Source organism: Bradyrhizobium sp. LTSPM299 (assembly GCF_000938235.1).
Lineage (GTDB): Bacteria > Pseudomonadota > Alphaproteobacteria > Rhizobiales > Xanthobacteraceae > Bradyrhizobium.
The window spans coordinates 393,317-450,017 of the sequence record NZ_JYMU01000049.1 but is presented as its reverse complement, the minus strand read 5'-3'; the positions used below and the strand labels follow the sequence as shown (position 1 = coordinate 450,017).

The 56,701-nt window shown below is 63.4% G+C and carries 52 protein-coding genes and 1 pseudogene (2 of these 53 cut by a window edge); 30 read left to right on the top strand and 23 right to left on the bottom strand.

Annotated elements, in window-relative coordinates:
• On the top strand, positions 1-493 hold the 3' portion of the coding sequence (locus tag UP10_RS25340) for a protein phosphatase CheZ (protein WP_044538899.1). It extends 293 nt beyond the left edge of the window; only the last 493 of its 786 coding nucleotides appear in the window; its start codon lies off the left edge, out of view; it ends in the stop codon at positions 491-493.
• 258 nt (positions 494-751) lie between these two features.
• Here the strand turns inward: UP10_RS25340 and UP10_RS25335 are convergent, their stop codons facing one another.
• Positions 752-1,267 carry a hypothetical protein gene (locus tag UP10_RS25335; protein WP_044589909.1) on the bottom strand — a complete coding sequence of 172 codons (516 nt, stop codon included), beginning with the start codon at positions 1,265-1,267 and terminating at the stop codon, positions 752-754.
• Between the two features lie 314 nt (positions 1,268-1,581).
• Here UP10_RS25335 and UP10_RS25330 point away from each other — a divergent pair, with 314 nt between their 5' ends.
• The 6 genes from UP10_RS25330 (at position 1,582) to UP10_RS25300 (ending at position 7,870) form a co-directional block, all read left to right on the top strand.
• The gene (locus UP10_RS25330) at positions 1,582-1,878 is read left to right on the top strand and encodes a co-chaperone GroES (protein WP_044589908.1); all 297 of its coding nucleotides are present in this window, start codon (positions 1,582-1,584) and stop codon (positions 1,876-1,878) included.
• A 305-nt stretch (positions 1,879-2,183) separates the two neighbouring features.
• Positions 2,184-3,830, top strand: a complete 1,647-nt coding sequence (gene groL, locus UP10_RS25325) for a chaperonin GroEL (protein ID WP_044589907.1) — start codon at positions 2,184-2,186, stop codon at positions 3,828-3,830.
• Between the two features lie 117 nt (positions 3,831-3,947).
• Positions 3,948-5,144 (top strand): hypothetical protein, encoded by a 1,197-nt coding sequence (locus UP10_RS25320; protein ID WP_044589906.1) that lies wholly within the window; start codon positions 3,948-3,950, stop codon positions 5,142-5,144.
• A 102-nt stretch (positions 5,145-5,246) separates the two neighbouring features.
• The gene (locus tag UP10_RS46500) at positions 5,247-6,116 is read left to right on the top strand and encodes an ester cyclase (RefSeq protein WP_349643976.1); all 870 of its coding nucleotides are present in this window, start codon (positions 5,247-5,249) and stop codon (positions 6,114-6,116) included.
• 477 nt (positions 6,117-6,593) lie between these two features.
• On the top strand, positions 6,594-6,977 hold the full coding sequence (locus tag UP10_RS25305) for a VOC family protein (RefSeq protein WP_044589903.1): 384 nt from the start codon (positions 6,594-6,596) through the stop codon (positions 6,975-6,977).
• 215 nt (positions 6,978-7,192) lie between these two features.
• A complete protein-coding gene (locus UP10_RS25300; protein WP_156180238.1) occupies positions 7,193-7,870 on the top strand; it encodes a hypothetical protein in 678 nt (225 codons plus the stop codon).
• A 16-nt stretch (positions 7,871-7,886) separates the two neighbouring features.
• Here the strand turns inward: UP10_RS25300 and UP10_RS25295 are convergent, their stop codons facing one another.
• Positions 7,887-8,303: an META domain-containing protein gene (locus tag UP10_RS25295; protein WP_044589901.1), complete on the bottom strand. Its 417-nt coding sequence runs from the start codon at positions 8,301-8,303 to the stop codon at positions 7,887-7,889.
• Positions 8,304-8,451: 148 nt separating this feature from the next.
• The gene (locus tag UP10_RS25290) at positions 8,452-10,122 is read right to left on the bottom strand and encodes an L-lactate permease (RefSeq protein WP_044589900.1); all 1,671 of its coding nucleotides are present in this window, start codon (positions 10,120-10,122) and stop codon (positions 8,452-8,454) included.
• A 330-nt stretch (positions 10,123-10,452) separates the two neighbouring features.
• Here UP10_RS25290 and UP10_RS25285 point away from each other — a divergent pair, with 330 nt between their 5' ends.
• The gene (locus tag UP10_RS25285) at positions 10,453-12,198 is read left to right on the top strand and encodes an ABC transporter ATP-binding protein/permease (protein ID WP_044589899.1); all 1,746 of its coding nucleotides are present in this window, start codon (positions 10,453-10,455) and stop codon (positions 12,196-12,198) included.
• Positions 12,199-12,464: 266 nt separating this feature from the next.
• On the opposite strand, the gene UP10_RS25280 is transcribed toward UP10_RS25285, so the two are convergent.
• Complete coding sequence (locus UP10_RS25280; RefSeq protein WP_044538887.1) at positions 12,465-13,454, bottom strand: TorF family putative porin; 990 nt, start codon at positions 13,452-13,454, stop codon at positions 12,465-12,467.
• A 480-nt stretch (positions 13,455-13,934) separates the two neighbouring features.
• Here UP10_RS25280 and UP10_RS44540 point away from each other — a divergent pair, with 480 nt between their 5' ends.
• The gene (locus UP10_RS44540; protein WP_050043801.1) at positions 13,935-14,309 is read left to right on the top strand and encodes a hypothetical protein; all 375 of its coding nucleotides are present in this window, start codon (positions 13,935-13,937) and stop codon (positions 14,307-14,309) included.
• Between the two features lie 161 nt (positions 14,310-14,470).
• Here the strand turns inward: UP10_RS44540 and glcF are convergent, their stop codons facing one another.
• Both glcF and UP10_RS25265 read right to left on the bottom strand, forming a co-directional pair.
• Positions 14,471-15,787: a glycolate oxidase subunit GlcF gene (gene glcF, locus UP10_RS25270; RefSeq protein WP_044589898.1), complete on the bottom strand. Its 1,317-nt coding sequence runs from the start codon at positions 15,785-15,787 to the stop codon at positions 14,471-14,473.
• Positions 15,784-17,022, bottom strand: a complete 1,239-nt coding sequence (locus tag UP10_RS25265; RefSeq protein ID WP_044589897.1) for an FAD-binding protein — start codon at positions 17,020-17,022, stop codon at positions 15,784-15,786. Before UP10_RS25265 ends, glcF begins: the two co-directional genes overlap by 4 nt.
• 488 nt (positions 17,023-17,510) lie before the next feature.
• Between UP10_RS25265 and UP10_RS25255 the strand changes: the two genes are divergently transcribed.
• From UP10_RS25255 to UP10_RS25245, 3 genes are all read left to right on the top strand, one after another.
• A complete protein-coding gene (locus UP10_RS25255) occupies positions 17,511-17,849 on the top strand; it encodes a putative quinol monooxygenase (protein ID WP_044590115.1) in 339 nt (112 codons plus the stop codon).
• 145 nt (positions 17,850-17,994) lie between these two features.
• Positions 17,995-18,987, top strand: coding sequence for an alpha/beta hydrolase (locus UP10_RS25250; protein WP_044589895.1), 993 nt, complete (start codon positions 17,995-17,997; stop codon positions 18,985-18,987).
• 19 nt (positions 18,988-19,006) lie between these two features.
• On the top strand, positions 19,007-19,723 hold the full coding sequence (locus UP10_RS25245; RefSeq protein WP_044589894.1) for an antibiotic biosynthesis monooxygenase family protein: 717 nt from the start codon (positions 19,007-19,009) through the stop codon (positions 19,721-19,723).
• Between the two features lie 26 nt (positions 19,724-19,749).
• Here the strand turns inward: UP10_RS25245 and UP10_RS25240 are convergent, their stop codons facing one another.
• Entirely contained in the window at positions 19,750-20,889 is a 1,140-nt protein-coding gene (locus tag UP10_RS25240) for an acyltransferase family protein (protein ID WP_044589893.1), read from the bottom strand.
• A 230-nt stretch (positions 20,890-21,119) separates the two neighbouring features.
• Complete coding sequence (locus UP10_RS25235) at positions 21,120-22,613, bottom strand: FAD-linked oxidase C-terminal domain-containing protein (RefSeq protein ID WP_044589892.1); 1,494 nt, start codon at positions 22,611-22,613, stop codon at positions 21,120-21,122.
• A gap of 233 nt (positions 22,614-22,846) precedes the next feature.
• Between UP10_RS25235 and cycA the strand changes: the two genes are divergently transcribed.
• Positions 22,847-23,239, top strand: a complete 393-nt coding sequence (gene cycA, locus UP10_RS25230) for a cytochrome c-550 CycA (protein WP_044538879.1) — start codon at positions 22,847-22,849, stop codon at positions 23,237-23,239.
• Positions 23,240-23,396: 157 nt separating this feature from the next.
• On the opposite strand, the gene UP10_RS25225 is transcribed toward cycA, so the two are convergent.
• Entirely contained in the window at positions 23,397-24,287 is an 891-nt protein-coding gene (locus UP10_RS25225; protein WP_044589891.1) for a LysR substrate-binding domain-containing protein, read from the bottom strand.
• Positions 24,288-24,374: 87 nt separating this feature from the next.
• Between UP10_RS25225 and UP10_RS25220 the strand changes: the two genes are divergently transcribed.
• Positions 24,375-24,890 carry a DinB family protein gene (locus tag UP10_RS25220; RefSeq protein WP_044589890.1) on the top strand — a complete coding sequence of 172 codons (516 nt, stop codon included), beginning with the start codon at positions 24,375-24,377 and terminating at the stop codon, positions 24,888-24,890.
• Between the two features lie 34 nt (positions 24,891-24,924).
• Here the strand turns inward: UP10_RS25220 and poxB are convergent, their stop codons facing one another.
• Both poxB and UP10_RS25210 read right to left on the bottom strand, forming a co-directional pair.
• Complete coding sequence (gene poxB, locus UP10_RS25215) at positions 24,925-26,661, bottom strand: ubiquinone-dependent pyruvate dehydrogenase (RefSeq protein WP_044589889.1); 1,737 nt, start codon at positions 26,659-26,661, stop codon at positions 24,925-24,927.
• A 133-nt stretch (positions 26,662-26,794) separates the two neighbouring features.
• Positions 26,795-27,757 (bottom strand): alpha/beta fold hydrolase, encoded by a 963-nt coding sequence (locus tag UP10_RS25210; protein ID WP_044589888.1) that lies wholly within the window; start codon positions 27,755-27,757, stop codon positions 26,795-26,797.
• A gap of 330 nt (positions 27,758-28,087) precedes the next feature.
• Between UP10_RS25210 and UP10_RS45395 the strand changes: the two genes are divergently transcribed.
• Complete coding sequence (locus UP10_RS45395) at positions 28,088-28,264, top strand: hypothetical protein (protein ID WP_210166768.1); 177 nt, start codon at positions 28,088-28,090, stop codon at positions 28,262-28,264.
• A gap of 83 nt (positions 28,265-28,347) precedes the next feature.
• Here UP10_RS45395 and UP10_RS25200 read toward each other — a convergent pair whose 3' ends face one another.
• From UP10_RS25200 to UP10_RS25190, 3 genes are all read right to left on the bottom strand, one after another.
• Entirely contained in the window at positions 28,348-28,998 is a 651-nt protein-coding gene (locus tag UP10_RS25200; protein WP_044589886.1) for a tetratricopeptide repeat protein, read from the bottom strand.
• Positions 28,999-29,123: 125 nt separating this feature from the next.
• Positions 29,124-29,249, bottom strand: a complete 126-nt coding sequence (gene ykgO / locus UP10_RS25195) for a type B 50S ribosomal protein L36 (RefSeq protein WP_002718645.1) — start codon at positions 29,247-29,249, stop codon at positions 29,124-29,126.
• 317 nt (positions 29,250-29,566) lie between these two features.
• Positions 29,567-29,953, bottom strand: a complete 387-nt coding sequence (locus UP10_RS25190; protein WP_044589885.1) for a hypothetical protein — start codon at positions 29,951-29,953, stop codon at positions 29,567-29,569.
• Between the two features lie 231 nt (positions 29,954-30,184).
• On the opposite strand from UP10_RS25190, the gene UP10_RS25185 reads away from it, so the two are divergent.
• The 3 genes from UP10_RS25185 to UP10_RS25175 all read left to right on the top strand — a co-directional run bounded on the left by UP10_RS25185 (position 30,185) and on the right by UP10_RS25175 (position 32,353).
• Entirely contained in the window at positions 30,185-31,069 is an 885-nt protein-coding gene (locus tag UP10_RS25185) for an amidohydrolase family protein (RefSeq protein WP_044589884.1), read from the top strand.
• Between the two features lie 63 nt (positions 31,070-31,132).
• Entirely contained in the window at positions 31,133-31,879 is a 747-nt protein-coding gene (locus UP10_RS25180) for a haloacid dehalogenase type II (RefSeq protein ID WP_044589883.1), read from the top strand.
• 6 nt (positions 31,880-31,885) lie between these two features.
• Positions 31,886-32,353 carry a YbaK/EbsC family protein gene (locus UP10_RS25175; RefSeq protein WP_044589882.1) on the top strand — a complete coding sequence of 156 codons (468 nt, stop codon included), beginning with the start codon at positions 31,886-31,888 and terminating at the stop codon, positions 32,351-32,353.
• 3 nt (positions 32,354-32,356) lie between these two features.
• On the opposite strand, the gene UP10_RS25170 is transcribed toward UP10_RS25175, so the two are convergent.
• Together UP10_RS25170 and UP10_RS25165 are read right to left on the bottom strand one after the other, a co-directional pair.
• Positions 32,357-32,722, bottom strand: coding sequence for a cysteine rich repeat-containing protein (locus UP10_RS25170; RefSeq protein ID WP_245321847.1), 366 nt, complete (start codon positions 32,720-32,722; stop codon positions 32,357-32,359).
• A 130-nt stretch (positions 32,723-32,852) separates the two neighbouring features.
• Positions 32,853-33,761 carry a LysR family transcriptional regulator gene (locus UP10_RS25165; RefSeq protein ID WP_044589880.1) on the bottom strand — a complete coding sequence of 303 codons (909 nt, stop codon included), beginning with the start codon at positions 33,759-33,761 and terminating at the stop codon, positions 32,853-32,855.
• A gap of 117 nt (positions 33,762-33,878) precedes the next feature.
• Between UP10_RS25165 and UP10_RS25160 the strand changes: the two genes are divergently transcribed.
• From UP10_RS25160 to UP10_RS25150, 3 genes are all read left to right on the top strand, one after another.
• Positions 33,879-34,577, top strand: coding sequence for a pirin family protein (locus UP10_RS25160; RefSeq protein ID WP_044589879.1), 699 nt, complete (start codon positions 33,879-33,881; stop codon positions 34,575-34,577).
• An 83-nt stretch (positions 34,578-34,660) separates the two neighbouring features.
• Positions 34,661-35,260 (top strand): NAD(P)H:quinone oxidoreductase, encoded by a 600-nt coding sequence (gene wrbA / locus UP10_RS25155; protein WP_044589878.1) that lies wholly within the window; start codon positions 34,661-34,663, stop codon positions 35,258-35,260.
• A gap of 121 nt (positions 35,261-35,381) precedes the next feature.
• Complete coding sequence (locus UP10_RS25150; protein ID WP_044589877.1) at positions 35,382-36,329, top strand: DUF5996 family protein; 948 nt, start codon at positions 35,382-35,384, stop codon at positions 36,327-36,329.
• Here the strand turns inward: UP10_RS25150 and UP10_RS25145 are convergent.
• Entirely contained in the window at positions 36,326-37,516 is a 1,191-nt protein-coding gene (locus UP10_RS25145) for a GNAT family N-acetyltransferase (protein ID WP_044589876.1), read from the bottom strand. The genes UP10_RS25150 and UP10_RS25145 overlap by 4 nt on opposite strands.
• A gap of 15 nt (positions 37,517-37,531) precedes the next feature.
• Complete coding sequence (locus UP10_RS25140; RefSeq protein ID WP_044589875.1) at positions 37,532-38,467, bottom strand: cupin-like domain-containing protein; 936 nt, start codon at positions 38,465-38,467, stop codon at positions 37,532-37,534.
• 183 nt (positions 38,468-38,650) lie between these two features.
• Between UP10_RS25140 and UP10_RS25135 the strand changes: the two genes are divergently transcribed.
• Complete coding sequence (locus tag UP10_RS25135; RefSeq protein WP_050043800.1) at positions 38,651-39,742, top strand: glycosyltransferase family protein; 1,092 nt, start codon at positions 38,651-38,653, stop codon at positions 39,740-39,742.
• Positions 39,743-39,750: 8 nt separating this feature from the next.
• On the opposite strand, the gene UP10_RS25130 is transcribed toward UP10_RS25135, so the two are convergent.
• Together UP10_RS25130 and UP10_RS25125 are read right to left on the bottom strand one after the other, a co-directional pair.
• Entirely contained in the window at positions 39,751-41,064 is a 1,314-nt protein-coding gene (locus UP10_RS25130) for an O-antigen ligase family protein (RefSeq protein WP_050043799.1), read from the bottom strand.
• Positions 41,061-42,056: a glycosyltransferase family 2 protein gene (locus tag UP10_RS25125; protein ID WP_245321845.1), complete on the bottom strand. Its 996-nt coding sequence runs from the start codon at positions 42,054-42,056 to the stop codon at positions 41,061-41,063. The genes UP10_RS25130 and UP10_RS25125 overlap by 4 nt, the downstream gene beginning before the upstream one ends.
• A 407-nt stretch (positions 42,057-42,463) precedes the next feature.
• On the opposite strand from UP10_RS25125, the gene UP10_RS25120 reads away from it, so the two are divergent.
• Entirely contained in the window at positions 42,464-43,552 is a 1,089-nt protein-coding gene (locus UP10_RS25120; RefSeq protein ID WP_044589873.1) for a radical SAM/SPASM domain-containing protein, read from the top strand.
• A gap of 77 nt (positions 43,553-43,629) precedes the next feature.
• Here the strand turns inward: UP10_RS25120 and UP10_RS42180 are convergent, their stop codons facing one another.
• Positions 43,630-44,604 (bottom strand): glycoside hydrolase family 26 protein, encoded by a 975-nt coding sequence (locus UP10_RS42180; RefSeq protein ID WP_050043798.1) that lies wholly within the window; start codon positions 44,602-44,604, stop codon positions 43,630-43,632.
• Positions 44,594-46,486 (bottom strand): acyltransferase family protein, encoded by a 1,893-nt coding sequence (locus tag UP10_RS25110; protein ID WP_044589872.1) that lies wholly within the window; start codon positions 46,484-46,486, stop codon positions 44,594-44,596. The genes UP10_RS42180 and UP10_RS25110 overlap by 11 nt, the downstream gene beginning before the upstream one ends.
• A 431-nt stretch (positions 46,487-46,917) precedes the next feature.
• Here UP10_RS25110 and UP10_RS25105 point away from each other — a divergent pair, with 431 nt between their 5' ends.
• The 7 genes from UP10_RS25105 to UP10_RS25075 all read left to right on the top strand — a co-directional run bounded on the left by UP10_RS25105 (position 46,918) and on the right by UP10_RS25075 (position 56,107).
• A complete protein-coding gene (locus UP10_RS25105) occupies positions 46,918-47,844 on the top strand; it encodes a DUF6492 family protein (RefSeq protein ID WP_050043797.1) in 927 nt (308 codons plus the stop codon).
• Positions 47,838-49,280, top strand: coding sequence for a lipopolysaccharide biosynthesis protein (locus UP10_RS25100; protein WP_050043796.1), 1,443 nt, complete (start codon positions 47,838-47,840; stop codon positions 49,278-49,280). The genes UP10_RS25105 and UP10_RS25100 overlap by 7 nt, the downstream gene beginning before the upstream one ends.
• Positions 49,281-49,284: 4 nt before the next feature.
• Positions 49,285-50,103 (top strand): class I SAM-dependent methyltransferase, encoded by an 819-nt coding sequence (locus tag UP10_RS25095; protein WP_082077243.1) that lies wholly within the window; start codon positions 49,285-49,287, stop codon positions 50,101-50,103.
• Positions 50,100-50,852 carry a polysaccharide deacetylase family protein gene (locus tag UP10_RS25090; protein WP_044589871.1) on the top strand — a complete coding sequence of 251 codons (753 nt, stop codon included), beginning with the start codon at positions 50,100-50,102 and terminating at the stop codon, positions 50,850-50,852. Before UP10_RS25095 ends, UP10_RS25090 begins: the two co-directional genes overlap by 4 nt.
• A gap of 157 nt (positions 50,853-51,009) precedes the next feature.
• Complete coding sequence (locus tag UP10_RS25085) at positions 51,010-53,313, top strand: exopolysaccharide transport family protein (protein ID WP_044589870.1); 2,304 nt, start codon at positions 51,010-51,012, stop codon at positions 53,311-53,313.
• Between the two features lie 65 nt (positions 53,314-53,378).
• On the top strand, positions 53,379-54,485 hold the full coding sequence (locus UP10_RS25080; RefSeq protein ID WP_044589869.1) for a glycoside hydrolase family 5 protein: 1,107 nt from the start codon (positions 53,379-53,381) through the stop codon (positions 54,483-54,485).
• Positions 54,486-54,574: 89 nt separating this feature from the next.
• A complete protein-coding gene (locus tag UP10_RS25075) occupies positions 54,575-56,107 on the top strand; it encodes a hypothetical protein (RefSeq protein WP_044589868.1) in 1,533 nt (510 codons plus the stop codon).
• On the opposite strand, the pseudogene UP10_RS25070 reads toward UP10_RS25075, so the two are convergent.
• A pseudogene (locus UP10_RS25070) lies at positions 56,094-56,701 on the bottom strand (3-keto-disaccharide hydrolase); it runs 63 nt beyond the window's last position. The gene UP10_RS25075 and the pseudogene UP10_RS25070 sit on opposite strands and share 14 nt — an antisense overlap.

The window sequence follows — 56,701 nt, the reverse complement described above, 5'->3', positions numbered from 1 at the left end:
CCACGATGCGATCAACCGCACCAAGCGCGAGATCGCCGTGCTGCATGGCACGAGCTTCAATGGCGACGAGATGGCCAAGGTCAATGGCGAGCTCGGTGCCGTGGTCGGCGGCACCGAACATGCCACCCAGCAGATCCTCGAGGCGGTCGAAGCGATCGACCAGGCCGCCAGCGCGCTGTCGAAGAATGTTTCGGCGGACCAGCAGAAGCTTCTCAGCGAAGAAATCCAGGAGCGCGTGATCGCGATCTTCGAGGCCTGCAACTTCCAGGACCTCACCGGCCAGCGCATCAGCAAGGTGATGCAGACGATGAAATTCATCGAGCAGCACATCAACGAGATGATGAACATCTGGGGCGGCGTCGACGCCATCAAGTCGCATGCGCCGCCGATCATCGACACCCGCGAGGGCGACGACCGCCTGCTCAACGGCCCGAAGCTCGACGGCGACGCCGGCCACGCCTCGCAGGACGACATCGACGCGCTGTTTGATTGAGAGCGGTCAGAGACAAACGGAAACGCCGGTCTTAGGACCGGCGTTTTTTGTTGGGCGATGGCCACGAGGCGCTCTTCGCTTCTCCCCTGTGGGAGAAGGTGGCGCGAAGCGCCGGATGAGGGATCTGTCTCCGCGGGCTCGGAACGAGAGAGGGTCGCCCGCGGAGAGAAACCCCTCACCCGGATCGCATCTTCGATGCGATCCGACCTCTCCCACAAGGGGAGGGGTGCACCACCTATGCGGTACCTATTCTCGAAATCACGCCCTTGGCGCGCAGCGGACGTAGACCATGTTGCCGTAGCGGGTGGCGGCGTCCTTGTCGACGAAGCGGGTGATCATGACGCGGCCGTCGAAGGAGACGATCTCGCGGTCCTGCTCGCCGGGGGTCGGGCCGGGCGGGCCGATATAGTTCTTGCCGCTCGGGGACCCCTTCAGCCGCAGTTCCTGCGGGGTGGCCTGGTCGGCCAGATGCATGATGACGCCGCCGGACTGGCCGGCGCCGATCACGTAGGGCTGCTTGCACTGGCCGCGCGCGGCATCTTCGGTGCGCTTGCGGTCGGGCGGGTTCTGGAACGAGGCGAGGCCCCAGCGGCCGACGATCTCGTCGGCGCGGATGGTCGCGGGCATTTCCGGAGCCACCCCCGGCTCGGCGGCGGGCTCGGTATTCGATGACAGCGACGGCAGGCTCATGCTGCCGCACGCCCCCAGGAATATGGTCAGCGCCGAGACAGCCGCGAGCCGTGCGACCATTCGCGCGTTGAGTGACCTGATCATTCATATCCCCCGACAATGGCCCGGCCGCACCCACCTGCAGCCAAGCGTAAAACGTAAGGCGGAGCAATGACGTCCAACAGAATTACGTCATGGCTACGATTCGGTTTCCCCTACCACCATGCTATATTGGCCTCACCAAGGCCTTAACCCCGGTTTGCTTGACAGAAACCGCGCCAAGTCATATTTCCCGGCGCACAATTAGCACTCTCACATCACGATTGCTAAATGCGTCGGGCGTCCTGCCCGGCGCCGACCGCATTTAACCCCGGTCCAGATGAACCGGACCTGAAACCAAGCCTGCAAGAGGGAACCTGATGGCTAAATCCAAATTCCGCCCGCTGCATGACCGTGTCGTGGTCAAGCGTATCGACGCCGAGGCAAAGACCAAGGGCGGCATTATCATTCCGGACAGTGCCAAGGAAAAGCCCTCCCAGGGCGAGATCGTCGCCGTTGGCCCGGGTGGCCGCGACGAGGCCGGCAAGCTGATCCCGATCGACCTCAAGATCGGCGACCGCGTGTTGTTCGGCAAGTGGTCGGGCACCGAGATCAAGCTCGACAGCGAGGAGCTCCTGATCATGAAGGAGTCCGACATCATGGGCGTGCTGGCCTGATAACTAATCAATAGCCGCCGCACACCGGCCGTCGGAGCAGTCACTTCTTCCCTTCTCCCATCGAAGTCGGATTTATCCGACTTCGACAAATTAAGATGCCCAACTCGGGTAAACCCGAGTTGGGGTGGGAGAAGGTGGCGCGCAAAGCGCGCCGGATGAGGAGTCTCCATCCGCGGAGACAGACCCCTCACCCGTCCGCGATGCTTCGCATCGCGTCCACCCTCTCCCACAAGGGGAGAGGGGAAGAAGACCCGGCGACGACAAGCGGCAAGATCATATCCAATTCAATCAGGAGAAAATTCAAAATGGCTGCCAAGGACGTAAAATTCGCCGGAGACGCCCGCGACCGCATGCTGCGCGGCGTCGACGTGCTCGCCAATGCCGTCAAGGTGACGCTCGGCCCGAAGGGCCGCAACGTCGTCATCGACAAGAGCTTCGGCGCCCCGCGCATCACCAAGGACGGCGTCACCGTCGCCAAGGAGATCGTGCTCGAGGACAAGTTCGAGAACATGGGCGCGCAGATGCTGCGCGAGGTCGCCTCCAAGACCAACGACACCGCCGGTGACGGCACCACCACCGCGACCGTGCTGGCGCAGGCGATCGTGCGCGAGGGCGCCAAGTCGGTTGCCGCCGGCATGAACCCGATGGATCTGAAGCGCGGCATCAACATTGCGGTCGCGGCCGTGGTCAAGGACATCGAGAAGCGCGCCAAGCCGGTCGCTTCCTCGGCCGAAGTCGCCCAGGTCGGCACCATTTCGGCCAATGGCGACGCCGCGATCGGCAAGATGATCGCGCAGGCGATGCAGAAGGTCGGCAATGAAGGCGTGATCACGGTCGAGGAGAACAAGTCGCTCGTGACTGAGGTCGACATCGTCGAAGGCATGAAGTTCGACCGCGGCTACCTCAGCCCCTACTTCGTCACCAACGCCGAGAAGATGACCGCCGAGCTCGAGGATGCTTACATCCTGCTGCACGAGAAGAAGGTGTCCGGCCTGCAGGCGATGCTGCCGGTGCTGGAAGCCGTGGTGCAGTCCGGCAAGCCGCTGCTGATCCTCGCCGAGGACGTCGAGGGCGAGGCGCTGGCAACGCTGGTGGTCAACCGCCTGCGCGGCGGGTTGAAGGTCGCCGCCGTCAAGGCGCCGGGCTTCGGCGATCGCCGCAAGGCGATGCTCGAGGACATCGCGATCCTGACCGGTGGTCAGCTGATCTCCGATGACCTCGGCATGAAGCTCGAAAGCGTCACCATCAACATGCTGGGACGCGCCGGCAAGATCGTGATCGACAAGGAGAACACCACGATCGTCAAGGGCGCCGGCAAGAAGAAGGACATCGACGCCCGCGTTGGCCAGATCAAGGCGCAGATCGAGGAAACCACCTCGGACTACGACCGTGAGAAGCTGCAGGAGCGTCTGGCCAAGCTCGCCGGCGGCGTCGCGGTGATCCGCGTCGGCGGCGCGACCGAGATCGAGGTCAAGGAGAAGAAGGACCGTGTCGAGGACGCGCTGAACGCGACCCGCGCCGCGGTGCAGGAAGGCATCGTGCCCGGCGGCGGCGTGGCGCTGCTGCGTGCCAAGAAGGCGGTCGGCCGCATCGCCAACGCCAATGCCGACGTCCAGGCCGGCATCAACATCGTGCTCAAGGCGCTGGAAGCTCCGATCCGCCAGATCGCGGAGAATGCCGGCGTCGAGGGCTCGATCGTGGTCGGCAAGATCCTCGAGAACAAGTCGGAGACCTTCGGCTTCGACGCCCAGACCGAGGAGTATGTCGACATGGTCGAGAAGGGCATCATCGACCCCGCCAAGGTGGTGCGCACGGCGCTGCAGGACGCCTCCTCCGTGGCCGGCCTCTTGGTGACCACCGAAGCCATGGTCGCCGAACTGCCCAAGGACGCGGCGCCGGCGATGCCCGGTGGCGGCGGCATGGGTGGAATGGGCGGCATGGGCGGGTTCTAGGCCCTTCCGTCCATCAGTATCGAGATCGAAGGCCGCCTCCGGGCGGCCTTCTTTTTGGCCAATGACACAGAGGTTTGGTACTTACGGATACCGATTCGGCCCTCCGAGGACCCCTCAATGCGCGCGCTTCCGCTGCTCCTGCTCGGTCTTGTTGCTGCCTCAGCCCCTGCCTTTGCCCAGATCAAGCTCCAGCAGAAGGCCGGAGCCGGTGGTCCCGAGACGCGCTATTTCACCGCGATGGACGGGCTGATGGACGGCAATGCCGACGTCATCCTGAAGGAGACCCGGCAGGGCAAGACCGTCACCGCAGCCGTGCTCGACGTCTGCTATCCCGTCGACAAGAGCTCCGACCGCAAGGACCGCTTCGTCGCCAACCTCACCGTCAACGGCCAGACCCTCTCCGGCTCGACCCAGAGCATCGCCGACAAGCAGCCGGTCGCCGTCAAGCTGACCCGCAAGCCGACCGGCGAGACGTTCGAATTCCGCGGCCAGATCACGGTCGGCCAGACCGTGACCGAGGTCGCCTCGTCTGACAATTCCGACCTCAGCGAGAAGGAATTCCAGGACAACCAGACCTCGGACGACGGCATCACTCCGCAGCCGAAGGATTTCACCGACGTCTCGCCGGAGTCGGTCGGCGTGCGGGTGAAGCTTGAGCAGGCCGCCGACTTCCTCAAGAGCCTGAAGGGCGAGACGGTCGAGATCGGCACCAGCAGCCTCGCCGTCACCTGCGACGCGATGCGCGCCGGCGAGCAGACCATCAACCTCACCGTCGATCCCGAGCATTCGGCGGCGCTGCTTGCCAAGGCGAAATCGACCCAAGGCGTGACCGCGGCGGGCTGGACCAGCGGCGTGGTCGAGATGGACCGCACCATCCGCTTTGCCGCCGCCGACTGGCGCGACGGCGACAAGATCAACAAGGACAAGATCGCATCCGCTGTCGCGGGCGTGCTGGCGAAAACCCTGTCCGCCAAGCCGGCTTCCGCAATCTGGAACGCGAACACCGGCAAGCTCAAGCTGATCCTGAAGCGGCCGAGCGGCGTCTACCCGGCCCTCGGTCTCACCCAGAATCTCGAAGTCACTGCGCTGGTCTCGCCCGACAAGCCCGGCGCCACCGACCGGCTGATGCTGTGGGTCTCGAGCCCGGCGACCTCGACCACGGACGACAGCGCCGGCGCGAAGCTGAACCTGTCCGACGACTCCGCGAGCGACGAGGAAGGCAACGAGCCGAAGAACGACAACGGCTCAATCGACGCGCTGACCAGGGAGTTCAAGGGCCAGCGCTGGGACGCCGACAAGTCGGTGTGGAAGTAGACTCGTCATCCATCGTCCTGACGTTCGACTCCATCACGCACTTCTTTTCCTCAATGGCTCGACGTTGCCAACCGCCGTCTCAGACGCGGGGTCGGGACCGGCGTGCGCCATGCCGTCGGCTCTGACGAAGATCTCAGAACGTGGGTCGATGGCAAGGCGCTCGAACAACGCTTGCAGCTCGGGCCGAAGTCCGTCGCCGCACAACGCAGCGATCGAGTGGAATTTGCGCATGGTGCACTCCTGTTGTGTTTGAAGCACGGTAGGAGTTCTGCAGCAGCCAACCACCCGATTACCGAGCAACACCAAGATTCGCGCGAAACGATTCCGCAATGTCCTGTCGTGGCCGACAACGCTCGTACGTCTAGTCGGGAATCGGGTGGTGCGACGCGCGTCTCGGAGCGCTTGCTGCGCGCATCGAAACAGCCAGTGATTGGAGACGATCCGATGTCAGAAGATAACAAGAGCGTCGTAGGGCGATGGTTCAAGGAGTTCTGGGGAAACCCGTGGAATCCGCGCATCATCAACGAACTCGCCACGGCAGACATTGTCGTGCATTACCCGATGCATGAACCGAAGCGAGGACGTACGGCGGTGCTGAGCTTCATGACGGAGTTTCGCGAAGCCTTTCCCGATCTGAATTTCTGGGGCGTTGGCGATCTCATCGCAGAGGGCGACTACGTCGTCGGCCGATGGGAAGGTGGAGGCACCCACACCGGTCCGGCGTTCAGCGATTTTCGTCTGGGTTCGATTCCGGCAGCCTCGGGCCGCAAGATGAAATTCGCCGGCACCACCGTGCTCCGTCTGCAGCAAGGACGGATCGCCGAGGAGTTGGGACAGGAAGACGCGCTGAGCGCGATGCTTCAGCTCGGCCTGATACGTCTGCCTGAAGCGATCGAAGCTCAGGGACGGCCCGGGGGTCCGCTGCCGTCTGGATGGAACAACATGCCGGGATCTCCGGAAGCCGGTCGCTGAAGTTTTTCCTGACACCGGTTTCAGCCGAGCCGCGAAACGCTCGCGATTGGAACTTGGGACACTGGTCCTGACGGTAGTTGTCCGGAATCCACAGGCGGTCGGAATTCTCTTAAGGTGGCTTCATCCAGCGCGGGGCTGCAGTTTTCATACCGTAGCAATTTGCCGCGAAGGGCCGTTGATGATTATCAGCGGCCCTTTTCGTTTGGCGGGACGGATCTCATCGTTGCGATGCGCGCGGTCGCGTGATAGCCAACGCCTGCCGAAAATAGGTATGGCCGGATTGGTAAGCCCGGCCGGTTCCCGAACCACGGGAATTCTAGCCCCGCTTGCGGATGGACCCACGGCCGGACGGAGTGACGAGGTCGTCACGCTGCCGGTTGGGTCGTGCACATTCGGTTATGCGCAGTGGATTTTTTGGCTCTTCCGTCAGCGTCGGCATCGTTTCCGTCCGTTCCACAAACCGAACGGATGAGAACCATGAAACTGAAACATCTCAATCTCGCCACGTCGGACGTCGGCGCTCTCGCGGCGTTTTTCCAGCGCTTCTTCGCCTTCAAATGCCTGCTCGAACGCGGCGCGGGCGCATTCATGATCCTCGGCAATGACGACGATTTCGTGCTGACCTTGATGAATCGGATGAAAAGCGATCCGGACGTCTATCCGGAAACCTTCCATGTCGGCTTTTATATCGATGACCGGACCGCCGTGCAGGCCAAGCGCGACGAGCTGCTGGCCGCAGGGCTGTCGCCGCAGGAGATCCAGGAGGCCGGACGCTCCGGACGTGGCGCGCATTTCTACTGCACCGCGCCCGGCGATATCCTCATCGAGATCGGCACGCCGCCGAAGCTTAACGACGCGTAGGCCTGACTCCGCCCGTCATGCCCGGCCTTGCGCCGGGCATGACGTTTTGATCGCGTCTTGCAAGACAGACCGCGCTGACAACCTCCGGCGCCGCACGTCCGTCAATACACGGCCTGCGACAGACAGACACGCGCTTGCCGCAGTTCGGTCACCGAAAATTAAGCCTCGATTCAGTTTCGGGGATCATCATCGCGCAGCCGAACACGGGTCAGGCCATGCAAGACCGAGAGCCGAGTAGTCCTGGAAGCATCTGGGCGGAAGACGCCGCTGCCGGCCGGTTGCCGGAGCAGCCGGCGGACCTGTGGGAGCTCTCGAGCGCTGATCGCGATGCGGCCCTGCTGTTGCGCGAGCCCTATATCGATCGCATCCGCACCGTTGGCCTGGCGGCAACGGCGCTGGCCTTAACGTTCGCACTTGGATGGGCCGGTGGGCTGAATTGGCATCTGGTCGACGGCGCGTCCAACACCGGCCCGGTCGCCCAGAAGGAAGCGCCTGCCCCGCGCATTGCAGAGACGAAGCCGAGCCTCAGGAGCGAGGGCCCGCGACGGATCGTGTCCAACGCGGATTCCGTCGTCACCGGCAGCATTCCCAGAACCATTGCAAGTCAGCGCCTGCCTGCATTGGGAGCGGCGCCCACGACCCTGAACGCGCAAGCTGCCGCGCTGTCGCCGAAGCAGTTCCTGGCGGTGGCGCCGGAGACACGGCCGAGCACCATCCCCGGATGGTCGGTCGTCGAAGTCCGCGACGGCACGGCCGTGCTCGAGGGCCCGGAGGGTGTCAAGATGGCCGCCCGCGGCGACGTTGTCGCCGGCTTGGGCCGGGTCGACTCCATCGTGCGCTGGGGCAATCGCTGGATCGTCGCCACCGCAAGCGGATTGATCGCGACGCCGTAGCCGCCGTTCCCGGCGATCAGTTCGTGTTGATCTGGAAGCGCAGCGACTTGCTGCCGGTGAATGTCACCAGATCGCCCTGCCGCCGCCACGTCGTCGCTTCGCCGAGAGCTGCGAGCAGATCGCTGTCGGCCTGTGCCCTGTCAGGCGGGCAGTTGCGGTTCTCCATCGCGCCGGGGACGAAGATGATGGTGTTGTCGGCCACCGAAAACTGGCCCCTGCCGCCATTGCACCAGAGCTCGAGCACCACTTCGCCATTGTCGCCGATCTCGAGCGAGGGAATCCGCTTGGAGCCCGGCATCCGCGCGGCGTCCAGCGTCATCAGGAAGCCGAACGGAAATTCCTCCTGGGCCTGAGCCGGGATCGCTCCCAACACCGCGCTCAGCATCAGCACCGGTGCCGCAACGGCGTTCAAAATACGTCCAATCGAAATCATGCCATTCCTCGAAACCGCGATCTCACCTTGGCCCGCTTTGTATTGGACGAGGCTGCGCTTGGCCAGATTGGCGGCGGCAGAAAATGCGCCTGAAACGCAAGTCCCCGCGAGCGCTTGCCCGCGGGGATCGCCTCGCCGATTGCTAAGGCTATTTCAGCACCATCTCGGTGAACGGATATACATAGGCCTGCAGCGTCACGAACAGACCGACCAGGCACGCCAGCACGATCGAGTGCACGAACACGTAGCGCAGGATCGTGCCTTCGTGCCCGTACCAGTTGGTCGCGGTCGAGGCGACCACGATCGATTGCGCGTCGATCATCTTGCCCATCACGCCGCCCGAGGAGTTCGCCGCCGCCATCAGGATCGGCGACAGGCCGAGCTGTTGCGAGGTGATCTTCTGCAGATTGCCGAACAGGATGTTCGAGGCGGTATCCGATCCGGTCAACGCCACGCCCAACCAGCCGAGCAGCGTGCCGAAGAAGGGATAGAGCACACCGGTGGCGGCGAAGGCGAGGCCGAGGGTGGCGTCGACGCCGGAGAGCCGGGTCAGCGTGCCGATCGCCAGCATCGCCGAGATCGTGATCAGCGAGATCGCGCACAGCTTGATGGTGCTGCCGTACGTCGAGACCATCCTCACCGGCGAAAAGCCGGCCAGGAAGCCGGAAATGATCGCGGCGATCAGCATGCCTGTTCCGGTGAACGACAAATAGAAGAAGTCAAACGATGCGCCCTGCGGCGTCGGCTTCGCTGCCACCGGCGGCATCGTATTGATCATGTTGTGCAGTTCGGGAACCGGATACTTATAGAAGAAGATCGAGTTCGCCCAGTTCTTGAACCACCCGCTGCCCCAGATCAGCATCACGATGCAGACGATGATCCACGGCAGCAGCGCAATCCAAAGCTGCTTTTGCGTGAGCGAGGTCTTGTCCATCGGCTTCGGTGCGGTCATCGTCGCCGCGGACTCGTCGCGGCCGCGCAGCGCCGGCGACAGCCAGAGCTTCTTCGGCTGCCAGACCTTCAGGAACAGGATCAGGCACCCCATCGAGATCAGCGACGCCCCGATGTCGACGATCCAGGGATTGATGTAGTTCGAGATCACGAATTGCGGAATCGCGAACGACAGGCCGGTGACCAGGATGGCCGGCCAGACCTCCTTCATGCCGCGCCAGCCGGCAAACGCCCACACCACCCAGAACGGCACGATCAGCGAGAACAGCGGCAATTGCCGGCCGACCATCGCGCCGAGGATGTAGGGATCGAGCCCGGTCACCGACGCGAGCCCCTGGATCGGCGTGCCGAGCGCGCCGAAGGCGACCGGCGCGGTGTTGGCGATCAGCGACAGGCCGGAAGCCGCAAGCGGAGAGAAGCCGAGCCCGATCAACACCGAACCTGTGATCGCGACCGGCGTGCCGAAGCCCGAGGCGCCTTCGAAGAAGGCACCGAACGAGAACGCGATCAGCAGCAGCTGCAGGCGACGGTCTTCGGTGACGCCGCCGACGGCGCGCTTCAACAGCTCGAACTGGCCGGTTGCGACTGTGAGCTGATAGAGAAAGATGACGTTGAGAACGATCCATCCGATCGGGAAGAAGCCGGAGACGATACCGAGCACCGACGCGCGGATCGACATGTTGGCCGGCATGGTGAAGATGAAGATCGCGATCAGATTGGTCAGAATCACCGCGATGATGGCGGCGATATGCGCCTTCACCTTGCCGCTCGCGATCAGCACCAGCAGCGTGACAACGGGAATCGCGGCAGCGATGGTCGACAGCCCGGCGCTTCCGAGCGGATTGTAGACTTGATTCCACGTATTCATGGTCCGGCACCTCCCCACGCATTATGCAGCGCGCTGGCCGGCGTGAACGGCCGTGCGCGCCTGGCGTGATCGCGGGAGTGCGTCTGGTATGCTTGAGCCCCTGATGTGCTTGAGCCCGGCTCGCGAGATGGACGATCGTTAAGGAATCGCTCACATCCTCGCGACAAACCGAAGGTCCCCCGCCCCTCGCCGTTATCAGCATGCTAGGATTGACTCGAACGCCGGGACAAGCCAACGCTTGCATGCCAGTGCTACAACTTTAGTCTAGGCGGATCCCGATTGTCCCGATTCGTCAGGCCTTTGCGGGCCATTCCCCGGAGACGATAATCTGTGAACAACATTCGCTCGACGCTCGCCACCGTGTGGCGCATCGCGACCCCCTATTTCAAATCCGAGGACAAATGGGCGGGCCTCGGGCTGCTTGCAGCTGTCATCGCGATCGAGCTGTTGTCGGTCGTCATGGACGTGCTGATCAACCAGTGGCGCAACCGCTTCTACACCTCGATGCAGAACAAGGACTGGGACACCTTCAAGCGCGAGGTGCTGGTGTTCAGCGCAATCGCGGCGGCCTCGGTGGCGCTTGGGGTCTACCAGCTTTATCTGAACCAGTGGTTGCAGATCCGCTGGCGTAACTGGATGACCAGCAAATATCTCCGCGAGTGGTTGCATGGCGCCAATCACTACCGCATGCAGCTCGCCGGCGACGCCGCCGACAACCCCGACCAGCGCATCACCGACGACGTCAAGCTGTTCGTCGGCCAGACGCTCGGGATCGGCCTCGGACTGTTGAACTCAATCGTCTCGCTCGCCTCCTTTGTGGTCATCCTCTGGGGGCTGTCGGAAATCCTGCCGCTGCTGCTGTTCGGCATCGATTTTTCGATTCCGGGCTACCTGGTCTGGGCGGCCGTGATCTACGCCGTGTTCGGCACCCTGCTGACGCAGTGGATCGGTTCGCCACTGGTCAATCTCGACTTCAACCAGCAACGCCTGGAGGCGGATTTCCGCTTCAACCTGATGCGAGTCCGCGAAAACTCGGAACAGATCGCGCTACTCAAGGGCGAGGGCGCCGAACGCGAGCGATTGTCGGAGCGTTTCGGCCGCGTCGTCGGCAATTGGTACGACATCATGAGCCGGACCAAGCGGTTGACCGCCTTCACCCAAGCCTATGCCCAGACGTCCGTGGTGTTTCCGATCGTGCTGGCGGGACCGGCTTATTTCGCCAGCAAGACGGTCCAGCTCGGCTCGTTGATCCAGATCTTCGAGGCCTTCAACAAGGTGCAGGACGCGCTCTCGTTCTTCGTGTCGGCCTACCGCAGCCTGGCCGAGTGGCGCGCGGTGATCGCCCGTCTCGACGGTTTCGAGAGCTCGATCGCGAAAGCCGAGCATCTGGCCGATGATCCCGCCTCGATTCACACTAGGCCCGCCGCCGGCGGCGAGATCGCCCTGCCGCAGCTCCTGGTCAAGCTGCCGAACGGCGCGCCGCTGGTCTCGGCCGACCATTTCAGCCTGCGTCCCGGCGAACGCACGTTAGTCACCGGTCCCTCCGGTGCCGGCAAGTCGACGCTGTTCCGCGCGGTGGCCGGCATCTGGCCGTTCGGCACCGGCGCGATCGAGATTCCCGCCAACGCGTCGCTGATGATGCTGCCACAACGCCCCTATCTGCCGATCGGGTCGCTGCAGGCCGCGATTGTCTATCCCGGCGAAGCCGCGCAATACGATGCCGGCCTGGTCCGCGACGTGCTCACCGCCGTTGGCCTGCCGCAGCTCGCCACGCGGCTCGACGAGGAGGCGCACTGGAACCGGATGCTCTCGCTCGGCGAGCAGCAACGGCTCGGCATTGCGCGCGCCCTGCTGCACGCGCCGCAATTCCTGTTCCTGGACGAGGCGACCGCCTCGCTCGACGAGCCCTCGGAGGCCGCGCTGTACGCGCTCATCGCCGACAAGCTGCCCGCGACCACGGTCGTCTCGATCGGCCACCGTTCGACGCTGAAGGCCTTCCATCAGCGCAACGTCGCACTGGTCCGTGACGGCGACCGCTTCACGCTGCGCGACGCGACCAAGGCCGCCACGTCGTAGACGGCTGCACCACCGCTCCGCCTCGAGGTCGAACGGCAACCCCGAAGGCAGTTGACTCCCTCTCCCGCTTGCGGGCAGAGCTGGGGTGGGGGCTCTCTCCGCGAGTCGCATTGCGGAGAGAGCCCCCACCCGCAAGCCGGAGAGGTGCAGGCAGTCTGGAGCGAGACTGATTCAACCTGACCCAATCTCATCGCTAGGCGCGCATCGCCCAAACGCAAAAGGGGCGGCAGATTGCTCTGCCGCCCCTTGGTCTCCAGAAGGAGGGATTACTTCAGGTTGGACATCGCCGTTAGGTCGACCGAGAGCTTGGCGATACCGGCCGCGCCGCACCAGTTGGAGCCCGTGCCGCCCGGATTGATCGGGGTGACGTTGGTGGTTCCGCCCGCTGTGTAGTCGCTGGTGAAGGCGCTGCAGTTACCCTTCGACATATCGGTGTCGGAGTAGCGCAGATCGAGCGTGAACACCTTGTAGGTGAAGCCGATGCCGATATTCCAGGTGTTATAATCGGCATATTTGATGCCGGTCGGGAACGCCGGAACGCCGTAGAAGCTGTCGGAGGTGCCAAGCCACTGCCGGCCGAACTCGCCCGAGACATACATGCCGACGCCGCTGGTGCCGAACACGGTGCTGGGCGCGGTGTACTTGCCGATGATCGAGGAGTAGTTGCCCCAGGCGCCGGTGTTGAGGAAGTTCGGCGAGTAGTACTCGTTCAGGCTGAACGCCCAGTTGTCGTTAACGGTGTAGGTGACCTTGCCGTAGACTTCGAAGAAGCTGACGTCCTTCTTCATCACGTTGCCGTTCGGCAGGAAGTTGGCGGCGCACTGCGCGCTGAGCGGGTTGCCGGCGGTGTCGACGGGGGCACCGTAGTAGCAGGTTCCGCCCGGATACAGGTAGCCCCAGACACCGATGTCGAAGGCGAAGGCGCCGAAGGTCGGGCGGATACCGCCGTAGACGTCGACTTCAGCCGCGGCGCGGTTGGCGAAGGAGATGCTTTCGGTCGAGGTGCCGATATAGAGCTGCAGGTCCTTGTTCACGTTGTAGCGCGGCTCGAAATAGGCGGTGACCGACGGATTGTGGTTGGACTGGGTCACGCCGCGGAAGACGTAGTCGTTCATGACGGCGGCGCCGAAGGCGATATCCCAGGGATCGAACGGGGCCGGCGGCGGGGCCTTGACGGCCTTCACGGCCATATCCGCGGCCATCGCCGAGCTCGAGATCATTGCTAGCGCCGTTGCTAACAAGGCCAGTTTCTTCATGACGATCCCCATTTACTGTCCAGACAGCCCAGCTCCGGTGGCCCCCCTGGGCACGCGACAACCGACTGCATCCACGTCGTGTGTGTCCACACTGAAACGCAGGCACGAAACGGTGAAGCCAAAAAGTGATGCATCTGCCGACTTTTTAGGCGTTGTGGCAGTTTCGTCGTACGTTGGTTTGCGGGTGTTGCATTGACACAACAACTTTGATCCGTCCCGTCCCGGTTGAGTGGGAAGGCCGAACGGGGAGTCGGCATGGAACTCCAGCTCCGTCCGGCGGACGTAGCGCTCAACCTGCGACTAACCGAATCGGCTGGCCCGCAAGCCACGGCCAGATGGTCGGCGGCACGGAAAAAGCCGCAGCGGGATCCGCTGCGGCTTTGCAATCAGTCCGGCTCGCCCCTGGGGGCGCTGTAATCCGGTTAGTGGTGGTCCCCTCCCTCGGGGGAGCCGTAGCTCGGAGCCGGCTCGTGGCTCGGGGTGGCCCAGCTCGTCGCCGGCTGCGGCGCGGGCTCAGCTGCCGGAGCGGCGGCTGGCGCGGCCGGCTTCGCCTTCTTCGGCACGCTTTTCTTGGCGACTGGTTTGGGTGCAGCTACCACGGGAGCAGCGGCTTTGGGTGCAGCAGCCTTCTTGGGAGCGGTTTTCTTCGGCGCAGCTTTCTTCGCGGCTTTCTTTGCAGCCTTCTTCGGCGCCTTCTTGGCCTTCTTCGCCGACTTCTTGGCGGCCTTCTTCACCGATTTCTTGGCAGACTTCTTCGCGGACTTCTTCTTCGCCGCTACCGCCTTCTTGGCCTTCTTGCTTTTTTTCGCCTTCTTCGCTTTCGCCATCATAGTCCTCCTGTTGCCGCTGATGTGAGTCCGCCGCGCACAGTGAAGTGGCCGCTTGCCGGAACGGGAACGCGCCTCGCGAGAAACGCCGTTCCCCTCGCTCGTCGGGCATCATCCTGTCGGAGCGCCGGTCCCCACGTTATGCCAACGCAAAGCTCCAGGTCCGGATCATGCTCGAGTGGCAGACGATCAATTCAATCCTGGCCGCGGACCTCCTGTCGCCCAATCGAGAAGCTCAATCGTGTGCACCACAGGAACTGACGTACCGCCGGCAATCTGAACCATGCATCCAATATTGCCCGCAGCGATCATGTCCGGTTCGACCATCGCGATGTTGGCGACCTTGCGATCGCGCAATCTGATCGCAATGTCGGGCTGGAGAATGTTGTAGGTCCCCGCCGAACCGCAACACAAATGGCTCTCAGGTACATCTTTCACCACGAATCCATTCTTGGAAAGCAATTCTTTCGGAAGTTGAGAGATTTTCTGTCCGTGCTGCAGCGAACATGCAGAGTGATAGGCGATGGTGACGTCGCCTTTTTGCGTTGATGGCGCGAGCTCGAGGCGAGCGAGATACTCAGTGATATCCTTTGTGAGCGCAGAGATTCGCTGCGCCGGCTCCGCGAACGTTTTGTCCTCGCGCAGCAGGTAGCCGTAGTCTTTGACAACTGTCCCACAGCCCGAGGCCGTCACCAGAATGGCGTCCAGCCCTTCTCCATCCGCTTCCCTTTGCCACACCGTGACGTTGGCTCGCGCGCGCTCGAGCGCGTCGCCGTCCTGCCCCATATGGTGAGTCAACGCGCCGCAGCATTGCTCGTCCTTGACTAGCACCACCTCGATGCCGTGCCGGGTCAGGACGTTGATGGCGGCCTGGTTGATGCGTGGCGCCAGCACCTGCTGGGCGCAGCCCTGCAGCAGCGCAACCCGGCCGCGGCGCCGGCCGAGTGGCGCAAACACGGTTCCCGCAGCCGGTCCCGGCCGCGGCAGGCTACGCGGCGCCAGCGCCAGCATCGCCTTGATCCGGCGCAGCAGGCCGGGGGTCGAGGCGCCGACCGGAGGGGTCGGCAACAGCGCGGCTAGCGGGCGGGCAAGCCGCGCCAATATCATGCTGATCCGGAACAGGCCCGGCCGCGGCAGCACGAAAGCCAGCACCGACCGCAGCAGCCGCTCGGTCAATGGCCGTGAATAATCCCGCTCGATCCGGACCCGGGCCTGGTCGACGAGATGCATGTAGTTCACGCCGGACGGACAGGTGGTCATGCAGGCGAGGCACGACAGGCAGCGGTCGATATGCTTGACCACATCAGCCGTCGGCGGCTTGTCCTTCTCCAGCATCTCCTTGATCAAATAGATCCGGCCGCGCGGGCTATCGAGCTCGTCGCCGAGCAGGACATAGGTCGGGCAGGTCGCGGTGCAGAAGCCGCAATGCACGCAGGCGCGCAGGATCTTGTCGGCTTCCTTGATGTCAGGATCGGCGAGCTGGGCGAGCGAGAATTCGGTCTTCATGCGGCCCCACCCCTGCTCATCCGGCCACGATTGAGGATGGTCCGGGGATCGAAGCTGTTGCGGACCCGGTCGCCGAGCGCGGCAAGCCCGGCTGTCTGCGGCTGGAACACATCGACGTTGCGGCGCACGTCCTCGGTGGCGCGGATCAGGGTGGCGTGTCCGCCGACGGCCTCGACCCGACTGCGCACCAAGGCTGCCTGCGCGTCAGCTTTGGGTGGCAGCGCGGCCCAGATCAGCCCGCCGCCCCAGTCGTAGACGATGTCGCCGCCGGTATCGCGCGCCAGCCCCTCTCCGAGCGCGCCGCCTGCCGCCGGCGGGCAGACGATACGCCAGACCGGCCATGCCCCGAGCGCGCCATTGGCCGCGAACGGCTCCACATCGCGCAGTGCGCTCCAGATCGCAGCCGAGGCGTGATCCTCGAGAACGTCGACCGTCCCAAACGTGGACAGCGCCTTGCTCAGCGAACCGGCCCGATGCACCGCCGACGCCGCGATGCCCTCGAGCCGCACCAGTGTCACCGACTGCCCGGGCGCAGAGAGCCCGGCGAGCGCGCCCGCGCCGGTGCGGAATGCCTGATACGGCAGATGCGCCGCGCCCGAAACGTCAAAGGGCGAGCCGAGCGCGGCCGTCATCGCCTTGTTCGCGGTGAGGTCGTCGAGGGAGCGCAACACCAGCGTCCGCTCGCTTTCCGGCTTCGGCATCACCTTCAGCGTCACCTCGGTCATGACCGCGAGCGTGCCCCAGGACCCCGTGAGCAGCTTGCAGAGGTCATAGCCGGTGACGTTCTTCACCACCTTGCCGCCGGTCTTGAAACTGTCGCCGAAGCCGGACACCGCATGCGCGCCGAGCAGATGATCGCGGGCGCCGCCGGCCTTGATACGGCGGGGACCGGCCAGCCCCACACCGATCATGCCGCCGACCGTGCCAATCCCGGGGGTGCCGAGCAGAACCGACGTGTCCATCGGCTCGAAGGCGAATTGCTGGTTCTTGGCGTCGATCAGCGACTGCACGTCGGCAAGCGGCGCCCCCGCCTGCACCGTGATGATCAGCTCGTTCGGCTCATAGGCGATGACGGCGTTCAAGCCAGAGAGGTCGAGCACCGCGTTGGTCGCCATCGGATGGCCGATCGTACGCTTCGATCCATGACCGACGATCTCGAGCGGCTGCTCGCTGGCTATAGCCGCGCGCACCACCTCTTCGACGTCTTTGGCGTCTCTTACCTTGAGCGTATCCACGCGTTAGGCGGTAACCAAATTCGGCGCCGAAATCAAATGGCGCACCGCACCGAGTCCTGAACGCCGGAAGGCGAGGTCGGCGAGTGCGGCCCCTGCCCGTCCGGCCATGCCAAATCGCGGCGTCACGGCGGCGACCGGCGCCGGCTGGCCAGTTCGCCGCGCTGATCGAAACCATGCCATTTGTCGCACGACGCCCCACCACAACGTTTCGATCACGATCGAACTGTTCACGACATCGACACTTCGATCGCTGACGAAGTGAATCCGCAGAACGATCGACTATCTCCCGCGTTGTGGTTCGGCCCGGCAAGACAGTCGGCGCCGATCATCTGGAGACGATCATGCAGCGTTCGGAAGTTACGACAACGACGACGATGCCCACCCGACGATCGGCCATCGGCACATTCGCAGCGATCCTGGCGATCGCCGGCGTCTCGCCCTTGACCGCATCGCAAGCTGGATCCGAGCAAAACAACGGAGGAATGGCAATGAAGCACTATGCAATGAGCACAAGAACGATCAGCGACGCCGTCAATACCGGCGGCCTTCTGGTTGTGGCGCAGTGGGAAGCAAAGGACGGACAGGCCGACAGGATCGCGGAAATCCTCGATGGCTTCCTGCCCGAGGCGCAGAAAGATCCCGGCGCGAAGCTGTTTCTGATCAGCCGCGGCAAGGACAATCCGGCGCAATTCCTGTTCTACGAGTTGTTCCAGGACGAGGCGGCCCTGAAGGCGCATCAGGAAAGCGCGTACTTCAAGACCTACATCGCCGAGCAAGCACTGCCTCTGCTCGCGAAACGCGAGCGCGCCCAATACGTTCTGATCTGAACGGGATCGGCACGTCGAGGCTCGGGACACTTCGACCGCGGTCGAAATGTTCTTCGGAACCCGATGCCTCCGAAATCGGTTGTCGGAATGGCCCGTCCCGACAACCGAAATGCTCAGGGACCCGCAAACCAGCATTGGTCTTCACATGACAGATTATACGGCGGCGCCGAAGCTCGATCCCCGCGAACAGCACTTTCGCATTCCGGGACCACGCGAGGGCCTGTCCTTGTTCCTTCGCTTCCTGGGTGGGAAAGGCGGCCATGACACGCCGCGCCGAGCCGTTCTTTACGTGCACGGCGCGACCTTTCCGTCCGCCCTTTCGATCGCGCACCGCTTCGACGGCAAATCATGGCGCGACGCCCTGGTCGAGGCCGGCTTCGACGTCTGGGGTCTGGACTTCTATGGCTTCGGTCATTCGGACCGTTATCCCGAAATGTCACAACCGGCGAAGGACAATCCGCCGCTGTGCGTTGCGGAGGATGCTGCGGCGCAAGTCGAGACTGCGGCGCGCTTTATCCTAGGTCACCAGGCCATCGAGAAGCTTTCGCTGATCTCCCACTCCTGGGGCTCGATGCCCATGGCGAAATTCGCGGGGGCGCACCCCGCGCTGGTCGACCGTCTCGTCATGTTCGGCCCGATCGGCCGCCGCGAACCGCGGCGTTACGAGACGGCACCGACGTTCCCCGCCTGGCGCGTAGTGACCGTCGAAGATCAATGGAAGCGCTTCATCGAGGACGTGCCGCAGAACGAACCGCCGGTGCTGTCCCGTGCTCATTTCGAGGAATGGAGCCGGCCCTATCTCGACAGCGATCCGGAGAGTCGCTCCCGCAACCCTGCCGGAGTCAAGGTGCCGCTCGGCCCGTTCAGCGAGATCCTGCAGGCGTGGCACGGCAAGCTTGCCTACGATCCGGCACAGATCCGCTCGCCGGTGGCGATCATCCGGGGCGAATGGGACGGGCTGATGCTCGACGACGACGCCAAATGGCTGTTCGACGCATTCTGCAACGCTCCCGAAAAGCGCGACATCAAGATATCGCACGCCACCCACCTGATGCACCTCGAGACGATGCGCCACGCGCTCTGGCGCGAGAGCATCAACTTTCTTCAAGGCGACAACATCGTGCCCTTGTCCACCTGAACCCAGGAAAGGATCAACCATGTTCTCCGTGATCTTCGAAGTTCATCCCAACGATGGCCGCAAAGACGACTATCTCGCGCAGGCCAAGCACCTGAAGCCGATCCTCGAGACGGTCGACGGCTTCGTCGACAATGAGCGGTTCGAAAGCATGTTGCGGCCCGGCTGGGTTCTGTCGCACTCGACATGGCGCGACGAGAAGTCCGTGGTCCGCTGGCGCACCGAGAGCGAGCACCATTCAGTGCAGGAAAAGGGACGCTTTGATATCTTCTCGGACTATCATTTGCGGATCGGGGACGTCACGGCCGACACTGCCCCACCGAAGCAGGCCCCAATTCGGGAGCAGCGCTTCGACGAGACCGAAACCGGCAAGGCGAAGGTCGTGACGTTCACCGAGATCACGCCAGCCAAGGGTGCTGCGTTTGCAAGTCGGGCCGAAATGTTGGCCGCGCATCTCGGCCTTGACGCCAACAACGGCGCCGTCACCGACTATGACGTCTGGAGCAGCATCTACAATCCCGGCAAGCTGGCACTGCTGGTCGGATGGAAGGACGCGAAGGCCGCTGATAGCTGGCAGCCGAAGCAGATCGACGGCATCGAAGCCCTGCGCCACCGCAAGGTGCGCGTGGTGCGCGATTACGGCCGCTTCGACCGCCGCGAGGCGCCGCAATACTATCCCGACGTCAAGGGCCGGGAGACCAGGCATCCCGAACTGGTCTCCAAGGCGGCGGCGAGTTAGTGTGTTCTGCCGCGGCGAGCGTCTTATCAGACCGATGTCCCGCCACCGCCAAGCGCAGCGCCCAGCGCGACCGGCTCGCGCGATCTGCGCGAGAACCCGAGGAGCGAAATCCTCGAGAGAACCGCGGCCTCAAGCGTTTCGACAGGGCCTCTGAGCCGAAGCGCGCGTTTCTCAACGAGGTGCCAGGACACAAAGGCGACAGCAAAGGAGATCGGCAGGCTGATCAGGATGTTCAGACTCCAGTGCTGATCAAACGTCGCGACACATTGCTGCACGACAAAGCCATAGAGAAACACGCCGTAAGAGTAATCGCCGGATGACACGATCCAGCTGCGCCTCGGGTTCAACAGGCCCAGATAGCAGACAACGTAGGCTGCCGGGACCGGAGCAAGCATGTCACCGTAGGGTGTGATCAAGAACACCGCGCAAAGCACCAGCGCCGATAGAAACCCCGACCGGTTGAACGGCGTCTTGTCGCGCCAAAGGTAGAAACCGACACCGGAAAGAAAGCAGAAAACCAGAAGATGCGGCCGAAGCAGCATGTCCGCCGAATCGCCCCAATGCTGGATCGCATAGATGATGAGCCCGACCTGTGCGGCCGCCAGAAACCCAAGATACAACACCCTGCTGAAGCAGATGGTCATCGCGGCAAGAAGCGCGAGGATGATGTAACACCAGAGCTCGTATGGCACCGTCCAGAGCTGGCCATTCACCATGTCGGGCAACGAGCTGTGAAGGAATACACCCGGGAGCTGAAAGTGGATGTCGCCGACCATGTTGAGAAAGTAGGAGTGGAATTTAGGGTTTGCGAAATATTGCGCCAAAGGCATTTCGGTGAAAATCGGACCGATGACGATGGCCGAAAGCGCGACCTCAACCGCGAGTGCAGGTCCAATTCGGAGTATGCGCAGGCCAAGAAACGAAATCAGGCTCTTGCACCTCAGCAAACTGCCCGTCACCAGGAAGCCGCTCAAGGCGAAGAAGAGCGCCAGGATCATCGCGACGCCGATGCGGGCGGGGCGCAATATCTCGAGCGTTTCGTCGAGCCCAACCGTCACGTCCAGGCTGTGCTGGCAGACGACCGCGGCCGCCAGCGCAATCCTCATGTAATCAAAACCTGCGGGACGATTGCGCGAAAGAGCCAGTTGGTCAGCCAGGCTGAACATGGTTTCGTTCCCTGAAACGCCTTGCAGTTCCAGGAATATGCAGAAAAACTATCTAAGGCCGTGTAAATGCTGGCGTTGCAATTTCGGCTACATGGGCCTGCCGGGAACCAACGCGATGAAGGCCTGCGATCGCGGCAAGCGGCGGTTAAGGATATTCGCTGATCGAGACTATCCGTCGAATTGTGACGGTCAGCCGTACCGGAGCAGAACTTGAGGACAACGGTTGCTCGCTAGAAACGCGGAATCTCCGGAAACGCCAGTCTCCCGGCATGCACATGGACGCGGCCGAGTTCGGCGCAGCGGTGCAGGGTTGGAAACACCTTGCCAGGATTGAGCAGGCCTTGGGCGTCGAAGGCGCATTTCAGCCGCTGCTGCTGGTTCAGGTCGATCTCCGTGAACATCTCCGGCATCAGATCGCGCTTCTCGATGCCGACGCCATGCTCGCCGGTAAGCACGCCGCCAAGCTCGACGCAGCAGCGCAGGATATCGGCACCGAACGCCTCGGCGCGCTCGATCTCGCCGGGCTTGTTGGCATCATAAAGAATCAGCGGGTGCAGATTGCCGTCGCCGGCGTGGAACACATTGGCGACACCGAGGCTGTATTTCTCCGAGAGTTCACGGATGCGGGCCAAAGCCTTCGGCAGCGCGCCGCGCGGAATGGTGCCGTCCATGCAGAGATAATCCGGCGAGATGCGCCCGACCGCGGGAAACGCTGCCTTGCGGCCGGCCCAGAACAGATTGCGCTCGGCCTCGGAGGTCGATATCTGGCAAGAGGTCGAACCGCAGCCCAGCGCGATCGCCTCGACCCGCTTGATCAATTCGTCGACCTCGACCGACGGACCGTCGAGCTCGATGATCAGGAGCGCCTCGACGTCGAGCGGATAGCCGGCATGGACGAAGGCCTCCGCGGCGTGGATCGCCGGCTTGTCCATCATCTCCATGCCGCCCGGGATGATGCCGGCGCCGATGATGGCAGCCACGCATTCGCCGGCCGCCTCGACTTGCGCGAAGCCGACCATCAGCGCGCGCGCCGTCTCCGGCTTCTGCAGGACGCGTACCGTGACCTCGGTGATGACGCCGAGCAGGCCCTCCGAGCCGGTGATGATCCCCATCAGATCGTAGCCGGAATTCTCCGCCGACTTGCCGCCGATGCGCAGGATCTCGCCGCTCATCAGCACGATCTCGCAGCCCAGCACGTTGTTGGTGGTCATGCCGTATTTCAGGCAGTGCACGCCGCCGGAATTCTCCGCGACATTGCCGCCGATCGAGCAGGCGATCTGCGACGACGGGTCGGGCGCGTAGTAGAAGCCGGCATGGGCCACCGCCTGGCTGATCGCAAGATTGGTGACGCCGGGCTCGGTGACGACGACGCGGTTGTCGAAATCGATTTCGCGGATGCGCTTGAACTTGCCAAGCCCGAGCAGAACGCCGTCGGCGAGCGGCAGCGCGCCGCCCGACAGCGAGGTGCCGGAGCCGCGCGGCACCACCTTGATGCCCTCCGCCTGGCAATATTTGAGGACCTTTGCGACCTGCTCTGACGTGTCGGGCAGCACCACGACCATCGGCGGCTGCCGATAGGCGGTCAGCCCGTCTGACTCATAGACCAGCATCTCGGCAGCACTGTCGATCACGCCCTCGCCCGGTACGATCGCGCGCAAGGCCGCGACGATTTCGTCGCGACGAGCGAGGACAGCCTGATCGGCCGCCGGCATCATGATGGACATATTTGCTTCCCTCGGGGTCTCGGCCCTTTGCCGATTTGTTACGACAAATCAATCAGGTCTGCACCTGTTTCGATAGACTGGCCGAGGGTCGGATTGCCCTCCCTCGCGACGGCGAGTTCTCTCTCGGACAAGCGGGCGACCATGAAACCTGTCAACGTTTCGTGGCTTGTCCGGTGTAAGCGGACCATGCCACAAACGATTCACACCTCCCGGGACGAAACGAAGAGCACCCCATGAAGATACTGACCTTGAGCGCGCTGGCGGTCGTCACATCGCTGGCTTTCGCATCCTCCGCGCTGGCGCAGGATGCCGCCGCCGGCAAGACCTCGTTCAACAAGTGCCTGGCCTGCCATGCGATCGGCGAAGGCGCCAAGAACAAGGTCGGGCCCGAGCTCAACGGCCTCGACGGCCGCCACTCAGGCAGCGCTCCCGACTACAATTATTCGGACGCCAACAAGAATTCCGGCATCACCTGGAACAAGGACCAGTTCCTCGACTACATCAAGGACCCCAAGGCCAAGATCCCCGGCACCAAGATGGCCTTCGCCGGCATCAAGAACGAGACCGAGGCCAACAACATCTGGGCCTACATTTCGTCGTTCGACAAGGACGGCAAGCAGAAGTAACGGCTTCGCGCGGGCTCCGTCCGCCCTGGCGCTGATATCAGGGCGCGGACCTTGTCGCGGGCTCAGCGCGGCAGCAGATTGGTCTTGGCGATGTCAACCACCTCGTCGCCGCGGCCGCTCGTCACGGCGCGCAGCCACGCTGAGCTTGCTTGGCTCGTTACGCCGTCCGAAACGGCCGCGCCGCCTCCACGGCCCAGTCGCGCAGATGATTCAGCAGGTGCAGGGTTCGGGCGTTGGGCGCGTTGACAAAATAGTAGCCGGTCTGGAGTTGCAGGGGGCGTTCCGCGAGCTTCTCGAGCCTGCCTTCGTCCACCGGCGTTGTGATATAGGCCATATCCATCAACGCAACGCCGGCGCCGGCCATTGCGGCATCGAGCGCCTGCGCACGGGTTTCCACCGTCAACCATTTGATCCGTCGTTCGGCCAGCGTACGATCGTGCTGCTGCCAGTTCGACCAATCCGTGAATCGGGATCGGGCCCGAATCAGTGGTGCGCCGTGCCAGATCTTTGCGCTCTTCGCGGCGCGGGCCACGACATCAGGCCTGGCAACGGGCATCAGGGTTTCCCGGAACAGTAGCGTCGAGGAAAGCCCTTTCCACGCCCCGCGGCCGTGGCGGATGGCGCAATCCATGTCTTCCTTTTTGAGGTCGACAGCTCTCGTCGTCGTAAAGATAGCGACCTCGATCCGGGGATGCCGCGCCTGAAACTGCGAAATGCGCGGGATCAACCAGTGGGAGGCAAAGGTTGCGACCGTGCTGATACGGATCTGCCCGCGATATCGTTGAAATGGTTCAACCGCCGCCTCCAACCGGTCGAGCGCGTCGCCCATGCTGGCGAGCAACCGTTCGCCGTCCTCGGTCAGCGAAATGCGCCGGCCGACTTTTCGTACCAATGCCACGCCGAGGCGCTTTTCCAATTCGGCAATCCGGTGCGACAGCGCCGACCGGGTGACGCCCAGTTGTTCGGCCGTCTTGGTCAGGGTGCCGAGCGTGGCGAACAGCGAGAGCGCCGTGAGTGCACGCGCCGATGGTGGAACCGACCGTCGCATCGAGTCCTCCTGATTGATGAGATATTTTCACCAATTGGGGGATGAGGGCAAGTTATCATCGGCTATCGTTTCGAATAGGACAGCAAGATGGGAACCGAAAACTTCCGGCAGCTCGCGGCCTATAATCATTGGGCCAACCTGCGGCTGTACGGCGCCGCGCTTGAACTCCCCGAGGAAGCCTATCGCCGTTCAACCGGCGTGTTCTTTGGCAGCCTGCACGGGACGCTCAATCATTTGCTGCTGACTGATCGGATATGGTTGAAGCGATTGACCCGCACCGGCGACCATCCGGATCGCCTCGACGCGATTTTGCACGACGATCGCCGCGATCTTCTTCGTGCCCGGATGGCAGAGGATGCGCGCTTGAATAAGTTGGTCGAAAGCTATACCGGCGCCGATCTCACGGAGCCCATCGCTTATCAGACAACGTCGGGTAAACCCTATCGTCAGCCACTGCAGGATATCCTGCTGCATCTCTTCAATCATCAGACCCACCACCGCGGCCAGGCGCATGCGTGCTGCTCAATCCTGACCGGCAGCGAGCCGCCCTCACTCGACCTCTTGGCCTTTCAGCGCGGCGTGCCTGCGCCGAATTTAGGTTGAGCCGACGCAAGCACGGGGGCGACGGAGATCAACCCTAGCGCGGCAGCAGATTGGTCTTGGCGAGATCGAGCACCTCGTTGCCACGGCCGCTCATCACGGCGCGCAGCATCCACAGGCTGAAGCCCTTGACCTGCTCCAGCGTGATGGTCGGCGGCATCGACAATTCCTGCGTCGCGGTGACGACATCGAGCACCGCCGGACCATCGTGCGCGAGCACGTCGCGGATCGCGCCCTCGAGCTCGCCGGGATCCTCGACCCGGACGCCATGGATGCCCATGGCGCGGGCCATCGCCGCAAAATCGGGATTTTGCAGATCGACCCCGGTCTCGATGAAGCCGGCGGCCTTCATCTCCAGCGCGACGAAACCGAGCACGCTGTTGTTGAAGATCACGATCTTCACCGGCAGCTTCATCTGGGTCAGCGTGATCAGGTCGCCCATCAGCATGGCGAACCCGCCATCGCCGGACATCGACACCACCTGCCGGTCGGGCTGCGCCGCCTGTGCGCCGATCGCATGCGCCATCGCATTGGCCATCGAGCCGTGGACCCAGGAGCCGATCAGACGCCGGCGGCCGTTCATCTTGAGATAGCGCGCGGCCCAGATCGTCGGCGTGCCGACATCGGCCGTGAACACGGCGTCCTCGGTGGCCTGCTCGCTGAGTAGGCGCGCGAGATATTGCGGATGGATCGGCTTTTGGCCCGGCTTGCCAAGGGCGAGATCGTCGAGGCCCGCGCGGGCATCCTTGTAATGCGCAATGCTGGCGTCGAGGTGCTTGCGGTCGGTCTTTGCGGTGAGCTTCGGCAGCAGCGCGGCGATGGTTTGGCCGACATCGCCGACCAGGCCGAGATCGAGCTTGCAGCGGCGGCCGAGATTCTCGGGACGGATATCCACCTGCGCGATGCGGATGCCGGTCGGGAAGAACTGCTTGTAGGGAAAATCGGTACCCAGCATCAAGAGCACGTCGCAGGCGTGCATCGCGGCATAGCCCGAGGAGAAGCCGATGAAGCCGGTCATGCCGACGTCGTAAGGATTATCGTATTCGACGTGATCTTTGCCGCCGAGCGCGTGCACGATCGGGCTCTTGAGCGCCTCGGCGAGCTTCATCAATTCGTCATGCGCGCCGGCGCAGCCGCGCCCGCAGAACAGCGTCACGCGCTTGGCGCCGTTGAGCAGATCGGCCAGCGCCGTCAACTCGGCCTCGGCCGGCCGGACGACCGGCACTGGCGGCAGCAGGCCGGCGTTGGGTGAAATCTCGCGTTTCGGCGCGGATTTGAACGCGACGTCGCCGGGGATCACCAGCACGGCAACGCCCCGCTTGCCGACCGCGGCGCGGATCGCGTTTTCCAGCATGTAGGGAAGCTGCGCCGGATCGGAGACCAGCTCACAATAATGACTGCATTCGCGGAACAGGTCCTGCGGATGGGTCTCCTGGAAGTAGCCGCCGCCGATCTCGGCGGACGGGATCTGCGCCGCGATCGCCAGCACCGGCGTGCGGCTGCGATGCGCATCGAACAGGCCGTTGATGAGATGCAAATTGCCGGGACCGCACGAACCCGCGCACACCGCAAGGCCGCCGGTGATCTGGGCTTCCGCCGCGGCCGCGAAGGCCGCCACTTCCTCATGCCGCACATGGATCCAGTCGATCGTCTGGCGCTTGCGCAAGGCCTCGGTCAGGCCGTTGAGACTGTCGCCGACGACGCCGAAAATGCGCTTCACACCGGCCTGAGTCAGCGTTTCTGCGATGAGGTCGGCGACGTTGTCGATCCGCATGGGGCTTGTCCTTGGGTGAGATCCGAACCGCGCGTCCGCATGATGTTCGGCGCCACAAGACCGCGCAAGGCTCACCGGATCACATTCGCGCGGTGCTTCCAGTCCAACACTTGGTCGGATCGATGACGTTCGGCTATTGCACCGCCGTCGCGGGCTGCGCCATGCGGGCGGCCATCGCCTCGATTTCGGACATCACGAGATCGGGCGCGGCGTCCTGCACCATGTGGCCGACGCCAGGCAACACGATGAGCTTCGCGTTCGGCGCGGTGGCAGCGAGCGGACGCGAGTGGATATTGGTCGAAACCGTCTTGTCGGCATCATCGCCGGAAATAATCGTGATCGGCGCCGTGATCTCTGCGTAGCGCGGCGCCTGCGCGACGACGGCGGCCTTCAATGTGACGAGGTCCTGCGCATTGGCGATGAACTCGCGCGGACGCAGCAACAGCGGCGTCGCGGTGTCATGGACAAAATGATCGGGCATCGCCTGCGGCGCAAACACGCCACGCGTACCTGACGCAACGACGAGGCAGCCGAGCGGCAGCGTGATGGTGTAGGCGAGCAGCCGCCCGATCAACGGCGTCGCGATCACCTCGTTGTAGCGTCCGACGCCGCCGGGCCAGGGATAGGCGACGGGGGCGAGCAGCACGAGACCCGCGACCCGGTCCGGATCATCCAGCGCCATGCGCAGGGCGAGCGCGCCGGCCCAGGAATGCGCGACCACGATCGCCTTGTCGACACCGAGCTTGGTCAGCGCCTCCATGATCATCCGGCCCTGGATGGCGGGCGTCGAATAGTCCTCGCGATCGCGCGTGCTCCAGCCGTGGCCGGGACGGTCGATCAGGATCACGCGACGGGTTTTTGCCAGCCTGTCGCCGAGCGGATGCTGCATCACGCGGAGGTTCGAGCTTGCGCCATGCAGCATCACGATCGGCGGGCTGGCGGCATCGCGCGGGCCCAGATCGACCACGTGCAAGGTCGCGCCCGAAACATCGATCATGCGGCCCTGAGGTGGAAAGCTGCGCTGGATCAGCCAAACCCCGGCTTGCGTCGCCAGCGCCAGCCCTGCCAGCGCCAGAACGATGATCACAGTCAGCATCGAGACGATCCGGGGCACCAGGGAACTACGGCGGGGGCGAAAGCAGGTTTCGCGCCGGGGCGGGTTTCATCTTGTCCGGACATGATCTTGTTCGGAAAGCCGATTGTGCCTTTTTCCGGGCCATCCCGACGTAAGGTTTTCCACACTACGCCCAGCCTGTGGATAGCGGGTTCATACCAGCGTCATTAGCAATTTCATATGTTGTCAGTAGCAATTTCGCCATCAGACGCCATGTTTCATCGAAGCCGGAACAGTACCTGGCCTGTCCACGATATTCACAGGAACCGGGATCCAGACGACGAGTTCAACGGGAATATTCGGAGGAGTACCATGATGTCCGACCCAAGCGATGCAGCCATCGACCAGATCGTGGAAAGCTGCAATGGCGACCTGCGCGGAGCCCTGAGGGCACTATTGCTGGTCAACGAGCATTTGGAAGCCGAGTTGCAGCAATTTTATGCCGCTGCAGCCCAGGACAGTCCGCCACGCGGCAGGTTGCTTCATTAGTGTCGTGAGCGCTTCGGCGTTCAGTGCCTCTCGCGTCTTCGTTGGCGATCGTCACCCCCGCGATCGCGGCGAACGGTACGCCATCAGATATCGCGGCCTTCGACCTTTTCGGAGAGCTGCTTGACCATCTCCGGCACCTTCTCGAGATACGGGTCGATCGCAAGCGCCTTGCGGAAGGCCTCGAGTGCACGTTTGTCGTCGCCGGCCTCCTGCATGATCATGCCGAGACCCGCGAGCGCGCCGAAATGGCGGGGCTCACGGATCAAGACCTGATGAATGTCTTCCAGCGAACGGCCGTAGTCGTTCTTCAAATAATACAGCGTCGCGCGCCGGTTCCAGGCCTCGATGTAATCGGGCCGCAGCTTGATCACGGCGTCCAGCAGCTTCAACGCGACGTCGAGATTCTGGGCGTCGATCGCCGCCTTGGCGCGCACCATCAAGAGCGCCGCGGTGTCGCTCGGCGTCTGTAGCCACAGCGCCCAGATCCGCGCCTCGACATGGCGGGCGCTGGTTTCATCGGGTGCCGCTTTCAGTGCGCCGAACAGGAAATCCAGCCCGCGGATGCGATCGGCCGGGACCGTCGGCAGCTTGCCCGGAGCTTCCGGCAGCTTCTTCTGCGCTTTCGGTGGCGGGATGACCCTGGGATCGTCTTGTGCCGCGGCCGCGACCGGCATAGCCAGCAGCGCCGCGATCAGGATTGCCAGCCGGTTGAGCCCTAGGAGTCGTAATCCCATGGCGGAAGTCTAAACGCAGAAAGCCGCGCTGCAAAGCAGCACGGCGTCAAAGAGCTGTGAAAGAGTGCAGTTCCCGGATTGGAAGAGGCCGCTCGGCCTCCAATCAATCCCGGATCAAGCCGGAATCAACCTTGGCGCGCCTTGAAGCGGCGCTGGACCTTGTTGATCACATAGACCCGGCCCTTGCGGCGGACCAAACGGTTGTTGCGGTGGCGGCCACGCAGCGATTTCAGCGAGTTACGGACCTTCATGGGACAATCCTGTTACTTCGAAAGGCCCGTGTTGGAGGCCGTGCCTGATCAATGCCCAAAGGCAAAATGGGATTTATCCCGACAAGCGGCCTGCCGCCCGGGACGGGGCGGTTTCTAAGCCATCGCACCGCCAAATGTCAACCGAAACGGGCCGTTTTTCAGCCCATCCAGCCGAACGGGAGCCCGGCCAAAGCACCGGTGCGTCATTGAAATCGCTCGGAAAACAGGCGGCCGGGAGGCCGACCAGCCCAGCCTCCCGGCCGCCGAAGCCGCCATCCGTCGGGACTTGTGTCCCGACGCCACGCGATGCCGGCAGCTTAGAAGACGACGAATCGCGCGGTCCCATGCAGCCGATGCAGGGTGTAAAGCTCGGTTTGTCCGGTCGGCGGCAGGGGAATGCCGAAGCGATGCAGGGTTGTAATGCCCTCGGTCGAGATATTGACGACCTCGGGACCGGACAGACGTACGCTCGGGATCAGCACCGTGAACGACGTCGACGGCCCGTCGATAGTCCGCATCAGGAACACGCTGACCAGCGTGCCGAGAATTGAGCTCTGGGTCTGGATCTCGTCGCCGGTGAAGCTCTTGGTCTGGAATCCGTCGTGATAGCTGAAGACCGGCTTCCCCGTGATGCTGGTCGTCGAATAGGTGACGTGAATGCCGTGACCGGAAAGCTCATAGAGATTGGGCTGGGTATTGGCCATGATGAAATCCTTTCGGGTGGAAATGATTAGCAATTACAAGTTGCATTCTGACACAATCATTACCTCGTCTGTATGACCTGCTTCACAGCCCGCGCCCGGCTGAACACGATTCCGCGATCTGCGGGGCGGCGACGAGACCGGCGCCCGCCATGTGAAGCAGCTTGCGAAAATAATTATATCGTATAATCAATTTGCCAGAGACCGAACAGTCAAGCCGCCGGGGAGGCCACCATGCCCAAACTCAAACTGCCCGATATCGAGAAGGTCGTCGCGATCGACATCCACACCCATGCCGAGGAGCCCTGCGGCATGCATGGCGACGACGGCTATGACGACTTCCAGGCGCAGATGGCGGAGTACTTCAAATCGCCGCACAAGCATCCACCGACCGTGCCGGAGACCGCGGCCTATTACCGTTCCAAGAACATCGCTGCGGTGATCTTCCCTGTCGATGCCGAGCGCGAGACCGGCTTCCGCCGCTACAACAACCTTGAGATGCTGGAGATCGCCTCCGACCATCTCGACGTCCTGATCCCGTTCGTCTCGATCGACCCGCACAAGGGCAAGCTCGGCGTCCGTGAGGCGAGGAAGCTAATCGAGGACTACGGCGTCCGCGGCTTCAAATTCCACCCGACCATGCAGGGCTTCTACGCCAACGACCGCATGGCCTATCCGCTCTACGAGGCGATCAATGACGGCGGCGCGATCGCGCTGTTCCACACCGGCCAGACCGGCGTCGGAAGCGGCATGCCTGGAGGCATGGGCATGCGGCTGAAATATTCCAACCCGATGTACATGGACGACGTCGCGGCTGACTTCCCCGATCTCAAGATCATCCTCGCGCATCCTTCCTTTCCCTGGCAGGAGGAAGCGCTGTCGGTGGCGACCCACAAGCCGAACGTCTATATCGACCTCTCAGGCTGGTCGCCGAAATATTTCCCGCCGATTTTGGTGCGCTACATCAACTCGATCCTGCAGGACAAGATGCTGTTCGGTTCCGACTGGCCGGTGATCACGCCGGACCGCTGGCTTGCCGACTTTGCAAAGCTCGACATCCGCGAGGAGATCCGCCCCAAGGTCTTGAAGGCCAACGCGCGGAAAATTTTGGGTATATAAGGCGGCCTCCGCACTGCGCCCTCGGCGTCCCTAGCGCGGCGGTCGGGATGAGAGGGAATGACAGTGACGATCAAAGCCGTCGTCTTCGATGCCTATGGCACGCTCTACGACGTCCAGTCGGTGGCTGATGTCACCGAGGATGCCTTTCCGGGCTATGGTGACATCATCACGCAGGTCTGGCGCATCAAGCAGCTCGAATACTCCTGGCTGCGCACGCTGATGCGGCGCTACCAGGATTTCTCTGTCGCCACGCGCGACGGGCTTGCCTACACGCTGCGCAGCCTCGGCCTGCAATATGACGCGGCGACCTTCGCCCGCATCATCGACAAATATCAGCATCTCGATCTCTATCCCGATGCAGTGAGCGCGCTGTCCGCGATGAAGGACAAGAAGCTCGCGATCCTCTCCAACGGCAGCCCTGACATGCTCAACGCGCTGGTGCGCAATTCCGGCCTCGACCGCCTGCTCGATGCGACCATCAGCGTCGATGCGAAGAAAATGTTCAAGCCGGCACCGGAGGCCTACGCGCTGATCGAGGAGGTCTTGCACGTGCCGCCCGCCGAGGTGCTGTTCATCTCCTCCAATCCGTGGGACGCCTGCGGCGCCAAGGCATTCGGCCTCAACGTCGCATGGATCGAGCGGGTGACGCCGGAAGCAATGGCGCTGGCCTGCATCGAGAGCGAGACGGTCCCCCCATTGACGATGTTCAAAGCCCTGCGTACCCAGATGGACGAGTTCGGCGTCGTGCCGGATCACCGCATCGGCGCTCTCTCCGAACTTCCCGCCCTGGTGTCCGCCCAAAGGTCCTGAACGAAAATGAGTCTCGAGTCCGTCCGTGCCTTCTTCGCCGAGAAGGCGCCCGATATCTCCGTAATCGAATCAACCATGAGCTCCGCGACCGTCGTGCTGGCGGCCGAGGCCTATGGCGTCGAACCGGCGCGGATCGCCAAGACGCTGAGCCTCCGCGTCGCCGACCGCGTGGTGCTGATCGTCGCCAGCGGCACCTCGCGGATGGACAACGAGAAGGTGAAGGCGCAGTTCGGCGGAAAGCCGAAGATGCTCGGCCTCGACGAAGTCGCCGAAATCACCGGCCACGAGGTCGGCGGCGTCTGTCCGTTCGGGCTGAAGACGCCGCTCGCGATTTATTGCGACGTGTCGTTGAAGGCGTTCGACGTTGTGGTACCGGCCGCGGGCTCGACCCACAGCGCGGTGCGCATCACGCCCGACAGGATGGCGGAGCTGACAGCGGCCGAATGGGTCGATGTCTGCGAGGTCAGGCCCTAAATCTTACTCGTCGTCATCGTCGGGCAATGGCGCGACCGGCGCCGGCTGAATCTGCTGCGGCACATGGGGCTGCATCGGCTGCGGCGCGCGCGCCATTGGCGGCTGTGGCCCGGGTTGCTGCTGCGCGCTAGCATTCGACTCGAACACTGCGCGACAGGAATGGCCAAGCAACGCCGTGTTCTGCCGCAGGCACGCGACGATCCGGCCAGTATCGGGAATCTGGTCGCTGCACAGGCGCATCACGTCTGGTGTGCACGCCATCTGCTGTTCCCAGGTTCCACGCTCTTCCTGGGAGAGCGCAGGCGCAGCGGCGAACAGGCCGCCGCCAATCGCGATCGCAAGACTTAGGACAATCCGCTGCGTTTGCATGTCCGGGTCCTCTCGTTGGATTTCACAAGGCATGCGCGAGGATTCCGCGCGGCCGATTTGCTTCAAGCTGGCAACTGAATGCGGCCAAGGATCGTTCGCGTGGACAAATAAATGTGAAGACAATCGGACGTTACCGCTTCTTTCCCTTGGCAAACTGCTTCGCCAGAAAATCCGCGAGCACCTCGACGCGGGCGGGGCGCGGGCCGCCGGGTGGGGTGACGAGGTGCACGGCGGCCTCGGGCTGGTGCCAGCCTTTCAAGATCACCTCGACCTCACCGCTCGCGATCGCATCGCCGACGATGAAATCGGGCAGATCGGCGATGCCGAGGCCGGCGAGCAACGCGGGCATCACCGCCTCGCCATTGTTGACACGGAGTTGGCCCGCCGGGCGCACATTGGCCTGCTCGCCTGCGGCGTTGGTGTAGTGCCAGACGCCCTGCGTCGAGAGATAGGCGTAGCCGAAGCATTTGTGCTCGGCGAGATGCATTGGATGGGTCGGCCGACCGTGGCGCTTCAGATAGGACGGCGCGGCCACCGTGTAGCGGGGCATGGCGCAGAGCCGGCGCGCAATCAACGAGGAGTCCGGCAGCCGCGCAATGCGCAGGCCGGCATCAAACCCCTCGCCGATCAGGTCCACCGTCGCATCGCTGAGATGCAGGTCGATCGCGACCTCCGGATAGGCCTCCATGAACTCCGGCAGCAGCGGCGCCACCGTCTTGATGCCAAAGCTCATCGGCACCGCGAGCCGCACCAGCCCGCGCGGCGTGGTCGATTGCGCCAGCGCCTCGTTTTCCGCGGCCTCACCGTCGGCGAGCAGGCGGGCTGCGCGCTCGGACAATTTCTGGCCGGCATCGGTCAGCGCCAGCCGCCGCGAGGTGCGGTTGAACAGCCGCGCGCCGAGCCGCTCCTCGAGTCGGCTGACCGCCTTGGAGACCGTGGCCTTGGACAGCGAAAGGTCGCCCGCAGCGCCGGCAAATGACCGTAATTCCACAACTTTTGCGAAAATCGCGAGCGCCTCGAAGTCCGGAAGTTTTGGCATGGGCAGCTGTCCCGATTGCTCAATATAGGAAACAATGAGTTTCGATAGTTTCTATTTATATACCACGGCGGGAGGCATATCCAAGAGCCAACGGAATTCAACCGATGGAGATATCCCATGATCGAACTGAAACCATTCGCCAAGCTCGGCGGCGCCGATCACGGCTGGCTGAAGGCGAAGCACCACTTCTCCTTCGCGAGTTACCACGACCCCGACAACATCAGCCACGGCGCATTGCGGGTGTGGAACGATGACGAGATCGCGCCGAACTCTGGCTTTCCCGCGCATCCCCACGCCAACATGGAAATCATCACCTATGTCCGCGAGGGCGCGATCACGCACCAGGACTCGCTCGGCAACAAGGGCCGCACCGAAGCGGGCGACGTCCAGGTGATGAGCGCCGGCAGCGGCATCCGTCACTCCGAGTACAATCTGGAGCCGTCGAGGACCAAGATCTTCCAGATCTGGATCGAGCCGACGACGAAAGGCGGCCATCCGACCTGGGGCTCGAAGCCATTCCCGAAATCAGACCGCTCCGGCAAGCTCGTCACCATCGCCTCAGGCATTGACGGCGACAAGGATACGCTGCCGATCCGGGCCGATGCGCGGGTGCTCGCCACCACGCTGAAGGCCGGCGAGAGCGCGGAATACGATTCCGACAAAGCCCGTCACCTCTATCTGGTGCCGGCGGCCGGCAGCGTCGAGGTCAACGGCGTGCGCGTCAATGCACGCGACGGTGCGGCGATCCGCGACGAGACCAAGCTGAAGATCACCGCGCTCGAGGATGCCGAGCTGGTGCTGGTCGACGCGGCCTGACGTCTTCTTCTCTCATGCGCGGACAAACGTCCGCGCATGCCCCCTCCCCACCACAACAACCTGCAAACTCAAAGGAGGCCATCATGGCCAAGGTTCTCGTCCTGTATTATTCCGCCTACGGTCACATCGAAGCGATGGCGAATGCCGTCGCGGAAGGCGCGCGCGAAGCCGGCGCCACCGTCGACATCAAACGCGTGCCCGAGCTGGTGCCGGCCGAAGTCGCGAAAGCGTCGTACTACAAGGTCGACCAGGCTGCGCCGGTCGCCAAGATCGATGACCTCGCCAATTATGACGCCATCATCGTCGGCACCGGCACCCGCTTCGGCCGGATGGCGTCGCAGATGGCGAACTTCCTCGACCAGGCCGGCGGCCTCTGGGCCAAGGGCGCGTTGCACGGCAAGGTCGGCGGCGCCTTCACGTCCACGGCGACCCAGCATGGTGGCCAGGAGACCACCCTGTTCTCGATCATCACCAACCTACTGCATTTCGGCATGACGATCGTCGGCCTCAACTACGGCTTTGCCGGCCAGATGAAGCTCGATGAGGTTACCGGCGGCGCGCCCTACGGCGCCACCACGATTACCGGCGGTGACGGCAGCCGCCAGCCGAGCGAAAACGAGCTGGCCGGCGCGCGCTATCAAGGCCGCGTGATCGCTGAGACTGCCAAGAAGCTGCATGGCTAAGCATCTCGGCTAGCTCCGCGGCCAACCGCATGGCTGATGCGATACGGGCGGCATTCTCCTTCGAGGATGCCGCCCGATCGTGATAGACTACAGCGTCATCTCGGCAGCGCAGAGGTTTGCGATGAACACCACTTCCAACCCTCGCTGGCCTGAACTGCCGACCGCGGCGTGGCGTGACACCTGTGCCACGCTGCAGCTCTGGACCCAGATCGTCGGCAAGATCCGGCTGACGAAATCTCCCTGGCTCAATCATTCCTGGCACGTCACGCTCTATGTCACCGCGCGGGGGCTGACGACGTCGCCGATCCCGGACGGCGACCGCACGTTCCAGATCGACTTCGATTTCATCGATCACATCCTTCTCATATCGACCAGCGACGGCACCGCGCGGCAATTCGCGCTCGTCCCGCAATCGGTCGCGAGCTTCTACGCGGCCGTCACGGCCAACCTGAAGGACCTTGGCGTCGACGTCGCTATCGAGGAGATGCCCAACGAACTGCCCGCCCCGATCCGGTTTTCGCAGGACACGCAGCATGCCTCCTACGATGCGGAGGCGGTCCGCCGTTTTCACCAGATCCTTGTGAACTGCGACCGCGTGTTCAAGCAATTCCGTACTGGCTTTCTGGGCAAGGCGAGCCCGGTGCATTTCTTCTGGGGCAGCTTCGATCTTGCGGTCACGCGCTTCTCCGGCCGACGGGCGCCGCGCCATCCCGGCGGCGTGCCGCATTTGCCCGATGCCGTGGTGCAGGAAGCCTACTCGCACGAGGTCAGCAGCGCCGGCTTCTGGCCGGGCGGCGGCGCAATCGACTATCCAGCATTCTATTCCTACGCCTACCCGGAGCCTGCGGGCTATCGCAGCATGCCGGTCCGACCCGAGGCCGCATTCTTCAGCGAGGCGCTTGGCGAATTCATTCTGCCATACGACGCCGTGCGCACGGCTGCAGACCCCGACAAGGCGTTGCTCGATTTCCTGCTATCGAGCTATGAGGCCGCGGCGATCAACGCAGGCTGGAACCGCGATGCGCTCGAATGCGCGCTGGGCAAGCCGGATGTGGTGAGAAAGGTCTAGCTCTCTTCCCGCGACGACGGCGATTTGCCGAGCGCTTGCTTCAACCGTGCGGTGAGCTTCGGATAGCGGCGCAGCATCAATACGGCGCGGTCGCGCAATGCATGCGGCCAGCCGCGCCAGCTCAGCGATGCACCGAGATCGACCAGCGGCATCCGCATCGGTCCGAACCGGCGTTTGTAGGCATAGTTGCCAATCGAGAAGTCGAACTCCCGCACGCCGTCCTGATGCAGCGCGGCCATGGTCCGCTCGATGATCAGCCGGCCCGGCGAGCAGTTCGACCATTTGTCGCCGGCGTTGCTGATCCGGATCATCACATAGCGCGCGCCGGTGCGAATGCCGAGCAGCGTCGCGACGACATCCTCGCCCGCGGTGAGCGCGGTGACCACCGCATAGCCGCACGCGATGCCATCGCGGACCAGGTCGCGATAGAACGCGGAGCAGGTCTCGTCGTTGAGGAAGAAATTGAGCCCAAGGCCCTCCATTCGCGAGCCCTGCTGCAGCTCGGTGATCGCAAGGATCTTCAACGCCTCGGCGGCGTCGGCGGCGATCCTGAAGCCGGCCGACGGATCGCGCGTGAACACCCGCCAGCTGCGCTCCAGTTCCTTGCGCACGGTCTTTTCCAAGGTGTAGCGCCAGGCATCGTAGTCATCGCCGGTGAAGACGGGATTGCCATTGGCCGGGCACACGCCTGCGGCATCGAGCAGCGCCAGCGGATTGACGCGGCCGTCGAGCTTCTCCGGCATCTTGCGCAGCCGAATGAGATCGGCCCCGCCGGCCGATTTGCACAGCGCCGAGCGCAGCGCGCGCCACAGCCGGCGCGCCGTGGCCGCGTCGCGCGGAGCGGCCGGCCCGAACAGCGGCGCGTTGTAGTCGGTGAGCTCGAGGTCGGCGAACTCGACAATGCGGATGCTGCCCTGCTGGCGCCGGATCAGCGGCAACAACACGGCGCGCTCGCCGGTCGCAGCGTCAGTCACGATTGCGATCAATGGATCGACACCGGTCACACCCGCGAAAGCGCGATACCACGACGCATACCATTGCGGATGCTGGAACGCTGTCGACGGATCGAAGGCGCCCCAGCGCGCCGCGGCTTCCGCCCAATCCGACAGCAATTCGACACGGAAACCGGTGGCGCGGGAAGTCGCCCGCGCGGCAAGTTGTCCGGCCGATGTCGTCAGCACCGTCATGCGAGAGCCCGTCGCTTATGCCGCCCTGGAAACGTCGACGATCCTGCCGAGATCGGCCTCGTCGAGACGGAAGTCGATCGCGCGCCGCGCCGAGCGCTCGCGTTTCACCCACTTGCCATCGCGCAGCAGCTTCTGCATCACCTGCTTGGCGAAGAAGGACGGACCGCGGATGCTGCGGCTCTTGGGCGCGTAGCCGAAGCGATGGCGGAGCATGCCGTTGGCGAGATGCAGGATCTGGGCGCGACGGATGTCATCATTCACATAGGACACCGTCATCGAGATGTTGACGGTATCGAGATTCTCGACCCGGTGCGGCGCATTCAGCGGCCAGTTCAACATCTGGCCCGGCTCGAGATCGATCACCCGCGCATGCCAGTCGTACCAGGGCTCGTAGGGGATATCGACCTCGAGGTCGAACAGCGCAATATTTTCCAGATGCTGGGGCCGGATGAACGGCGCCGTGTTGGGATAGATGTAGACGCGCTTGCGCCCGGCGATCTGGATCAGGCCCTGCCCCGGCAGATCGGCGTGGTAATAGACCTGCGCGTCGGGCGACGAGATCAGGATACCGGCCTGGTGCGTCGGCGCGTCGAAACCGGGAACTTTGGCTACGATCTCGCCAAACATCTCAGTGATCATGTCGCGGTAGCGGCGATCGATCGCGGTGACGTTGCGCAGGTTCAGCCACAGGCCGCCGCGCGAGATCGCCTCGATCACCTGGCGGCCAGAGAGGTTGCCAATCTCGCCTTCGCGCCAGACCCGGCTCGATCCCTTGGCGCCGGTCTTGACCAGGCTGTAATGCTCGCGCGGATAGGTCTCGATCAGCCTGGCGAGGTCGTCCATCGAGAACGCCGGCTGCTTGTGCATGCTGTGCTCGAGCCGGATCGGCTGATGGCTCCAGAGCTCGGAATGGGTGTCATCCCAGTTCGTGAAGATCCTGCCCGTCGTCATTGTCGCGCTCCTAATGTGTTGCGCCGTTTTGTTCATCCGATGTCCCGTTCCGGGACGAGCGGAGGGTTGTTGCAGAGAGATTGGCAAGAACGATGCCGACGGTGGATGCGGCCGCTTACCCGAAGCTAATGTCTCGCTTGTATCGCTAACGGCGACGCCATCCGGACCGGCTGCCAGAGCACGATGACCGAAAAACCCCGATATCGGGCGCTGTTCCTCGGCGCCGGACCGCAGATGCAATGCGGCGTCGGGCAGTTCACGCGCCTGCTGCAGGAGATGCTCGAAAAGATCGAGCCCGGCGCTAGCACGACGTTAACCCTGACGCAGACGGACGGGACGATCGGCGCGATCTGGCGCGCGGTCGGCACCGCCGAGAGCGTGGTCTGCAGCTTCCCCATCGTGGCCTGGAAGCGGGTGATCGTCCGGCCGCTGCTCACGCTCGCTTTTGCGCGGCTCCGGCGCCGCAAAATTGTCCTGATCCAGCACGAATGGGCCGGCCTCAACAGGATGCGCCGGCTCACCTACGTCCCGGCGCTATGGCTGGCCGATACCATCGTGATGTTCTCGCCGCTGGTGCGTCGAGAGCTCGCCGACGATCACTTCATGCGCGGCATGGTGCGGAAATGCGTGCTGGTGCCGTTGCCGCCGAATATCGCGGCGCCGGCCGGCATCGAGGATTCGCAACTGCGGCGACGGCTGGCTGCCGCGCGCAGCGACGGCCGGCTCATCATCGGACATTTCGGCTCGATCTATCCCGGCAAACAGCCCAATGGACTGCTCGAGATCGGCGCAACCTTGAAGCAGCGCGGGCTGAAGCCGCTGATCGTCTATGTCGGCTCCTTCATCCGCGGCGTCGACAACACCGAGCAACGGTTTCACGCGCGCGTTGCCGAGTTGGGGCTCGCGGGCGACGTGATCGTCTCCGGCTATGTCGCCTCCGATTACGAAGTGTTTGGCCTGCTCGGCGAAGTCGACGTGTTCTGCTATCCGCTCGATGAGGGCTTGACCGCGCGGCGGTCGAGCGTGCTGGCCTGTGTGCAGTCCGGCCGGCCGCTGATCGTCACCGGTCCGGCACTGCCGGAGGAATTCGACCACCACCCGCGTTTCAAGGAGCTGATCAATCGCGGCGCCATCCTTCTGGTGCCGCGCGATTCGGACAGCGTCGCCTATGCCGACACGATCGTCGCGGCGCTGAAGCGACCGACGATGCACGTGCCGTTCGACTTTGACGGCTGGTGGATCGACGTGGCGAACGCCGTCCGCGCGCAGCTCTAGGTAAGACTTTAGGTTCGCATCCGGAACCGGGCGAGATAATGCAGCCCGAACACGGCGATGAGGAAGGTCACCCAGGTCGTATCGGCGCGATCGAGAAAGAAGCTTTCCATCGACGACAGATAGAGGCCGAACAGCCAGATGCGCAGGTACAGCATCGTCAGCGGGCCGCTATTGCCACCCTGATCCGCAGCCTGGAAATCCCGCAGCGGCTTGACTACGATCGCCGCGATCAGAAGCATAAGGCCCGGCAGACCGGTTCCGAGCGCGGTGTCGAGGTAGCCGTTGTGGCTGTGCGAGGCATAGCCCGCCCACTCCTTGCCTTCCTGCAGGTTCTGGATCGCATCGGTGCCCCAGAACGACTCGAAGCCGTAGCCGGTTAATAGTCGCTGATGCAACGAGTCGAGCGCGAACGTCCAGATGTCGGCTCGGCCGGTAAAGGACGTGTCGAGTGGCAGCAAGTCGGCAATCGCAGCGAGCGTATCGCTCATGACAGTGCCGACGCTGAACAAATTCAGCAGCACGAGCGGCGTCAGCAGCAGGAACGCTCGCGCCCAGAACGAACGGACGACCAGCGTGAGCGAGCTCAGCAATAACACGGCGGTACACAACGCCATCGAACTCTTGCCGGCGGTAAAGAACAAGAAGACCGAAGCCAGCACGGCCACGGCGATGCCCGAGAGCCAGCTCCCGGCCCTGATCAGGTAGATGCCGAGGAACAGCAGCATCGCCATCATCGCGGCGGCGACGTTCTTGTGACCGAACACGCCGCGCCAATTGCCGGCCAGCGCCGGCTCCTGCGGATCGGTGGCCTGGTGCATCGCCAGATGCGGGACCAGCAAGACTCCGAAATAGCAGGTTACGAGCAGGACGAGCGCCGCGATGCTGAACCAGCGCATCAGTTCGCCTTGCGACTTCGGCAACAGCAGCATAGTTGCCGTGACCACGATAACGAACACCGACAGCGCAAGCCGGCGCAGCGACGTCGCCGGATCGAACGACAGCACGACAGTGACGCAGACCCAGGCTGCAAACAGCATGAAGGCCGGCGTCACCAGCGATTTCAGCGCCGGCATGTCGTCTCGCATGGTCAGCGCGAGCATGACGGCCATCAGGACGCCGAACAGGCCATAGAGAAACGCCTCCTTGCCGGTCGTGACGTCAGCTACATAAAAGCCGCTCAGATCTTCGAACGGATGCAGCGAGACCCAGACCAGCAACAGGATGCCGATGAACATCGCGCCGCGGACAAAATCCATCGCCGGCCGGCGCGAGACCCCCGCGATCAGCGCACGGCTTTCCGCGGTGATGGGGAAGTCGGTCACGGCGCGATCTTGGAGGCCGAATAAGGCTGCGGCTCGATGCCGAGAACGGCCAGCGCGCTGCCGATGGCGACGACCATCGGATGCATCGCGATGACGGCCTGCTGCTCCTTCAAGACGATGCGCGTGAAACGAAACAGCGAGAACGGCACGAGGCCGAACATCTTGGCCTTTACGACCGCGCGCGACCAGATCGTTTGCGCAGCCTTGCGCTCGATATGATAGTTGATCGCGCCGATCCGCAAACCACGCCGGACGATCCAGCCGAGATTGGTCCGGCTCTCCGGAACGGTCTCGCTGATATCAGCCTCCGTTACCCAAAAGAAGCGGAAGCCGGCGCGGCGGGCGCGCGCGAAAAAATCATGGTCGCCGCCGCCGAGGAAATTGAAGCGCAGGTCGAAGGCGGGCTGTCCGAGCCGCTCGAACACCGCCCGCCGGATCAGGCAGTTGCCGCAGCCGTAGATCACCGGGACGGGACCGCTGGTGTAATAGGCCGGAGCGAACGCCGGATGGCGTTTGAGGCCGCCCTTGTGCTCGTCGTCGAAGTTCGGCCACACCGGCCCGCCGATGATCTCGGCGCCGGTCGTATCGGCTGCCTGCACCATGCGCTCCAGCCAATCGGGCGAAGCGACCTCGTCATCGTCGATCATCAGGAAACTCTTTGCCTGCGGGAACGTCGCCAGCGCCGTTTCGAACGCCGCGTTGATCGCCTGGCAATTGCCCTGCCGGGGCTCGACGATGCAGACGCCGCGAAGCCGGCCGGAGGTGAGATACTCGGCCGCGACCGGCGCGCTTTCACATCGCGACGCATCGTTCTCGACCACGACCACCGCAAAGCGGCGCTCGGTCCGCTGCGCCGCGATCGACTCCAATGTCAGTCGCAGGTGCTTCGGCCGGCGAAAGCTCGGAATGCAGATGATGGTCTCGATGGAGCAGTCGAGCGCAGGCGACGTCGCAACCCAGGCCCGGTCCGGTGCGGCAAACTCGGTCGACATCTGGTTCAGCACTCCTGGCATTCCCGCCCCGCACGCGCACCATGCCGGAGCGAGGCAAGTCGTCATAATGGGACAGCTTCGTCCCGAGATGACCGCCGCGTGCAGCGATACGGATGCAGTTCAAACGTTACGGCGACCTCATGGCAAAATCCGATCCAGCCACCGCACACCTCAGCGCGATTTCGTCGCAAGGTTAATTTGAAGTCTAGCGATGTGATTTGCCGCGATGCTTGGCCGGGCTGGGCCGAAAGCCGTACGATCGGCACTACGCAGGCAAGACATTCTTAGGGTTAAGAGCCGCCCGGATCCGACCGGACGACGCCTCTGGTCCGGCTGGCATCCAATTTGCTGATCGACCCATAAGTCAGCGTATCGATCCCGATCGCAAAAACCGCTTGAGGTTCACCTTGAAAGCGCTCGACCTCGTCTCGCTCGGCTCCAAGCACGTCCGCAATGCCCTCTCGGAGGAGCTGTATCTGCGCACCGGACGCGACGTCACCCGTCCGGCCTCGATCTTCGCGGAGGTCGTCGAACGTTGCAATTACAAATGCCGCTATTGCGACTACTGGCGACGGCCGAACTACCGGGAGGAGATGAGCATCGAGGAGTGGCAGCGCGCGCTATCGAGCCTGAAGGAATTCATCGGCGCCTATCATGTCGAGTTCGCCGGCGGCGAACCCTACATCAAGAAAGGCTTTCTCGACCTGCTGCGGTTCTGCCGCGACAACGACATCCACTGGGGCGTCACCACAAATGGCGGCGCCTATCTCAACAAGAAGATCGTGGCGCAGACCGTAGAGGCGCGCCCCTTCAACATCAATATCTCGATCGACTCGGTCGACCCGACGATCCACAATTATTCGCGCGGTGTCGAGAACTCGCTTGATGACATCGTGCAGGGCATCCGCAACGTGTCCGAGATGCGGCGCGCCGAGGGGCTCGATTTTCCGATCATCATCAAGCCTGTCGTACACAAGCTCAACTTCCGCCGCCTGCCCGAAATGATCGACTGGATCCAGCAGATCGGCGCCACCGCGCTGAGCTTCCAGCCGGTCGAGCAGGGCACGCAGGAGGTCGAGGACGAGCTGTGGATCGGCGAGAACCAGATGGACGATCTCATCAAGGTTCGCGACGAGCTGCTGCGGCTGAAGCGCTCAGGCGCGCCGATCCTCAATGGCGAGGCTGTGCTGAATGCCTGGCCGAACCATTTCCGCCGCGAGAAGGCGCCGCCGGAAGTGATGCCGTGCCGGGTCGGCATGCGCAATTATTTCATCCGTTCCGACGGCCGCCTCGAGGTCTGCTGGTTCTTCAAGCCGATCGGCAATGTCCGTACCCAGACCGCACGCGAAATCTGGTACAGCGAGGAAGCCCGCACGCGCCGCAAGGAAACCATCGCCTGCGACAAGCTGTGCCTGTTCACCTGCCTCGCCCAGCGTACGCTTCAGGACAAGCTGAAGATGGGCTTGACGCTGCTGGCCGGCAAGAACGCGGCCTGACACCACAGCGGAGAGAATAAAGCCCGGTCCGATGGATGGATCGGGCTTTGTCTTGCCAATCGGGCCTGTTGGATCGATCAGCTGGCGAACAATTTCCGGTACAGGTTGCCAGACTTCGGAAACTGCCCGTTATCGATCTGCGTCGGCCACAATCCATCGACGTCGAAATAGGCCGCATACGCGATCACGGCCCGATTGGCCGCGAACCAGTCGTGCATCCGCTGTATGAACTCGGCATTGTCGCCGGCCTGGCCGACGCCCCACTCGGGATAGCTCATCAGCTTGCCGTGCACCAAAGCGAACTCACGCTGCCATTCGAGACCGAACGGCGCCTTGAGATAGAGGTTGGACCAGCGCTCCGCCACCGAGCCCTCGGATTTGAAGTCGTAGACATCGAGCCCGATGGTATCGACAACATCGTTGCCAGGATAGGCGAGGTCGGCCGGTGTATCCTGAGCTCCCCATCCGGGGCACCAGTCGAACCTGAAGTCGTCAGAATGACGGCGGAAGATCGCGACCATCCGGCGGAACGCCGTGATGTAGTCGTCCTCCTGTCCCCTGGCGAACCAGCCCATGCTGGAGATGTTCATCTCCCAACCGAGCCGAATAATCGCCTTGGGATGTGCCTGCGCGATCGCGCGCGCCGCTGCCTCGAAGTCGGAATCGTGCAAGCCGCCGGCGACATCGGCGAGCGGCGTGCCGGTGATCGTCAGCGGGACAGACCAGACGACGTTTCGCGCAGGGTTGAGCTTCTTCCAGAGCCCCGGCACCCAGTCGAGCTTGTGGAAATCGTCCCATGTATTCTGGCCGTAGAAATCGACGCCGATCACCGACGATGGTGGCTGGTTCAGCCACTTCTCCCAGGCTTGCAGCATATGCTCGCGGCCGGTCTCGCCCCAATTGACGAACGCGCCCGCAAACCGCGCCGAACCGGGACCGAGCGGTGATTCCCGCGATGGCGCGGCCCTCGCCGCCGACAGCCCACTCACGGCAAGCGCCGCAAGGCCGAGTGCCGTCCGCCGCGTGATCCCGCCTTGTCCATCAGTTCGCATCGCGTGCTCCGACAAGTTTCGGTGCAAGGAACGGCGCCAGCCGTTGACCCAGCTCGATCGACCCCTGTGACGTCAGATGGCCTTCATCGAACTGCATTGGCACGTTGGCAGCCACATATTCGTCGCAGCGGCCGTCCGGACAGATCGCATCGTAAAGCGAGACATAGGAGGCGCCGTGATCGGCCGCGAGGTGCGACATCGCGCTGTCACGTTCATGGACGCCAGGGCGGCGCATGGCGCGGGCGGCCGCCGGGTCGTCGCGCAGGATCTCGTCGACAAGCAGACGCGGCAATGCGCTGTCATATTCGACGATCGGTCCAAGCACGGTGACACGAAGTCCTCTCGCTTTCAGCAGGTCGAGGGTCGTCGCAATGATGGGCAGGTCCTCGTCCTTCCAGGACGCCGCCAGCAAGATTTTGTCGATCCGGTTGTTGGCCAGGAAGTCGTTGAAGACAAAGTCCATCATGCGCCGGCACGCCGGGCTGTCATAGTGCGAGCCGCCCTGCACGGCGGGGCGACACAGGCTGGCACTTGCCTGCATCACATTGACGCCGGGCATGGCCGACGCAAGCCCGAGCCAGAGATGCGCCGCATGGCTGTCGCCGATCAGAAGGTAGTTCGGCCGCGCCGGATCCCGCGTCATGCAGGTCTCGGTGTCGAGCTGTTGATGATTGGTGAGCAGGAAGCATCGGCCGGTACGAAACGCCGCCGAGGAATCATAAGCGAGGTAGGCGCTGATCTGCAGCACGCGCTCCGGGAAGCGGAACGGTGCCCCGCCAGCCAGCAAGATCAGTCCGCAGATCGCGAAGGCTGACGCCATCGCGGCCGATGCCGCGGTGAAAACCTTGGTTCGGGACGTGCTGCGAGCCAAGCTGCGGAACGGGAGTTCGATCAGCTTCCATGACAAATAAGCCATACCAACCGACAGAACGATCAGCAGCAGCTTGGTGCTGGCCGGCGAGCCCGTCTTCAACACCGCATCGGTGCGCTGAAACACGATCAGCGGCCAGTGCCAGAGATAAAGTGAGTAGGAGATCAGGCCGACGAACATCAGCGGTCGCAACGACAGCAGCCGGCCGGCCGGCGAGATGCCCCGTTCGCTGGAGGCGATCACCATCGTCGCGCCGACGCTGGCAAGCGACGTCATCAATAACAGTGGCGCCGAAGACGAGCCTGCAAGGATCACGCCGAGCAGCAGCGTCAGCCCTGCCAGTCCGCACACATTGCTCCACATTCCGCGCGGGGGCGCCGGAATGAAGCCGATCGCGAGCAGCGCGCCAAGCGCGAGTTCCCAGGCCCGGAACGGCGTCAGGTAGAAGACGAACGTCTCGTTGCGGGTGCTCATTGCGATCGCGGCCGCGAACGACATGACAGCACCGATCGCGAGCAGCAGCCTGGCGCGCTTGGGCGCGAATCGGTAGGCCACCAGCATCACGACCGGGACGACGAGATAGAACTGCTCCTCGACGCCGAGCGACCAGGTGTGCAGCAGCGGCTTGGTCTCGGCCGGTGCTTCGAAATAGCCGGCGGTCTTTGCGAAATAGACGTTGGCGACCGAGCCGACGGCGCTCGCGAGGCTCTTTGCGAAATCTTCCAGCTCGACGGGCAGGAAATAGATGTAAGCGAGCACACCCGTGACCAGCAGCATGACGAACAGCGCCGGAAGGATGCGCAGAATCCGCCGCTTGTAGAAATTGCCGAGCGAAAACGTTCCGTTGCGGATGTCGGCATCGGTCATGCCGCTGATCAGATATCCCGATATGACAAAGAAGATGTCGACGCCGACGAAACCGCCTCCGAAGCCGGGGACGCCGACGTGATACAGCAGCACCGGGATGACGGCGAGCGCCCGCAGGCCGTCGATATCGGAACGGTACTTCATGACATGGCACCGCCGCACGATCGCCGTTTCGTGCCGGAGCCGGTCGTGCCAAAAGCGGACACTGCTAACAGCGCAGGTGTGTCGAAACGGGCTGGCAGCTCAGCCGCCGTCCCACCGGCGGCGATATTCCGCCGGGAATGCCAATCAATTCTCATCCCTACCCACCTGCACCGAACCGCGTCGGCAATGCAGGCACGAGCACTGCAATATCCGGGCAAAACGCCTTCCAGCGCGAAATCGCGCGCACAAATGGTTACTGCGCACCCCGTTAACCGGCGCACCATCGAGCTGTTTACAAACAATTAACCATCAAGGACCGCGTGCGGTGCGCCCGGAATGCCCCGGCATCGATCTTGCTGAACTGGCAACAAGGACATTCGGGCGACTGCAACGTACCGCCCTGAAACGGTCCTGCCGGAGAGACTGACGAGATGAACCCTGTCGCGTTGATGACCCCGACTTACGGGCGCGATCTCGAGATCTGCACGCTGCTCTGCGAGAGCGTGGATCGCCACGTCACGTCTTTCTCCAAACACTATCTGCTCGTCCCGGACTGCGACCTGTCACTGTTCGCGCCGCTGGCGAGCGAGCGCCGAATCATCATTCCGGCTTCCTCCTTTCTCCCCGACTGGCTGCGGCCGTTGCCGCGGATGATCCAGCGCAAGCGCCGCCAGTTCTGGTGGTCGCTGCGCGCCAAGCCGGTGAACGGCTGGCACGTCCAGCAGATCCTGAAGATCGCCGCCACCATGGCGCTGCCCTATGAGCGCGTCTGTATCCTGGATTCCGACATCGTGTTCTTCCGCGATTTCGATCTGGCGAAGTTCGAGTACCCGAATACGATCCCGCTGTTGAAGATGGACGACGCGGTGACTGCCGACCAGCCGCGTCACTCGCGCTGGCTCGAGACCAGTCACCAGCTCCTCGGCCTACCGACGCCGCCCTTCCCGGCGCCCGACTTCATCGGACACATCATATTCTGGGACAAGCAGACCACGCGGGCGCTCGCCGAACGCATCGAGGCCGTCACCGGCATCAGCTGGATCGAGGCGCTGTGCAAGACCCGGGAGTTCTCCGAATATCTGCTGTACGGCTTCTTCGTAGAGAACGACGCTGCCTCCGCGCTACGTCACACTGTCGTGCCCAAGACACAGTGCATCAGCTATTGGGACGACCCGACCCTGAGCAAGGATGAACTGAATCGGCTGCTGCTGCGCGCCGACAGGGATGACGTCGCGTTCTCGATCGCGTCGTTCTCCGGCACGCCGGTCGAGACGATCCGCGAGGTCGTCGCCGAGAGCGATGCCATTCTCGCCCCTCACCAGGCCATCGAACCCGCGGGGGTTGCCGCCCTATGCTGATCGGACAGGCCAGCATCAATCTGACCGCCAACATCCTCTCGGCTGTGCTGGGACTGCTGAGCGTGTTCATCTTCACGCGGCTGTTCGCGCCGCATGATTATGGCGTCTATCTGCTCGGCGTCGGCTTCGCCTCCGTCATCTCGGTGTTCCTGGTCGGCTGGTTCCGCAACCTGATCCTGAGCGGGCACGCCCGCAACGACGGCACCGATGTCCGCGGCCTCGTCTTGTCAGGCTATCTGGTCTGCTGCCTCACCGCGCCGATCGCCTATGCGCTGGCCCGCCTCGTCGGACTCGATGGAACAGCCGCGATGGCCGCCGTTGCGCTCGCGGTCGCGATCGGCCTGTTCGAGTTAACGCAGGACCTGCTGCGGGCGCGCCTTAAGGCGCTCTCGGTCATGAGGGCGACGCTGGTCCGCGCCGGCGCACTGCTTGGCTTCGGCGTCATCGTCGCACTGGTCAGCCCGACCGGCTTCCTGCTGTTATCGGCGGCGGCCGCGGCCTACCTCGTCGCAGTTCTTGTGCAGTCGCGCAGTGCGTGGCGGGGCACGACTATCCGCTTCGACCGCGCCGATCTTTCCACACTCGCCCGGACCGGCCTGCCGTTGACGGTATCGGTGACGCTGCTCGCGATTTCGAGCGTGACCGACCGCTTCGTGATCGCCAATTTGATCGGCGCCGCGGACGCCGGCAAATATGTCGCGGCGCTCGATCTCGTGCGCCAGACCCTGATGATGCCGGCGATGAGCATCGCCGCCGCCTTCTTCCCGATGGCCGTGCAGATCCACGCCAAGCAGGGCGACGCCGCGGTCAAGAGCCATCTTGCGGAATGTCTCGAACTGCTCGCCGGCATCACGCTGCCGGCCTGTCTCGGCTTTGCGGCGATCTCCCCGCACATCGCCAACATCATCCTCGGCACCGATTTCCGCGAGGTCGCGGCGCAGATCATGCCCGTCATCGCGGTCGCCGTGATCTTCCAGGTGCTGACCCAGCAATATCTGCATGCCGGCTTCCTGCTGTCCGGCCGCAATTCCTTCTATCTGATCAACACCGCCGCGATCATCGCCGCCAATGTGATCCTGTCCTACGTCCTGGTCAGCCATTACGGCACGATCGGCGCGGCATGGGCGCGGCTCGGCGCCGATATCGTCGGCTTTGCCAGCGCCCTCGTGCTCAGCCGCTTCGCCTTCCCGGTCCCGATCCCGCTCGGCCGGCTGGCCCTGATCGTCATCGCAGCGCTCGCCATGGTCCTTGCCGTCGGAGCGCTGGACCGCAGCCTGCATCTCGCCGATCTCCCCGTCAGCATCGCACTGACCGGCGCGGGACTCGCGGTCTATGCCGCGCTGTGCTGGCTGTTCGACATCGCGCGCGTCCGCGGACGGCTGAGACAGGGCCTGATCGCGGCCCGCACAAAGTTTGCCAACAGCAATATTGGATGAGCCAATGACAAAGACCTTTGCGCTCGACACGCTTGATGCTCCGCCGGTCCATGTGACAGCATTGGCCCCGGTCGCACCAATCCACCCTGAATCGCTGCTCGCTTTGCCGCCCGGCGAGGCCAAGCAGAGCCTGTTGACGGTTCACAGCATCCTCGAAGCCAAGCTACCGCGGGGACCACTGTCGATCTACGAGGCCGGCGGCGGCTCGACCAGCTATCTGCCGCTCAATGTGCTCGATCGCGCGCATGTGACCGTCGTCGACATCGACGAAGATCAGATCCGCAACAACAGCTACGCACAACAGGCGATCCTCGGCGACCTCCAGACCTATCGCTTCGCACCGCAGAGCTTCGATCTGATCATCTGCTACAACGTCATCGAGCACGTGCCCGACGTCGAGGCCGTGCTAACCGGCTTCTGTACGGCGATGAAGCACGACGGCCTGCTGCTGATCGGCGCACCGAATCCGAAGTCGCTCTCGGGCGTCGTCACCAAATATTCGCCGCACTGGTTCCACGTCTGGTTCTACCGCCACATCCGCGGCGAGAAGAAAGCCGGGCTGCCGGGCGAGGCGCCCTTCCCGACCCATTTCCATCCGCTGGTCACGCTTGCCAATCTCGAGGTCTTTGCCGGCCGGCACGGGCTGCAGGTCATCTACCGGAAGACGTACGAGAGCCCGCGCTATCCCGAGATGCGCCGCCGCAAGCCAATGATCGCCGCGCTGATCGACGCCGCGGCAAGGATCATGAATGCGGTGCTAACAGGCAAAGCCGACGTCCGGCACGGCGACTACCATGTGATCTTGCGAAAGCTGCAACAATGAATGCTCTGTGGTCAGAGGCTAGGGTCAAGGTCAGCCATCGGCTGGCGATGCATGTGCAGGTCGAGCATTTCCGGCTGAACAATGCCACGCCGATGGTGACGTTCAGCTTTGACGATCTGCCGAAGAGCGCCGCAACGTTAGGGGCCGATATCCTCGAGTCCTACGGTTCCCGCGGCACGTTCTACGTATCCGGCGGCCTGGTCGGCATCGACACGCCTGATTGGGCCAGCGGCAGCGCCGACGACGTCGTCTCGCTGCATCGTCGTGGCCACGAGGTCGGCTGCCACACCTTCTCGCATCGCCGCGCCTGCGATCTCGACGAGACGTCGCTGGCCGCGGAGATCGATCGCAATCGCACCTATTTGCATTCGCTCGATCCGACCATGTCGATCGAGACCTTCGCCTACCCGTTCGGCTACGGCTCCTACGCCCGCAAGCACCAGCTGAAGTCCGAGTTCCGCACCTGCCGCAGCATCGTACCAGGCGTCAACAGCGGCGAGGTCGACCCGCAGTTCCTTCGCGCCATGCCGCTGATCGACCGCCAGATGACCCGCGAACGGATTGATCAAGCGTTCGACGAGGCTCGAGACACTAACGGTTGGTTAATTTTCTACAGCCACGACGTCGCCAACCGGCCGAGCCTCTATGGTTGTTCGCCCGATCTCATGACCTACGCGCTTGAAGCCGCGGCACGACGAGGCATCCCGGCGTTGACCATGGCAGAGGCATTTCGATGCGCCCGCGGTTAAACGCTTTGTTTGCCTTTCTGGTGAATAGTCCCTCAATGGGTATGGTTAATTTTTCGTGTTGCGTCTTATCCGCGTTGTCGTCCCGCGCGCATTGCGTGACCCGTAAGATAACCCCTCAGCCGATGCGTGCAGCCAGTTCGAATGGAAGCTGGGGTTGATGCTGAACTATGACCAGCCGATAGGCCGGGCGAAGCCGGAGCCTCTCCACGCCGCGGTTACGGCGGGCTTCAGCGTGCTCGACCTGGTGCGGCTGCTGTGGGAGCGCAAGGTCGCGATCGTATCCGCCGCCCTGATCTGCGCCTGCATCGCGGTCGCGATCGGCAAGAGCCTGACGCCGAAATACACCGCGAGCGCCCAGCTCTATGTCGACCCGCGCGAATTGCAGCTCGTCGATCGCGAGCTGACCCCGCGCGCCCAAGACGTATCCGGCCTCTCGATGGTGGTCGAGAGCCAGTCGCGCCTGATCACATCCAACAACGTGCTGCTGCAGGTGATCCGCAACACCGATCTGGTCAAGGATCCGGAGTTTGGCGGCGGCGCCGCAACCAGGGGCATCTTCGCATCGCTGCTCGGTCTGTTCGGCATCGAGCCGAAGGTGACCGCGGATGAGCAAAAGCAGATCGAGATGAACGCGCTCGATTCGCTCGGCCGCCACATCAATGTGAAGAAGACCGACCGCACCTTCATCGTCGACATCGACGTCTGGTCGTACGACCCGGCGAAGGCCGCGATGCTCGCCAACGCGGTCTCGAGGGCCTATCTCGCCGAGTCCAAACAGTCGCAGGCCACTGCCGCCCGTCGCGCCACCAGCGACCTGTCCGGCCGGTTGAAGGAACTGCAGCAGCGGCTGCGCAACGCTGAAGATGGGCTCGCGACCTACAAGGCGCAGAACAACTTCGTTGGCTCGCAGGACAATCAGATCAGCGACCAGCAGCTCTCCGCCAGCAATCAGCGGCTGGCCGCGGCACGCGCGCTGACGCTCGACGCCCAGGCCAAATTCGACCAGATCGAGGCCAGCCGCCGCGGTTCGACCGACCCAGGTGCTATTCCCGAAGCCCTGCAGTCGCCGACCATCGCCAATCTCCGCTCGCAATATGCCGATGCGAAGAAGCGGCAGGCCGAGTTGCAGGGTGAGCTGGGACCGCGGCATCCGGCGCTGCGCCAGATCGAGCAGCAGGTCGATGACCTGCGCCGCACCATCAAGGAAGAAATCGACCGTTATGCGCTGTCGGCCAAGAACGATCTGACCAGGGCCCGCGACTATGAAGGGTCGCTGAACAAGGCGCTGGACGTCCAGAAGCGCCAGAGCGTGCAGATGAGCCAGGCGTCGGTCCGTCTGCGCGAGCTCGAGCGCGAGGTCGATGCGAGCCGCGACGTCTATCAGTCCTTCCTCAAGCGTTCGCGTGAAACCGAAGAGCAGGAGACCCTCAACACCTCCAGCGCCCGGGTGATCGGCGATGCCACCATTCCGCAGCGCCGCACCTTCCCGCCGGCGATGAGCCTGCTCGCGATGATCGGCTTCATGTTCGGCGGACTTGCCGCTGCGGCCTGGGCCATCGCCGCCAGTCAGCTCGCGCACGGCGCCGATCCGATCAGGCCCAGGGTCCAGCCGAAGGAGGATGCCGCTCCGGAGCGGCAGGCCGTCATCGCGACGGCGAAGCAGCCGGTCACTCCACGGCCCAAGCCGCGGCCTGCGGTCGGCCTGATCGAGAAGCCTATCATCGCCGAGCTGCAGGAATCCGACGTGATGCGGACGCTCGGTGGAATCCTGACCGGCGGCAACATCGCCGACGTCACGCGGTTCGGCTGGCCGACCCTGCGCACCGGCGCCTCCCAGTCGGCGTTCTCGACCACGATGTGGGAGATGTGCGCAGCGCTCGCCAACCGGACCAATCCCGAAGGCGTCATCGTGGTGGCCGTGATCGGTACAGACGCTGATCATGATCGCAGTGTCGTTGCGCTCAACATCGCGCTGACCGCGGCACGCCGTGGCGCCAGGGTTCTGATGATCGATGCCGATGGCGCAAGCCATGCCCTGTCGAACAAGGTCGCGCATTTCGGCAAGTCTGAACCAAGCCGCTTCGGCTGGCTCAACGTCGGCAGCAAGGCCGCCCGCGCGGTCAACACCGCGAACGGCATCATGATCCTGCCTACGATCCAGGGCAGCGCTGCCAAGGCCGGCGAGGCGATCCGCAAGGCGGTCGCCCAGGCGCGCTCAGCCGGTGGCTACGACCTTGTGATCCTGGACGGGCCCCCGATGCCGTGGGGCACGGCGGAGCGCAAGCTGCTTGACGTTGCCGACGGCCTCGTCGCGGTCCTGCCGGCCGAACGCGATATCAACGACTGCATGGAAGGCATCATCACCGCGCTCGGTGGCGCGCAGCGCAAGCTGGTCGGCGTCGTCCTCAATGAGCTCCAGCCGACCGCTGCAAGCCATCAGCACGACAAGCAGTATGCGTAAGCGCCGCGCCAACCGGGCCGCCGCGCACCGCTCTCCTGCAACAGCCGTCGCGAGCTGATCGTCCAATGGCCCGGCGGTCGATCCTTGCCATCACCGCCGCCGCATCCATTCTGCTGTCCGCCGCCGCCCGGGCATGCCCGTCCCTGATCGAAGGCGTCGCTGCGGACCGGATCGAAGCCCTGTCACGCGGCGTCAACGCCGACGGCTGGATTGCCGATCCGCAGTCTGCACCGCCCCGCAGCCTCTTGCTCGAACTGCGCAAAGCGGGCATGGCCCACATCCGGCTGCCGGTGCATGCCGACGATGTCATGCCGCGCTTCGCCACGACAGCGGATCGCGACCAACGCCTGCACACGCTCGATGGTGCGTTGAAAACCCTGCTTGCGCTTGGCTATGCCGTCTCCGTCGACCTGCATTCCGGCAAGCGCTTCAATGCGCTGCACAAGGATGATCCACCCGGCGCGATGCAGGAGATGAGGGATGCCTGGACCGGGCTCGCTCGGGTCATGCAGCGCTATCCGGCCGATCGGGTCTTTGCGGAACTGTTGAACGAGCCGGAGGTCGACGCCGCGCAGTGGCAGAACGAAGTCGAAGAGCTCGCCGTATTCGTTCGCCGGCTGCTTCCGCAAACGACACTAATTACCGGTCCGGTCAACTGGCAGCGCGCCGATGCGCTGCCAGGCTTCAAGCCGCTCGACGATCCGAACGTCGTCTATGCAATTCACGTCTATGACCCGATGGCGTTCACCCATCAGGCCCACTGGGATCCGAGCGAACCGCTCCAAGACATCATCGGATTGCCCTATCCGATCCGCGCCGACGATCCGCAGGTTCAGCGATTGCGGGAGCAACTCGGTGCGCTGAACAAGCGCAAGGCGCTTGCGATACTGGACCGCGCGATCCCCGACCGCGGCATCGACAAATGGCTCCAGCCTGCTGCCGCCTGGCAGCAGCGATATTCACGTCCGCTCATCATCAATGAATTCGGCGTGCTCAAGGCGGGAGCCCCGCGCGACAGCCGGCTGCGCTGGCTCGCCGCCGTCACGGCCTATGCGCGGCAGCATTGCTGGGGCTGGACCCACTGGGAGCTGTCGCAGGGCTTTGGCCTGGCGGACGCAATCACCGGCAAAGCTGAACCCGATGTGCTTAAGGCATTGTTCGGGCCGCGCTAGCCCGTCTGGTTAACCAGTTCTTACACATTGAGCCGCTAGATCGACCATTCGGGTGTGGCGCGCCACGCGTCCGGTTTAGGTCAGAGCTCGTGCGAGCAGGCATAGCCCAGCGGCCGCTGATGGCGGGCGACGTGATTCCGGCACTCGGCATCGCCGTGGCATCGATCGCATTCGCGCCGATCCTGCAGGCGGCCAACCCTGCGCTCGCAATCGTCGTCGAAACCCTTGTCGGCTGCGCGATCGTTCTCGCGGCACCCGCCTATGCGCCGTCGATCGCCATCTTCATCATTCTTTTCCAGAACCTGTTCGTCTCGCTTCTGTCGTCATATCTGTCGACCGAAGTGGAGATGGAATTCGTCAAGGGCTACAACTTCCTCGTTTGTTCGGTGATGTGGCTGGTCACGCTGGCGCTGTATCTGTTGCGCGAGCGCAACCGGTCTGCGGACATCGACCGGATCATGACATGGGGGATCGTCGCGCTGGCGACCGTCACGGTGTATTTCGTGATCGGCGCCACGCAAGACCCGCGCGCGGCACTCTTCTATCTGCGCAACATTGCGCTGCCGCTGTTTCTTTTTCAGTTATCGTTGCTGACCGCCGCGACGTTCGAAATCCGCATCACGCCTTTTTTGGTGGCCGTCGCCACGCTATTGATCGTCTGCGGATATATGGAACTGCTGTTCCGGGATGCCTGGCTCCATATCACCAACGGCTACACGTTCTGGCAGTTCGACGAGCTCAAGGCGACCCGCTCCGGAGCCTGGGAAGCCCAGATGCGCGCAACTGGCAACGTGCCGGTGGATCTCATCGATCGCTTCCGCTTCGGCTTCCTCAACAGCCCGCTGTTCGAGGATCTCGGACTGTCGACGATCCTGCGCATTCACGGACCGAACATGAGCGCGATCAGCTTCGGCTACGGAATTGCATTCTCTATCCTGTTCCTGTTCTCGGTCGGATATCGCTGGCTGGCCGTGGCCGCTATACCACTGCTGCTTCTCTGCAGCGTGAAGGGAGCGCTCATCCTGGTCATCTTCGTGGCATTTGCCTGGACGTCGACCTGGCTGTTCGGCGCGGTCATCACCCTCGTGGCCGGGTTCGTTGCGCTCGTACTCTATGTCATCGTCGCTATCCACATCGGACTGCAAATCGGCGACTTTCACGTCATCGGCTTCATGGGCGGCTGGAACGGCTTCATGCAAAACCCGTTGGGACGTGGACTTGGTGTCGGCGGCAATTTGACCGAAGGTTACTTCACAATCGACTGGAGCGCCGCGCAGCAGGCCGGCACTATCGAGGGCGCGGTGGAGAGCGCCGTCGGCGTATTGCTCTACCAGATGGGCATCGCGGCACTGGTGCCGCTCGGCTTCTTCCTGGCCATGGCGCTGAAGGCATGGCGCCTCTACGCCTCCTCCGGAATTCTCACGCAAGGGCTCGCCGCCTTCGGCACGATCGTAGTGCTGGTCAACGGCATCTTCCAGGAGGAGGCGCTGTTTGCGCCGCCGGCGCTCGGGCTGTTGCTGTGCCTGACCGGTCTGGTGATCGGCCATCACATTCGCACCCGAGGCCACACTCACGACGCGAAGAGCGAAGCGGCCTCGACCGCCGCTGTCACAGCGGTTTGATCTGCACCTTGCGGAACTTGACCACGCCCGAGCCATATTGGAGCGCGACATAGCCGCTCGCGTGCTTGGAGTCCTGCGCATCGACGGTCTTCTGGCCGTTGAGCGTCACGACGAAATGCGGTCCCTGCGCCGTGATTTCATAGACGTTCCACTTGCCGGCCGCTTTCGGCATCGGATCGACCTTGCCGACATCGACGATCGCGCCGGTGCCGTAGCTCGGATCCGGCCGCTTGTCGAAGATATTAACCTCGTAACAGACTTTGGAGTCGATCGTCGTGTTGGACTCGCAGCGAATGAAGATGCCGCTATTGGCGTCTTCATCGGTCCAGAACTCTGCCCTGATCTGGAAATCCTTGTAGAGGGTTTTGGTGACGAGATAGGCGAGGTCCTTGCCGTCGAGTTGTCGGCGACCAGCGCGCCGTCCTTCATCGCCCAGTTGGCCCTGCCGACCTCGCCCCAATCGCCCTTCGCGGTGCTGTCGAGCAACGTGACCCAGCCGTCATCGCCCGAGGCGGCGGTGGAAAATTGCAGCGCGGCTGCACCGATCAACAGACCGACCGCGAGCGTCGACAAATGCTTCGTGAAGGTTGTCCT

Excerpts from the sequence above, each read along its gene's own strand:
- UP10_RS25170 (WP_245321847.1), bottom strand. The coding sequence starts at position 32,722 with ATGCAAACGCAGCGGATTGTCCTAAGTCTTGCGATCGCGATTGGCGGC.
- UP10_RS25165 (WP_044589880.1), bottom strand. The coding sequence starts at position 33,761 with ATGCCAAAACTTCCGGACTTCGAGGCGCTCGCGATTTTCGCAAAAGTT.
- UP10_RS25175 (WP_044589882.1), top strand. The coding sequence starts at position 31,886 with ATGAGTCTCGAGTCCGTCCGTGCCTTCTTCGCCGAGAAGGCGCCCGAT.
- UP10_RS25160 (WP_044589879.1), top strand. The coding sequence starts at position 33,879 with ATGATCGAACTGAAACCATTCGCCAAGCTCGGCGGCGCCGATCACGGC.
- UP10_RS25210 (WP_044589888.1), bottom strand. The coding sequence starts at position 27,757 with ATGCTGACTGTGATCATCGTTCTGGCGCTGGCAGGGCTGGCGCTGGCG.
- UP10_RS25140 (WP_044589875.1), bottom strand. The coding sequence starts at position 38,467 with ATGACGACGGGCAGGATCTTCACGAACTGGGATGACACCCATTCCGAG.
- UP10_RS25125 (WP_245321845.1), bottom strand. The coding sequence starts at position 42,056 with ATGTCGACCGAGTTTGCCGCACCGGACCGGGCCTGGGTTGCGACGTCG.
- glcF (WP_044589898.1), bottom strand. The coding sequence starts at position 15,787 with ATGAAGACCGAATTCTCGCTCGCCCAGCTCGCCGATCCTGACATCAAG.
- UP10_RS25235 (WP_044589892.1), bottom strand. The coding sequence starts at position 22,613 with ATGTCCATCATGATGCCGGCGGCCGATCAGGCTGTCCTCGCTCGTCGC.
- UP10_RS25150 (WP_044589877.1), top strand. The coding sequence starts at position 35,382 with ATGAACACCACTTCCAACCCTCGCTGGCCTGAACTGCCGACCGCGGCG.
- UP10_RS25290 (WP_044589900.1), bottom strand. The coding sequence starts at position 10,122 with ATGAATACGTGGAATCAAGTCTACAATCCGCTCGGAAGCGCCGGGCTG.
- UP10_RS25190 (WP_044589885.1), bottom strand. The coding sequence starts at position 29,953 with ATGGCCAATACCCAGCCCAATCTCTATGAGCTTTCCGGTCACGGCATT.
- UP10_RS25250 (WP_044589895.1), top strand. The coding sequence starts at position 17,995 with ATGACAGATTATACGGCGGCGCCGAAGCTCGATCCCCGCGAACAGCAC.
- UP10_RS25135 (WP_050043800.1), top strand. The coding sequence starts at position 38,651 with ATGACCGAAAAACCCCGATATCGGGCGCTGTTCCTCGGCGCCGGACCG.
- poxB (WP_044589889.1), bottom strand. The coding sequence starts at position 26,661 with ATGCGGATCGACAACGTCGCCGACCTCATCGCAGAAACGCTGACTCAG.
- UP10_RS25255 (WP_044590115.1), top strand. The coding sequence starts at position 17,511 with ATGAAGCACTATGCAATGAGCACAAGAACGATCAGCGACGCCGTCAAT.
- UP10_RS25295 (WP_044589901.1), bottom strand. The coding sequence starts at position 8,303 with ATGATTTCGATTGGACGTATTTTGAACGCCGTTGCGGCACCGGTGCTG.
- groL (WP_044589907.1), top strand. The coding sequence starts at position 2,184 with ATGGCTGCCAAGGACGTAAAATTCGCCGGAGACGCCCGCGACCGCATG.
- wrbA (WP_044589878.1), top strand. The coding sequence starts at position 34,661 with ATGGCCAAGGTTCTCGTCCTGTATTATTCCGCCTACGGTCACATCGAA.
- UP10_RS25145 (WP_044589876.1), bottom strand. The coding sequence starts at position 37,516 with ATGACGGTGCTGACGACATCGGCCGGACAACTTGCCGCGCGGGCGACT.
- UP10_RS25330 (WP_044589908.1), top strand. The coding sequence starts at position 1,582 with ATGGCTAAATCCAAATTCCGCCCGCTGCATGACCGTGTCGTGGTCAAG.
- UP10_RS25240 (WP_044589893.1), bottom strand. The coding sequence starts at position 20,889 with ATGTTCAGCCTGGCTGACCAACTGGCTCTTTCGCGCAATCGTCCCGCA.
- UP10_RS25095 (WP_082077243.1), top strand. The coding sequence starts at position 49,285 with ATGACAAAGACCTTTGCGCTCGACACGCTTGATGCTCCGCCGGTCCAT.
- UP10_RS25100 (WP_050043796.1), top strand. The coding sequence starts at position 47,838 with ATGCTGATCGGACAGGCCAGCATCAATCTGACCGCCAACATCCTCTCG.
- cycA (WP_044538879.1), top strand. The coding sequence starts at position 22,847 with ATGAAGATACTGACCTTGAGCGCGCTGGCGGTCGTCACATCGCTGGCT.
- UP10_RS25220 (WP_044589890.1), top strand. The coding sequence starts at position 24,375 with ATGGGAACCGAAAACTTCCGGCAGCTCGCGGCCTATAATCATTGGGCC.
- UP10_RS25245 (WP_044589894.1), top strand. The coding sequence starts at position 19,007 with ATGTTCTCCGTGATCTTCGAAGTTCATCCCAACGATGGCCGCAAAGAC.
- UP10_RS25105 (WP_050043797.1), top strand. The coding sequence starts at position 46,918 with ATGAACCCTGTCGCGTTGATGACCCCGACTTACGGGCGCGATCTCGAG.
- UP10_RS25335 (WP_044589909.1), bottom strand. The coding sequence starts at position 1,267 with ATGATCAGGTCACTCAACGCGCGAATGGTCGCACGGCTCGCGGCTGTC.
- UP10_RS25185 (WP_044589884.1), top strand. The coding sequence starts at position 30,185 with ATGCCCAAACTCAAACTGCCCGATATCGAGAAGGTCGTCGCGATCGAC.
- UP10_RS25305 (WP_044589903.1), top strand. The coding sequence starts at position 6,594 with ATGAAACTGAAACATCTCAATCTCGCCACGTCGGACGTCGGCGCTCTC.
- UP10_RS25320 (WP_044589906.1), top strand. The coding sequence starts at position 3,948 with ATGCGCGCGCTTCCGCTGCTCCTGCTCGGTCTTGTTGCTGCCTCAGCC.
- UP10_RS45395 (WP_210166768.1), top strand. The coding sequence starts at position 28,088 with ATGATGTCCGACCCAAGCGATGCAGCCATCGACCAGATCGTGGAAAGC.
- UP10_RS25110 (WP_044589872.1), bottom strand. The coding sequence starts at position 46,486 with ATGAAGTACCGTTCCGATATCGACGGCCTGCGGGCGCTCGCCGTCATC.
- UP10_RS25090 (WP_044589871.1), top strand. The coding sequence starts at position 50,100 with ATGAATGCTCTGTGGTCAGAGGCTAGGGTCAAGGTCAGCCATCGGCTG.
- UP10_RS25225 (WP_044589891.1), bottom strand. The coding sequence starts at position 24,287 with ATGCGACGGTCGGTTCCACCATCGGCGCGTGCACTCACGGCGCTCTCG.
- UP10_RS25280 (WP_044538887.1), bottom strand. The coding sequence starts at position 13,454 with ATGAAGAAACTGGCCTTGTTAGCAACGGCGCTAGCAATGATCTCGAGC.
- UP10_RS25300 (WP_156180238.1), top strand. The coding sequence starts at position 7,193 with ATGCAAGACCGAGAGCCGAGTAGTCCTGGAAGCATCTGGGCGGAAGAC.
- UP10_RS42180 (WP_050043798.1), bottom strand. The coding sequence starts at position 44,604 with ATGCGAACTGATGGACAAGGCGGGATCACGCGGCGGACGGCACTCGGC.
- UP10_RS25080 (WP_044589869.1), top strand. The coding sequence starts at position 53,379 with ATGGCCCGGCGGTCGATCCTTGCCATCACCGCCGCCGCATCCATTCTG.
- UP10_RS25085 (WP_044589870.1), top strand. The coding sequence starts at position 51,010 with ATGCTGAACTATGACCAGCCGATAGGCCGGGCGAAGCCGGAGCCTCTC.
- ykgO (WP_002718645.1), bottom strand. The coding sequence starts at position 29,249 with ATGAAGGTCCGTAACTCGCTGAAATCGCTGCGTGGCCGCCACCGCAAC.
- UP10_RS25200 (WP_044589886.1), bottom strand. The coding sequence starts at position 28,998 with ATGGGATTACGACTCCTAGGGCTCAACCGGCTGGCAATCCTGATCGCG.